A 42,976-nucleotide genomic window follows, 5' to 3' on the forward strand; every position below is an offset into this window, starting at 1 on the left:
CCGGAGACCAGGGGCGTCTCACCTCAACGACACGCCGCGGCCCTGACCAGGCATTGCCCGCTCAACTTCGAAGAGCCGAGAAAGGCCACGACCTCGCCGGGGCGGATCGTCAGGCTGAGGTCGTCGACGGCGGTGAGCCGCGAACCGTTGCCGCTGCGAAAGGTCTTCGTGACGCCGTCGATGACGAGTGCCGGCGCGGTCTGCGGCGAGCTGGCTGCGCGAATCGCGGTGGAATCGGTGTTGTTCATGACATCAAGACTCGCGCCGCGGGCGCGCCCACACACAGAGCAGATGTCATGTTTCGCCCATGACAAGCGTCATGGGTCGGGCCCGGATGCCCGGGTCAGGAGTCAGCCGACGTGCACGATCGGCCGTCGGCTGATCTCCGGCTCGGCTCGGCGGACGACTTCTCGCGTGACCGCCGCGACCTCGCCTTCGCCGATGAACAAGAACCGGAGGAGGTTGAGCAGCGGGTTGGTCTCGCTCCACTCGAAGTACACGTTGGGAACGATTCCGGTCTGTTCGCGGATGGCCAGTAACGTGGCCGCGATCGTATTGGGCACCGCAGCCGAATCGACCCAGAGGATCCGGTATCCACCTTCGCGGTAGCGTCCGTGAATCAGGAGGTCGGTGGCGAACTCCGACGAGTCGGTCACGTTCACTTCGAGAAACACGATCTGATCGGCGTCGGGAATGTGACTTTCGGCGCGCTGCTGCAGTTCTTTGTCGTGGTATTCGTGCAGCGACCGCTCGTCGGGGTCGTGGGTGACGATCTGTATCTCCCCGGAAGCCGCAGCCTCGTCGATGATGCGTTGTGCTGTCTCGTCGAAAGTGATGATGCCACTTCGCAATTCGAACGATCGGTTGATTCGGGAAGCAAACGACACGATCAGGATCGCCGCGATGAAGAAGGCTGCCACCTGCACACCCTCGGGACGTTCGATGATATTCGCGACGGTGGTGTAGATGAAGATCACCGAAATCGTGGTGAACATCAGCGTGAGTCGTCGGATCCTGCGTTTGCGTACCGAGAGCGTGACGGCGATGGCCGCGGACGTCATCAGAACCAAAACGCCGGTGGCGTATGCGCCGCCCTGTTTGTCGACGTTGGCGTCGAAATAGATCGTGACGCCGAAGGCGATGAGTGCGAAGACGACCACCAGCGGGCGGGTGGCGCGCGCCCAGTCCGGAGCCATGCCGTAGCGCGGCAGGTAGCGCGGCACAAGGTTGAGCAGACCGGCCATCGCCGACGCCCCGGCGAACCAGAGGATGAGGATGGTGCTGATGTCGTAGACGGTGCCGAAACCGCTGCCGAGGTAGTCGTGTCCGAGGTAGGCGAGCGCACGACCGTTGGCTTTGCCGCCGGGCTGGAACTCGTTCTCGGGTATCAGGATGGTGCACACCAGGCTGCTCGCGATGAGGAAGACACTCATGATCAGTGCCGATGTGGTGAGGAGGCGTCGAGTGCCACGGATGCGGGTGATCGGATGATCGGGTGGATCGGCCGGTGAGCCGTCGACCTGCGGCATGACCGCGACGCCCGTCTCGAAGCCCGACAACCCCAGTGCCAGCTTGGGAAACACGAGAACGGCGATCGCGGCCACCATCCACGGATTTCCGTGCTCGGTGAACATCGCCGACTGCCAGTCGATGACGAGATGTGGAGCCTCGACGATGTGCCACATCGCGGTCGCGATCACGACAACGTTGAGACTCAGATAGACGACGACCAACACGACCGCGATGGTGATCGCCTCGGTGAAGCCGCGCAGGAAGACCGCGGCGAGCAGCGCGAGCAGGATCAGTGTGATCAGGACCGTGTGGTTGGAGAAACCGCGTGGGACAAGCGGATTTTCGACGAAGTGGGCGGTCGCGTCCGCGGCCGACAACGTCATCGTGATCAGGAAGTCGGTTGCCGCGAAGCCGAGGAGGACGAGAACGAAGATCTTTCCGCCCCACTTGGGGAGAAGCCGTTCGAGCATCGCGATCGAGCCCTCGCCCTTGGGCGATTTTGCCGCGACGTACCGGTAGACGGGGAGCGCCCCGAACAGTGTCAGTGCGACCAACACCAGCGTCGCCACCGGGGCAACGGTTCCGGCTGCGAGTGCGGCGATACCAGGCTGATAACCAAGCGTCGAGAAATAGTCGACGCCGGTCAGGCACATGACCTGCCACCACCGGTGCGTGTGCGATTCTTCGCTCGGAATGCGGTGCGGCCCCATGAGGCCGGCGGGCTCCGGTGAGATATCGGAGAGCAGCCACTGCCGCATTCGGTGGTCGGAAACGTCGGAACTCACTCGGAAACACTAACCGGACGAACCGTGATTTGGTGTAGCGAAGCTTGTCCGGATTCGTGTCGATCGCGTGACGCCGCATTTGTCCGATATTCGATAGTGCAAACGGTACAAAACGAAAGATCCTGTCGCACAACGGATTCAAAGATTACAAATTGGTCAACACGCCGCCCTGTGGCCGTTTTTCGTTCACGTTTTGTTCTCCGTCATCTCAGTACAGTTCGCGCGGAGTTGCCGCTGGGGCGACGACCGGCGCAGCGCGCGGATCGAGCGAGCGAGCCGAGCAATGAATTCATCTTGAGGGGACTACATGACCACCAACGAGTCACGGATGCGACGGGGTGCCGTTGGCGCACTGGCCATCGGTGCCGTCGCGACCGCCGTCGGCATGGCCGCGGCTCCCGCACACGGCGACGCCTTCGTTCGTTTGCCGGGAGGAACGGCTACCGGAGACGGACTGACGCTCACCCGCACCACTGAATCTGCGCAGATTTCGCCCTCTCTCGCGGCAAATGGCCTCGGCCGCACCGCGTGGGTGAGCGGAAGCGTCGTCCTCAGGGCGCCGGGACTGAAAGACGCCAAGGCGGGACCGAACAACGGCGTCGGTTCGAACGGCGAGGCCACCTACCCGGGCACCGGCGGCGTGTCGACGGATGGCGCGGCGGCGACGCTCTCGGTGGGCTACATCGTCGGTTGCCAGGTGAACGTCGGATCGATGACGGTCGGCGCCACCGGGACACTGAATCTGCTGAGCGCCGGCGCGGTATCGGGTTCGGGCAGCCTCAGCATTCCGCTGACGCCCGGCCAGGTGGTGTTTGCTCAGCTCGATTACAAGGACATCGAGAAGAAGGGCACGTACTACTTCAATTGGGACCGCACGCAGTTGAACATCAACAACTGCGCCGGTTACGCGCAGGCCCGCTCGTACGCGGTCGTGGAGACCACCGGCAGCGATCACCAGAAGGTCAACCTCTACGGCAAGCCCTTCTCGATCGGCTGACCGCTCTCATCACGACCACAACCATTTGAGGGAAAAAATGAACATCAGTTTGAAGCGGCTCGTCACCATCGGCGCGCCCGCGGCATTCACCACCGTCGCCGCCCTGATGGCACCGGCCATCGCACACGCCGACGTCCACGTCGCACTTCCGTCACAGACCGACCAGCAGACCCTCGGCGACGGCACCGTTGTGTCGGTGACCCGTACCAACGAGACGGCCAACATCAACCCGTCGCTCGGCGGAACGCCGCTGCACCGCAACGCATGGGTGTCGGCTACCTACGCAGTCAAGACCAGCAAGGACGCCAAGAACATCAAGATCAGGGCGGGTTACATCGTTGGCTGCCAGGTCAACATCTCCGGTGTCAGCGGTAGCGGCAACGGTGCTGCATCCGGCAAGCCGGGTCCGAATATCGATAGCCCGCCCGCAATCAGTTCGGCAACGACGGGCGCCGGAACCTCGCTGTCGGTCGGCCCGGGCCAGGCGGTCGCCTACTACGTGAACACTGTCGAGTCCGCCGACGACTTCGGCAACCAGAAGCTGAGCAACAAGGTCGGGTACAAGGCCACCAACCATGCGAAGCTCAGCTATACCAACGAGCAGATCGGGATCAACGGCTGCGCGGGTTACGCGCAGGCTCGTTCGTTTGCCGACGTGTACGTCAACACACCCAACGCAGAACAGATCGTCACGTTCTACGGAAAGCCCTTCAGCCTCGGATAACCTCTCACCCGAGTCTGGATTCGACGACCGCGCGGTGCACCTTCGGCTGGGTGCGCCGCGCGGTCCTTTCTGTCGGCGCGGTCGTAACCGGATCGAATGTCGGTGCTCGCATGCCGTGAGACGATCAGGGTATGGCTGACACGGATGCGCCGCTGACCGATGAGCAACTCGTCACCCCCATCGATGATCAGGATTCGATGACCACCGTCGTCATCGCGTTCGTCGCGAATGTCGCAGTCGCCATTGCCAAGACTATCGCCGCGATCGTCACGGGATCGGCGTCGATGACGGCAGAGGCCATGCACTCCTGGGCGGACTCGGGGAATGAGATCTTTCTGCTCATCGCCGAGCGTCGTGGAAACCGTGGCAGGACAAGAAGTCACCCGTTCGGGCACGGCAGGGAAACCTACATCTGGTCGATGTTCGCGGCGTTCGGATTGTTTGCTGTCGGCGCTGCGGTGTCGGTGGTCAACGGCATCACCGCGCTCGTCCACCCGGAAGAAGACACCAACTACCTCGTCGGCTACATCGTGCTCGCGATCTCCGCAGTGCTGGAAGGTATTTCGTTCATACAGTCGGTGCGCCAGGCCAAGGCGGGCGGGCGTCGGATGTCGATGCACCCGCTGCGCTTCGTCAGCCGGACGTCGAATACCACGCTGCGAGCTGTGTTCGCCGAGGACTTCGCGGCACTCGTCGGACTCGCGATCGCTGCTGCGGGCATGGCGTTGCATCAGATCACCGGCAACGCCGTCTGGGACGCGCTCGGATCGATCCTCGTCGGTCTGCTGTTGGGCTTCATCGCCATCTTCCTCATCCGACGCAACAGCGAGTTCCTGCTCGGCCAAGAGGCCATGGCGCCGATTCGCGACGCCATTCTCCTGCGTTTGCTCGCGATGCCCGATATCGATCGGGTCACCTATCTCCACGCGGAGTACGTCGGTCCGATGGAGTTCTACATGGTTGCCGCCGTCGATATCACCGGAGACCTCGCCGAGCACGACGTCGCCTTCCGGCTGCGCAGGCTCGAAGCGCAGATCGAGACGCAGGAGGCCATCGTCGAGGCCGTCCTCACGTTGTCGACCATCGACGAGCCGTCGCTGGTGCCCGCGGGCCAGGTCACGCCGTAGGCGTGATGCCTCCCCAGAGCGGACAGCACGCCGGACGGACCCGACTTCGCGACGCGTAGGTTGAATTCCATGGACTTGCGAATCTTCACCGAACCTCAGCAGGGTGCCACATACGAGACGCTGCTGCGCGTCGCGCGGGCGAGCGAAGGCCTCGGCTACGACGCATTCTTCCGATCCGATCACTACCTGGCGATGAACACCGAGGGACTCCCGGGGCCGACTGATGCGTGGCTCACGTTGGCGGCGCTCGGCCGGGAGACCTCGACGATCCGCCTCGGCACGCTGGTGACGTCGGCGACGTTCCGCCACCCCGGCCAGCTCGCGATCCAGGTTGCGCAGGCCGATGAAATGAGCGGCGGCCGAATCGAATTCGGACTCGGTGCGGGATGGTTCGCCGAGGAGCACGAGGCGTACGCGATCCCTTTCCCGCCGCTCGGAGAACGCTTCGAGAAGCTGACCGAGAACCTCGAGATCATCACCGGACTGTGGTCGACGCCGGTCGGCGACCTTTTCGACTACCGCGGCAAGCACTTTCAGATCAGCAATTCGCCCGCGCTGCCCAAGCCGTCGCAGTCACCGCGACCCCCGATCATCATCGGCGGCATGGGCAAGAAGCGCACCCCCGCGTTGGCCGCGCAGTTTGCCGACGAGTTCAACGTGCCGTTCGCGAAGACCGACGTCGTCGCAGCGCAATTCGACGTCGTGCGCGATGCGTGCACGGCAGCGGGTCGCGGACCCGACGAACTCACGTATTCGGCGGCGTTGACGATCTGCGTGGGCACAAGCGATGCAGAGGTCACACGACGTGCCGACGCAATCGGGCGCGAGGTCGGCGAACTCCGGGAAAACGGTCTCGCGGGTACGCCCGATCAGGTGGTCGAGAAGATCGAGTCGTACCGGGCCATCGGGGTCACCAGGTTGTACCTGCAAATGCTCGACCTCGACGATCTCGACCATCTCGAGCTGGTCTCCTCGGCGGTTGCGCCGCAACTCTGATCGCCTGCTGTGACCGCTGGTTGAGCGGTCAGGCGTGCGCGGCGTCGAACGACGTGTGCATCTCCCAGAAGAGGATCTCGGCCGGCGCGTCTGCGGTGACGGTCAGTGCGGCGGCGCCTGCGGTACGCAGCGCGTCGCCCTCGCCGAGGGTGAGGTGATCGTCGGGTGTCTCGTGGCTCGGGAGCCCGGACACAGCGACGGTGCCGGAGACCACGAACAGGTGCCCGAACGGTGCGGGCGGCAGGGTGACCGGGCGGTCGGGGAGTAGGCGCGCGGCGTGCAGTGCGACGTAGCTGTTGCCGATCTCCAACGCCTGCCCACTCGAGTCACCATCGTGTCCCGACACGATGGTGACCAACTCGCCGTCGGTCAGCGCCTCGTTGACGTCTGCTTCCGCGTAACTCGGTGTGCCGCCCGAATACTCGGGTGCGATCCACATCTGCACGACGCGCAACCGCTGGTTCTCGGCGCGCGTCGACGCGTTGCGTTCGGAATGCCTGATTCCCGATCCCGCCGACATCCGCTGCACGACGCCGGGTGTGAGAACACCTTCGCTTCCTTGTGAGTCCCTGTGGTGCAGAGCGCCTTCGACGACCCACGTCACGATCTCTGCGTCGCGATGCTGGTGGGTGTCGAAACCTGCGCCCGCGTCGACGATGTCGTCGTTGTGGACCAGCAGCATTCCGTGCGCGTTGGCTGCCAGGTCGAAACTGCCGGTGGCAGGAAACGATTGCCGTGAGTCGATGGCCTCGTCGTTCCACATATGGCGGTCGGCCGCGCGGATGAGGCGCCAGCTCGTGGCGTCGGTGATCTGTGTCTGCGTGTCGGTCATGATCTCGTCATTTCGCTCGGTCAGCGGGTGTACTTGCGATGGTGGACTTTTCGGTGTTGAGATGTTCGGTGAGCACCGCCATGAGGTCGGCGAGTTCGCTCGCCTGCACGTCGGAGAGTCCGGACGTGAACAGCCTGTCGACGGCCGCACCGTGATCGCGTGCGGCGGCAGCGAACGCCGAGCGTCCGTCGTCTGTCAGCACCGCGTAGCTACCGCGTTTGTCCTCGGGTGCGGCCTCGCGACGAAGCCATCCGCGCCGGACCATCGCGTCGACCTGGTAGGAGAGGCGCGACGTCGAGAACACCATGCGGTGGGAGAGGTCGCGCATCCGTGCGCGGCCGCCGGGGGATTCGTGGAGGATCAACAGAACGTGGTAGTCCGCCAACGACATTCGGCAGTGTGCACGCAGCTCATCGTCGAGTGTGGTCTGGAGACGGGCGCTCGTCTCGATGAAGAGTCGCCACGCCTGTGCTTTGGACGCGGCGACCTTCTGGGTCGAGGGGTTGGCGGTCATCGAATGCTGGTGTGCGGCATGATCGCATCCGGCGGAATGACGCCGAGACGACCGGCCTGGAAGTCTTCGATGGCTTCGATCAGTTGCTCTCGGGTGTTCATCACGAACGGACCGTAGTGCGCGACGGGTTCGCGAATGGGTGCTCCGCCGAGCAGGAGAACCTCGAGGGCGGGACGGTTGCCGTCCTGCCCGGCATCGGCGGCGACCGTCAGACGGTCACCCTTGCCGAAGACCGCGAGCTGGCCTTGCTCGATCGGACGCGCGTCCGGGCCGACGGTGCCACGCCCGGAGAGGACGTAGGCGAGGGCGTTGAAGTCCTCACGCCACGGCACGGACACCGACGCGCCGGGCGCGACGGTCGCGTGCGCCACCGTGATCGGGGTATGCGTGGAACCCGGGCCCGCATGACCGTCGAGCTCGCCCGCGATGATGCGGACGAGTGCGCCGCCGTCGGGTGAGGCGACGAGCGCGACATTCCCGGCTTCGAGGTTCTGGTAGCGCGGAGTGAGGAACTTGTCCTTGGCAGGCAGGTTGACCCAGAGCTGGATGCCGTGGAACAGACCGCCGGATTCGACCAGCTCAGCCGGTGGTGTCTCGATGTGCAGAATGCCGGCACCGGCGGTCATCCACTGGGTGGCGCCGTTCTCGATCAAGCCGCCACCACCGGTGGAGTCCTGGTGCTGGAAGCGGCCGTCGATGATGTAGGTGACGGTCTCGAAGCCCCGGTGCGGGTGCCAGTCGGTGCCCTTCGGTTCGCCCGGTTCGTAGTCGACCTCGCCCATCTGATACATGTGGATGAACGGGTCGAGGACTGCTGCTGGAACGCCTGCGAAGGCCCTGACCACGGGGAATCCCTCGCCCTCGTATCCGCGGGGACCACGGGTCAGTGACTTCACGGGCCGTTCGGAGGCCTCGAGCGTCGCCGCGGTGAGGCGGGGCAGAGTTGTGGTGTCGGCGGTGATGGCAGGCATCGGAACCTCGTGGTCGGCTATTTGCTCAAATCTGAGCAACTGGTTCAGTCAACCTGCCGGGGTGCGGCGTTATTCCGACGGTGCTGTCGGGTCTACTTCGCTGTCGGGTCTACTTCGCCGCGGCGCGGACCAGGTTGCCGCCGATGATGAGACGTTGAATCTCGCTGGTGCCCTCGTACAGCCGGAGCAGGCGCACGTCGCGGTAGATACGTTCGACCGGCACCTCGCGCATGTAGCCGGTTCCGCCGTGGATCTGCACGGCGAGATCGGCGACCTTGCCGACCATTTCGGTGCAGAACAGCTTTGCCGCCGACGGTCCGATGCGTCGGTCCTCGCCGGAGACGTGCTTGGCGGCGGCCTCGCGAACCAGCGCGCGGCCGGCCATCACTCCGGTCTGCTGGTCTGCGAGCATCGCCTGCACCAATTGGAAAGAGCCGATGGCCTTTCCGCCCTGCGTGGCGTTGGCGGCATGGGCCACCGACTCGTCGAGCGCACGCTGCGCCTGCCCCACCGACAGGGCGGCGATGTGTACGCGCCCGCGGGCCAGCGAGGTCATCGCAGCCTTGTAGCCCTTCTCCTCATCGCCACCGACGAGCGCGGACGAGGGCACACGCGCCCCGTCGAAGGTGACGTCGGCTGTCCACGCGCCCTCCTGGCCCATCTTGGCGTCTTTGCTACCCACCTCGACGCCGGGAGTGTCTGCGGGAACGAGGAATACCGCTATCCCTGTGCCCGACTCATCGGCGGGACGGGTGCGCGCGAATACGACGAAGAGGTCGGCGATCGGCGCATTGGTGATGAAGCGCTTCTGGCCGTCGATCACCCAGTCCTGCCCGTCGCGGGTTGCCCTGGTGCGCAACCCCGCCGGATTCGAGCCCGCTCCCGGTTCGGTGAGTGCGAACGACGCGACCACCTCGCCCGACGCGATGCGTTCGAGCCACTGCTTCTTCTGCTCGTCGGTGCCGAAGTTGACGAGAACCTGACCGGCGATGCCGTTGTTGGTGCCGAAGATCGACCGCAACGCCAAGCTGGTGTACCCGAACTCCATTGCCAGCTCGACATCTTGCGTCAGGTCGAGTCCGAGTCCGCCCCATTCCTGCGGGATGGCGTATCCGAACAATCCCATCTCGGCGGCCTGTGCACGCAGATCGGCCGGTACCTCGTTGGTCTGCATGATCTCGGTTTCGCGAGGCACGACCTTGGTGCGGATGAAGTCGTGGACGAGTTGGCGGATCTGCTCGAAATCTTCGGCGTCGACCTCGGAGGACGGGTTTTCGCTTGCGGTCATGTCTGGAAATTATCAAACGCGGAGACCGCGCCTCCCGCGATCAGGGGCGTCGCCTTGGCGAGGGTCATCGCGTCGTCGAGTTCTTGGAAGGAGTGGGGTTCTGGCGCGCGTGACGCGGGTGCTCATGCCACACGCCCGACGGGACACCGTGTAGACCTGATGGAAAGCACTCGGGCACGAGGCCCGACGACACAAGCGGGGGAACCTCAGTGGCAGACACACGGACGATCGTGATCACCGGCGCCAGCGACGGCATAGGAGCTGTCGCCGCACGCGAGCTCGCCGGACCCGACGTCGACCTGATCATTGTCGGACGGTCGGAGGAGAAGACGAAGGCTGTGGCGGCAGAGGTGGGTGCGACGGCGTTCACCGCCGACTATGCGCGCCTCGACGAGGTGCGCGCTCTTGCCGGCGACATCGCCGCACGGGTCGATTCCATCGATGTGCTGCTCAACAACGCGGGCGGCACGTTCTCGCCGGCACAGAAGACCGCGGACGGACACGAGCCGAACTTCCAGATCAATCACCTCAGCGGGTTTCTCCTGACGAACCTCCTCAGGGAGCAGTTGGCTGCCGACGGTGGCGCGCTGGTGGTCAACACCTCGAGCTTCGGCAACCTGGCCGGCAGCGTGGATCTCACCGACCTGGACTTCGAGCGACGACGCACGATCGAGTTACGGTGCTACGGGACAAGCAAATTGGAGAACATCATGTTCACCAGGGGTATCGCCGATCGATGGCGCGACGACGGGATCGTCTCGGCTGCCGTCCACCCGGGCGTCGTTGCCAGCAGCTTCGGTCGGGACTCGGCCTTCGTCGGACTGTTCTACCGCACACCCTTGAAGCGGTTCGGAACGATCACCCCCGAGCAGGGTGCGCAGCCGCTCATCGCACTGGCGCGTCGTGGTGCCGACCCTGAGATCAACGGCGTGTACTTCGACCGTCTCAAGCCCAATGGTCGCGAAAACAAGCAGGCAAGCCGCCGCGACCTCATCGACGGGCTCTGGACGGCATCGGAGAAGTTCGTCGGGGTCGGCGTCTGACGCCGATCGGTGGCTGTCGTGCACGGGTGGTGCTTGGCCCGAACTTGCTGATCGGGCCGCGCGGTAAGCAATAATGGCCGAATGGCTGACAGCGCAGACGGCACACCTGGCGTCACGAGCGAAGAGCGCACCTTCTCCGGCAAGCACGGTGAGCAGATCTTCTACACAACCCTCACGCCCGCGAGTCCGCGCGGACTCGTCGTCGTCGCACACGGCCTCGGCGAGCACGGCGGACGCTATGCGCACGTCGCGAAGGTCTTCACGGACGCGGGTTTCTCTGTCGCGATACCTGATCACCTCGGGCACGGCCGGTCCGGTGGAAAACGCTTGCGTATCAAGTCATTCAAGCAATTCAGTGATGATCTCGACACCGTCATCACGCAGACCGCGATCGACGGACTGCCCACTTATCTGCTCGGACACAGCATGGGCGGCTGCATCGCGCTCGACTACGCACTCGACCATCAGGACAAACTCGACGGACTGATCCTCTCCGGTGCCGCCGTGATGCCCGGCGACGACATGCCGGGCCCGGTCATCGCCGTCTCGCAGGTTCTCGGCAAGGTCGCGCCCTGGCTGCCGACCATCGCGTTGGATTCGACGGCCGTCTCTCGCGATCCCGACGTCGTCGCTGCATACCAAGCCGACCCGCTGGTGACGCGCGCACGTATTCCGGCGCGGCTGGGCGCGGAGATGCTGTCGACGATGCAGAGCTTCCCCGACCGCGTGGGATCGCTGACGATCCCACTCCTCGTGATGCACGGTTCGGCCGACCGGCTGACCAACCCGGCCGGCAGCGAGATGGTCGAACGCCTCGCGGGCTCCGACGACAAGACACTGGTCATCTTCGACGATCTCTACCACGAGATCTTCAACGAGCCGGAGCAGGACAAGGTGCTCTCGACGACGCTCGGGTGGCTCGAGGGGCACGTCACGCAAGCACAGGGCTAACGTGGCCTCGTCGCCGTGATCTGCTCGACGCCCATGCGTCCGTCGCGGAAGGCCATGCGTCCGCCGACGAGGTAGAGCCGCCACACGCGGGCCATTTCGTCGCCGACCAGGTCGACGGCGCGTGCCCAGTTCTTCTCGAAGGTGTCGTACCAGACGTCGACGGTCCGAACATAATGCTCGGCCATCTCCTCGACGTCGTCGACGCGGAGTCCTGCATCGGTCAGGTACTGCACGGTTCGGTCGACGGGGCGCATGTACATGTCGGGTGCGATGAACGACTCGATGAACGGGCCGCCGCCGGGATGTTTACCCTCGGGGCGTGACATCTGCTGGATGCACACGCGTCCGCCGGGAATGACCTTGTCGCGCAACACCTGTGCGTATGTCGCATAGTTCTGCTCGCCGACGTGCTCGCCCATCTCCAGCGACGCCACGGCGTCGAAAGGAGGGTCGGGGATCTCGCGGTAGTCCTGCACGCGGATCTCTACGCGGTCGGCCAGTCCGCGCTGCGCGATGCGTTCGTCGATGAACGCCTTCTGTTCGCGCGAGATGGTCACGCCGACCACTCGTGCGTCGAAATGCTCTGCCGCATAGAGCGATAGCGATCCCCATCCGCATCCGATGTCAAGGAAGCGTTGTCCGGCAGCCGAATCCAGGCCCACCTTGCGGCAGACGCGCTCGAGTTTGTCTGCCTGTGCGTCGGCCAGCGTGTAGTCGGGATCGTCCGACGTCCAGTAGGCGCTCGAGTACGCCATGTGCTCGTCGAGGATCAGCTCGTAGAAGTCGTTCGACAGGTCGTAGTGGTGGCTGATCGCGGCGCGGTCGCGAGCGCGGGAGTGCAGACGGCCCCGCACCCGTGCCTGGCTGGCGGGTGGAGCTTTGGGGAGGCCGAGAAGTCGGTAGCGGAGAGCCAGTCGCGCGACGTCGAAAAGGACACGCGGCGAGGGTCGGATGCCGGAGAGTCCGCGAGCAGCGGCGACCTCCCACACGTGGGTGAGGGCGTCGTCGAGATCGTCGACAACGTCGAGTTCGCCGGTGACGTACGCCTGGGCTGCACCGAGTTCGCCTGGATGCCAGATGATTCGACGGAGCGCATCGGCACTGTAGATGACGACGTGCGGAGCGTTGTCCGGGCCGACGACGCTGCCGTCCCACGCGGTGAGATGTACGGGGATCTCACCGCCGATGTGGTGTTCGATCACGTCGGCGATGTCACGGGCAACGGTCATCTGGGCTCCTCGCGGGTCGACCTTAATGTGCGACTGTCACCGAGTCTTCGTCGCCCACAGCGTATCCGGATGGGCATGTGTGACCCATCCGGATACGCAGGCTCAGGCGTCGTAGCCCAAGAGCGACTTCACCTCGAGGAACTCGTCGAATGCGTAGTCGCTCCACTCGCGGCCGTTGCCGCTCTGCTTGTAGCCGCCGAACGGTGCCGACGGATCGAGTTGCGCCCCGTTGAGGGAGATCGATCCGGCGCGGATACGTTCGCCGATTCGACGTACCTCGTCGAGATCCTTGCCCGAGACGTATCCCGCGAGGCCGTACTCGGTGTCGTTCGCGATCTCGAGGGCCTCGTCGATGTCGTCGTAGCCGATGACGACCAGCACGGGCCCGAACACCTCGGTCCGCGCGATCTCCATGTCGTTGGTGACGCCGGAAAAGACGGTCGGACGCACGTAGTAGCCGGTCGGCAGATCGTCCGGCCTGCCCGCACCACCGATGACCGGGGTGGCGCCGTCGTCGATTGCGCGCTCGATGAGCCCCTGGATCTTCTCGAACTGCGGCTCCGAGACGACCGGGCCGAGACGCACCTTGCTCGTCGGATCTCCCACTGTCAGTGAGGGTTCAACCGATTTCACGGCCTCGACGACGTCGTCGAGGCGCGAGTTGGGGACCAGCATGCGGGTGGGTGCGTTGCAGGACTGTCCGGAGTTGAGCATGACCGACCCGACGCCGCCTGCGACGTTCTGTGCGAGGTCGTCGTCGTCGAGGATGATGTTGGGGCTCTTGCCGCCCAGTTCCTGCGCGACGCGTTTGACGGTCGGCGCCGCGGTGCGCGCGACCTCGATACCCGCGCGGGTGCTGCCGGTGAAGGAGATCATGTCGATGCCGGGGTGGGCTGCCAACGCCGACCCGACGCCGGGTCCGTCACCGTTGACCAGATTGAAGACGCCCGCGGGAACGCCTGCGGCGTCGAAGATCTCGGCGACGATCGCGGCCGAGAAGGGCGCGACCTCGGAAGGCTTCAGCACCATCGTGCAGCCGGTGGCCAACGCGGGTGCCACCTTGCACATGACCTGATTGAGCGGCCAGTTCCACGGCGTGATGAATCCGCAGACACCGATGGGCTCCTTGACGATTCGAGAGGTTCGACGATCCTCCGCGAAGCGGTACTCGGGCAGCGCCGCGGCGGCGGTCATGAGGTGTCCGAGACCGATCGGTACCTGTGCGGCCTGCGCCAATCCCGCGGGAGCACCCATCTCCTCGGTGACGGCGTCTGCGAGGTCATCTGCGCGCTTCTGATACTCCGCGATGATGGCGTTGAGCACGGCGAGCCTGTCGTCGACGGAGCTGCGTCCCCACGTAGCGAAGGCGCGTCGCGCTGCGCTCACGGCGGCGTCGACGTCTGCGGCCGTGCCCAGAGCCACGTGGCCAGCGGCTTTCTCGGTCGCCGGGTTGATCACGTCGATGAGGTTCAACTCGGTGGGCTCCACCCACTGACCGTCGACGTAGAACTTGGTGATCTCGCGCATCGCTTCTCCTCCTGTGGTGCTGTGTGACCCAAGTTACGCCCGCCGTCGTTGAGTGACGCAAGGCGTCTCTCCGTCGGTCTCCCGCGATCGCTGTTCTCACAATGAGACATGGCAACCGTTCCACGGTGTTGCGAGGCCGACCTAGGCTGGATGCATGATCCACATCGTCGCCAAATGGCAGATCAAGCCCGAGTACGCAGATCAGTGGCCCGACCTGGTTGCCGAGTTCACCGAGGCAACACGATCGGAGCCCGGCAACAAATGGTTCACGTGGTCACGCAGCCTCGACGACCCCAACGAGTACGTCCTGATCGAGGCCTTCGACGACGCCGCCGCCGTCGCTCACGTCTCGAGCGATCACTTCAAAAAGGCGACCGCCGACCTCCCGCAGTTCCTCGTCGCGACCCCGGCAATCATCAACACCACCGTCGACGCCGACGGCTGGTCGGAACTCGGCGAGATGGCCGTCGACTGACCTGCCCAGTGGACTGAACGCAGCGCCCACTCGGCTGAACGAAGCGCCCACTCGACGGGGAAGTGCGGTCGAGTGGGCGCAGTATTTCGTCGAGTGGGCGCTCCGTCGCGTCGAGTGGGCGCGGTATTTCGTCGAGTGTGCGTGCAGGGCCACAAGCACTGCTTGTGACCCCACAATGCTGAGCCGTCTTCCGGCACGTCGGCCGCCCGCCGATGCTGGGAATCATGACCGAGATCCTCGACCGTCCGCTGGCCCCCGACGTTCCGTTGAGCCGGTCGTCGGCGAAGCGTCGCGCAGAAGCGTTTGCTCACATCACGCCCAACTGGTTCGCGGCGGTGATGGGTACGGGGATCGTGGCGACGTCGGCGATCAGCGTTGCCGGAGATCTCTCGGCGGTCCGCGGTTTCGCGACGGCAATCTGGTTGCTCGCGGCGGTGCTACTGGTGGTGATCACCGCGGCGTTCGGTGTGCATTGGGTGCGGCATCCCATGCAGGCACGACGCTACGCCGCCGACCCGGTGATGGTTCAGTTCTACGGCGCGATCCCGATGGCGCTGCTGACCGTCGGAGCGGGCACCATCACCGTCGGGTCGTCGATCCTCGGGACTGACGCGGCGGTCATCGTCGACGCGGCGCTGTGGTCGGTCGGGACTCTCCTGGGGCTCGGGACGGCGATCGCCGTGCCGTTTCTCATGATGACGCGCCATCGACGACGCTCCGATCTCGTCGCGCTACCCGCATGGCTGATGCCGGTCGTCCCGCCGATGGTGTCGGCGACGACCGGTGCGCTGCTGGTCGACCACGTTCCGGCGGGGCAGTGGCGAGTGAGCTTTCTGCTGTTGTGCTACTTGCTGTTTGGACTCAGCTTGTTCCTGGGTCTGATCACGCTCTCGATGATCTATGGCCGCCTGGTTCACGGGACCGTGCCCACCGGGTGTGCGGCGCCGACGATCTGGATCACGCTCGGCGTCATCGGTCAATCCGTCACGGCGGCGAATTCACTTGCCGCGCATGCCGACTCCGCACTCGCCTGGTACTCGTCCGATTCCCACACCATCGCAACGGGTCTGCGGATCTTCGGCGTTGGTTATGGGGTCGCGGCGACGGGCCTGGGCGTGGTGATGTTCGCGCTTGCCACGGCTGTCACCGTGCACAACATCCGTCGTTCGATGCCATTCGCGTTGACGTGGTGGAGCTTCACCTTCCCGATCGGCACCTGCGTGACCGGCCTGGCAGCACTGGGAACAGCGTTGGACTCCACCATGTTTCGTATTGCCGCGGCGTTGCTTCTCGGCGTTCTCGTCACCGCGTGGACGACCGTGTTCACGCGGACCGTCGCGGCGGTTCTCGACGGACGTCTACCGGCAGCAGCGTGAGCGTGTCAGACGACGCCGCTCGGCGACCTACGAGTGCCGGGCTGCTGACGCGGCATGCTGTTGGGCGGCACCGGGTACGGCTTGCCGTACCCGGCCGTGCCCGCCGCGATGTTCGGGCCGCATTTCAGCAGGGCGTTCTGCGCCTTGGGATTCGGGTCGCCGAGGCGGGGTCGTGCGGAGTTCGGTCGATGGGCAAAATCGAACGCCGTCGTCATGTCGCCGACGGTTTGCCTGCGCCAAGAGGTCAGGTTCGGGACGTCGACGCCGAAGCGCTTCTCGATGAGTCGCAATTGCGAAGTGTGGTCGAAGGTTTCGCGCGCGACGAGTCCGCCGCGGCTGTAGGGGGAGATCACGAAGCACGGCACGCGATAGCCGAGTCCGATCGGCCCGCGGATGCCTTTCGACGACGAGACTTTGCCGATGTTCGGCACGCTGACGTACTCGCCTTTGGTGCCGGGGGGAGCTGTCGGGGGAACGACGTGGTCGAAGAAGCCGCCGTTCTCGTCGTAGCTGATGATCAGCGCTGTCTTCTCCCAGACAGCGGGATTCGACGTGAGGATGTCGAGCAGTTGCACAATGCCCACAGCGCCCAAAGCCGCGGGTAGCGCGGGATGTTCGCATTCCATCGCCGGCGGGACGACCCACGACACCTTGGGTAGCCGGTTGGCTGCGACGTCGGCGCGGAAGTCGTTCGGGTAGGTCGGGTCGATACCGCGTCGAGCCAGCTCCGAGTTGGGATTCTGCGCCTGCTTGAAACAGCCCATCATGCCGTCGAGGACAACCGACGAGACCGGTCCGAGGTCTTTGTTGTTGTAGATCTTCCAGCTCACGCCCGCGTCTCTGAGGTTCTCCGGCATGGTGCGCCAGCTGTAGGCGAATTTGGGTATGAGCGTTGGTGTTTCGAGAAGCGGGCCACCGTGCGTGCCCTCGGGGTCGAGCGTTGCGCTCATCCAGTACAGCCGATTGGGGTCGGTGGGTCCGAGTACCGAACAGTGGTACGCATCGCAGATGGTGAACGCCTCGGCGAGCGTGCGGTGGACGGGGATATCCTCACGCTCGTAGTAGCCCATGAGTGCAGGCGCGTTGGCCGGGCCGACCGAATCGATCGACATCGGGAGCCAACCGTCGTTGCGGCCGCCGTTCCAGGCGTGGTGTAGCCCCGCCCATGAATGATCGGGGTCATTGATGCATTCGCCGTCGAGGTTGGCGTCGTTCTCGGTGTCGAGGCGGAACGGCATCGTGTATCCCGACTTGGTCGGTCCGACGCCGGGTGCCCAGCCGCGCTGACGCCACAGCGGCGTCGACTCGCCGAATCCACGAACACCCGAGTAGGTGCCGAAATAGTGATCGAAGCTACGGTTCTCCTGCATGAACAGCACGATGTGCTCGATGTCGTCGAGTGACCCGGTGCCCGCAGGGTCGGCCTGGGCGTAGGCCTTGTCGATGATCGGCGCTGCCCACGACGTGAGCAGTGCGCCGCCGCCGACCGCGGCAACTCTCGACAAGAACTCGCGACGACTCAAACCACCGAACGGCGTCTCTGACATACACACCCCTGACCAGGTCGATTCCACCGTCGGGTCAACGGGCTGCGTCCCCCGCGGCAGAGCGTAACCGCCGAAGTCTAAACCCGCTCGGTGACTACCGTTGAGTGTTCGTGCATACGCAGGGCGTCGACCAGGTGGACAGTGGGTTGGCCGTCAGTGGATGCTGCTCATGACCGCGACGACGACGCCGGCAACCACCAGCACCCCGACGAATATCGCCATCGCGATGGCGAGGCGTCGACGCTTGCGGTTGACGGCATTGATGCCCACGCCGATCCCGATGAGAATGGCCGCCGAGTAAAGCGCGATGGCGAGCGTGAGCACTGCCACCTCGCTCTGATCTGCTGCCAGGATCAGGGCACTCGGCGAAGGCGTCATGCCCTCGAGTACATCATTCGAGTGGAATCCCTCAGCGGACAGGCACCACGGTGGTGTTCCCGAGTTGTGTGAAGCCGGCCCGGTTGTACCCGCGGTCGACGACCGGTTTCCACGTGGCGTTGCCCTGCTCGGCGAGCTTGCCGAGACCTCTGTTGCGCATCCGTTCGTAGCGCGGGAGGTAGCTGGTCGGCACAAGAACAAACGCGTAGTTGCCCGTCCGCTTCACGAGATTCGACGACGCGTTCGGGTCGACGCCGGTGTAGTACGGATGAATCGACGTGTAGCCGTCTTGCGAGGTCGCCACGGCGAGTGTGTTGCCGACGTCGTTCGGGTAGTCGGACATGCCGTCGTACTCACGGCTGATGTCGACGGTCGTGTACTTCGTGTACGGCGTCGGGGTCCCGGTCTTCTGCAGCGTGTTACGCCCATTGAGAGGGTGCTGTGGATTGCCGAACAACACGAAGTACATGTCCGACGCCGCCGGCGAAGTCGCGCTTCCCGCATAGCGTTTGAGCCATTCTGATGCGACGAGAGCGCCCTGCGAGAATCCCATCACGGCCTTCTTGCCCGGTGTCGCGGCGATCGCGGCAGACAACGCCGAGACCCCGCTGTTGACGACCGAACTCAACCATCCCGACGTCTGATACGACACCGATTTGCACGTGTTGGGCGCCTTGCACATGACCCCCTGCAGCTCGGTGGACATCGGCGCCGACACCACGTTCGGATTCGGTCCGATGGTCAGAACCGTGACCCCCGTGTCAGCTTTCGCTGTGGCGGTGCCGAACCAGATGCCCGGCACCACGACGCATAGAGCGCAAAAGAGCACGACAAACTTCGAGCGCATAGCGATTTCCCCCCTGGAAATGTCAGATCGCGCGTGTGACGTTCGAGATGTTATGTCGTCGGAGGGGCCGGCAGCGTTACCCCGACGGCGTGGGCACCGTTGTTGTTGTCGTCGTTGTTGTCGACTCGGGAGTCGTCGACTGCGCCGGCGTGGAGGTGTTCGGGCTCGATTCGGTGGACCCTGACGGGGCCGGGGTAGTGGTCGTCGTGGTCTCCTCGGAGGGAGTGCCCGTCGTCGATTCGGTTGTGGAAGCAGAAGATTCGGCGGACTCCGATGCCGAGGCCGGCGTCGAGGTAGACGGAGAGCTGCTTGCACTCGACGACTCACTTGCCGCCAGCGCCGCGAGCACGGCCGGGGTTTGTACCGGCTTCGCCGCCGCGACACGCGCGGCTGCGGTTGCCTTCGCCACGCCGTCGGGTTCCGGCGATCCCGCAGCACTGACGAGCTGAGTCTTCGCGGTCACCGCAGGTGTCTTGTTGAGTGCGGTCAAGACGTCGTTCTTGCCCGCTCCGAGTCCACGATCCCAGTTGGCCCAGTTGTGGACTCCGTAGTTCGGAAGCGAGATCACCGAGACTCCGGCCTGTGCGAGCTGCAACTGCATGAGCACCGTCGACACGGCCGACAGGATTTCCAACGCGATCGCGTTGATCAGATCCGACTGCGAGAGCTTCGCCATGTCGGCGGGACTCGGAAAGCCGCTCCCGGACGAGATGATCAGGGTCTGACCGTTTTGCTTGAGCTTGTCGATGTTCTTCGACGGATCGTTCGCGGTCCACCGTGCGCTTCCCGGCGCGCCCCACATGTTGACGATCCCGTTGGTGTAGTTGGAGACGAGTGTCTGCGTCGCCAGCACTCCGAGCGCGCCGATCGGATTGTCGGTTTGGTAGTAGCCCGACATCGCCTGCACGACCTTGAACTGCTCGGGATGCCGCTCGGCGAGCGTGACTGCGGGCCCAGCGGACATCGACAGCCCGACAATCGCGTTGTTCGACCGGCTCACGCCGAAGTTGGTGGCGAGGTATGCGGGCAGTTCGTCGGTGAGGAAGGTCTCCTGCTTGATGGTGACGTTCTTGTCGCCTGCTCCGGCGTCCCAGTCGGTGTAGAACGATGACGCCCCTCCGGCGGGCATGACCAACGTCGTGTCGCTCTTACCGTCGTACACCTTGGCGGCCTGGACATCGGTTGTCCACGCGGAGCGGTCGTCGCGGGCGCGCATGCCGTCGAGCAGGTACACGCCCTTGTTGCTGCCGTTCGACGCTCGGATCTGCACGACGATCCACTTGTTCTGTGATTTCGACCAAACTTTGCAGTTCTGGACGTAGTTTCCCGACGAGTCCCACTTGCAGCCGTCACGCAGGACCTCGGGATGTCCGACGAGCGCCGACGCACGGTCGTCCTTGCCGATCACCGCGCTCAGACCCAGGAGGGCTGCCGTCAGCGTGAGCACCGTGGCGAGGCCGACGAGCCTGCGTCGGATTCGGCGTGGACCAGGGGTTTGGTGCCCCGGGGGCGTCGGCTCGTCGGCAAGTGAGGCGTCGTAGGTGATCCACTGATCGCGAGGATCGCCGGCAGCGGATTCGGGTGAAATGGGCATGAGTCTCCTGCGGTGTACGGACCCCGATGTGTTAGTGGTCGTTCTGCGGGCAGCGTCTGTTACATCCGCCCGGGGCTACCGTGGATTTCATGGCAGATACCGACACCTACGACGTCATCGTGATCGGCGCTGGGCCTGCGGGCGAGAACGCCGCCGACTACGCAATCCGCGGAAGCGCTCGACGTGCGGTACTCATCGAGGGTCAACTCGTCGGCGGCGAATGCTCGTACTGGGCGTGCATGCCGAGCAAGGCGTTGTTGGGGGCCGGCGCAGCGCTCGAGGCCGCGACGGGGCTGCCCGGTTCGCGGACTCGGGTCGTCGACGATCAGCCCGAACCCGGCCGTCTGCTGGCGTGGCGTGACTCGATCACCCATAAGCGCGACGACTCGTCGCAGGTCGACTGGGCGCATGGTGCGGGCATCGACGTGGTGCGCGGCGTCGGCAAGCTGGTGGGTGAGCGGGAGGTCGAGGTGGATGGTCGACGCCTGCACGCCACCGAGGCGGTGGTGTTGGCGACGGGAAGCGATGCCTCGATTCCACCGATCCCAGGTCTTGTCGACGCTGCGCCGTGGACGTCGCGTGATGCGACGAATCTCGTCGAGATTCCTGCGCGCATCGCGGTGCTCGGTGGGGGAGTCGTTGCCTGCGAGGCGGCGACCTGGCTCGCCGAGCTCGGGAGTGTGGTCACGATGGTCGTGCGCGGCCAATCGCTGCTTCCGTCGATGGAACCCTTTGTCGGGGAACGAGTGTCGTCGGGGCTGCGTGAGCGAGGAGTCGACATACGCTTCGGTACGACGTTCGGGTCGGTGGCGCGGCCGGAGGTTGACGACACGGGCTACGGGCGAGTGCACGGCGGGCCCGCTGTCGTCGAGCTCGCTGACCACGACGGCAATGTCATCGACCGACTCGAGGTCGACGAGATTCTCGTCGCGGCAGGTCGACGCCCGCGCACCGTCGGCGTCGGACTCGACGCGCTCGGCATCGACCCCAAGGCCGAGCTCGACGTCGACGATCACCTCAATGTCGCCGGGCACGATTGGCTGTACGCGGTCGGCGATGTCAACGGTCGCGCGCCACTGACGCACATGGGCAAGTACCAGGCGAGGGTCGCGGGTGACGTGATCGCCGCGCGCGCAGAAGGTCGTTCGCTCGACGGTGAGCGATATCTGGCCACCGCAGACCATGCCGCCGTGCCCCAGGTGGTGTTCACCGAGCCGCAGGTCGGGTCGGTCGGACTGACAGAACGTGCCGCCCGCGACGCTGGCATCGATGCCGTCACCTCCGAACTCGACATCGAGGTCGCGGGGTCGGCCCTCGCCCGTGAGAACTACAGCGGCCATGCGGTCCTTGTCATCGACCGTGCGCGAAATGTGTTGGTGGGAGCCACGTTTGCCGGACCGGACATCGCGGAGCTCGTGCATTCGGCCACCGTTGCCGTCGTCGGAGAGGTGCCCGTGGAAAGGCTGTGGCACGCGGTCCCGTCGTATCCCACGATCAGCGAGATCTGGCTCAGGCTGCTCGAGAACCTGCGCGGAAAGCAGAGTTGATCGGAGGAGATGTGCGCGGCCGCCGGTAGTGTCGGGGTATGGGCACGCCACATCTCATCACTGCTGCTGACCTGCGCGATCTGGGCGATGATCCCAAGCTGCGCGTCGTCGACGCGACCGTTCATCTCCGGTTCGGCGACGGAGCACCGCAGATCGAGTCCGGGCAGGCTTCTTATCTGGCCGGTCACATTCCCGGCGCGGTGTTCGTCGATCAACTCGCCGCGCTCACCGATCCCGACGGGGATGCGCCGTTCGCTGTCGCGTCGTCGGAACAGTTCGCGGCAGCCGTGGGTGCGGCCGGTGTCGGTGACGACTCGCGTGTCGTGGTCTACGACTCGGAGAACGGAATCTGGGCGACCAGACTGTGGTGGCAGTTCGGTCTGGAGGGCTTCGACAACGTGGCCGTGCTCGACGGAGGCCTGCAGGCGTGGGTTGACGCGGGCTTCTCCGTCGACCGTGGCGAATCAACTTATCCGCCAGCTGAATTCACAGCGCAGCGGCGCGAGGAGCGCATCGAGACCACCGACGAGGTGGTCACCGACGTCGACGACTCGGCCGTGCTACTGATCAACGCCCTCGACTGCGACACCTTCGCGGCAGGCCACATCCCCGGAAGTGTGAATGTGCCCTTCGGTGAGCTGGTCGACGAGCGGGGCAAGCTGAAAGAGGTTCCCGCGCTGCGGGCGATCTTCGACGCCGTAGGCGCCCTCGACGATTCGGTGCGGCCCGTGACCTACTGCGGAGGCGGAATCGCTGCCACCGCAGCAGCTTTCGCGCTCGCCGCAGTCGGACGCGACGACGCTGCGGTCTACGACGGCTCGATGAACGCGTGGACATCCGACCCGACGCGGCCGCTGACGACCAGCTGACGTCGAGTTGCGTGGGACCCAGGGGTGCAAAAATGCCCCCGAGGATCCCACGCAACTTTCGACGGGTGCCCCCAGTCGGACTCGAACCGACACTGTGCGGATTTTAAGTCCGCTGCCTCTGCCAATTGGGCTATAGGGGCGCGTCGACAAGCATGCCATGCGGCCCCTGCCCGATCGAACCAAACCCGTGCGGGAAGGGGGCCGTGGAGCGAGGTGTCGCGACTATCGATGGAGGCCGGCCTGGCGCACCGTCAGCCGCGCTGCGCGCTGAACGCACCACACCGTCCACACTGCTGAGATCAGCGCGATCACCAGCAGCTCGCTGGTCATCCACACAAGTCTGTTTCCGTTGACGGTGCTCGACGGGTCTTGGACCATGAACACCACAGCCATCACCGACAGCAGCCCGATCACGGCCGACGGCCAGCCCGCGCGCGCCTCGAGGTGATGCTTTTCGTCGATGACCTCTGCCGCGTGCCGTTGATGGTCCGACCTCGAGTCGTTGAGCTCGGAGAGTGCGATGAACAGGTCGGGGCTGCGGCGCGCCTGTGACGATCGGTGGTACGACAGCACCCACGCTCCGACCGCGACGGCGGCGAGAGCAAGTGAGAGGTAAACCACACCTCATGGTAGCCGAACAGGCTGCCTTCTCACCGTGGCCGATGAGAGCTGGATCAGCGACTCCTCCAATCAGCCGATACACCCTTGACTAGCTGACTTACTGCCGATAACTTAACGCGGGTAAGTGACCGCGACGCGCTAGGGGACTCGCATGTTGGCAAGACTTACCCGTGTGGCCATATCCGCGCCCAAACGTGTTCTCGCACTGGCGTTCCTGTTCCTCGTGCTCTGCGGAATCTACGGGGCTTCGGCATCCCAGCACCTGCTGGCAGGCGGGTATTCCGATCCGAACAGCGAGTCGGCGCAGGCGTCGCAGCAAATCGACGACACGTTCAAGCGCGGGGGTCTGCAGGTCGTCATCAAACTCGACGCGCCTGCAGGCACCGACATGGAGAAGGACCAGCGGGCCGCCGCGGTCGGCAAGTCGATCGTCTCCGAACTCGACGCCCTTCCCTATGTGCAGCAACCGGTTCTGTCGGTGTGGCAGGACCCGATGCTCGCGTCCGGCCTGGTCAGCAAAGACCGTAGTTCGGCGCTGATCATCGCCACGCTCGACGGCGGGGAAGCCGAGGCTCCTGCGCATGCCAAGGAGGTCGCCTCCCGATTCGAGGGCACCCGCGACGGCATCACGGTCCGCGTCGGTGGCCAGGGCATGGTCTTCCAGCAGGTCAACGAGCAGACGACGCGCGACCTCGCCGTCGCCGAGGCGATAGCGATCCCCATCAGCTTCCTCGTGCTCATCGTCGTATTCGGGGGCGTCATCGCGGCGATGCTGCCGATCGGCGTCGGCATCATCGCGATCGTGCTGACGTTCGCGTTACTGCGTCTGATAGGCACCGCCACCGACGTGTCGATCTTCGCGTTGAACCTCACCACCGCAATGGGTTTGGCGCTCGCGATCGACTACACGCTGTTGCTGGTGACGCGGTATCGCGAAGAAGTCGCCGGCGGCCGTGACAGAGCGTCGGCGATCCTGCGCACGATGCAGACGGCGGGACGCACCGTCGCGTTCTCTGCGGTGACCGTTGCTCTCGCGCTTGCCGCACTGGCGATCTTCCCGATGTATTTCCTGCGTTCCTTCGCGTACGCAGGAGTCGGTGTCGTGGTGATCGCCGCCGTGACGTCGCTGGTGATCACGCCCGCGGTGCTGATGCTCCTCGGCGACCGGATCGACTCCCTCGACGTGCGCCGCGGTGTGCGCAAGCTGCTGGGCCGTCCTGAGCCGACTCCACGCCCGGTCGAAGAGGGTTGGTGGTACCGCGCGGCGTCGTGGGTGCTGAAACGGGCCGCGCCGGTCGGCGCGACGGTCGTCGTCTTCCTGCTGGTTCTCGGTGCTCCGTTCCTGTCCATCAAGTTCGGCTTCCCCGACGATCGCGTGCTGCCCACCAGCGCCAGCGCGCATCAGATCCAGCAGGAGATCCGCGACGACTTCGACCAGAACCTCTCGTCATCGGTCACCGTTGTCGCGACCGGAGACGTCTCCGCACAGACGAGGGCGGCGTATTCGCAGGAGTTGTCGCGGGTTGCCGACGTCAACTCGGTGTCGGGGGCGGGCGGAACCTTCGTCGACGGAAGAGCTGTTGCCCCGGCGAATCCCGCGGACCAACGCGGCGACGTCGGAGTGATCACGGTCGCCACCAACCTTGAACCGATGCGGCCTGCGGGCGAGCATCAACTGGCTCAGCTCCGAGACGTGCCGGTACCCGCGGGCCTGACAGTGAAGTTCACCGGTTCCGCGGCGACCAACGTCGACACCGTCGACTCCATTTATGCGCACTTGCCGTGGGTGCTCGGGGTGATCGCGATCGCGACGTTCGTGCTGCTGTTCCTCTTCACCGGAAGCGTCATTCTTCCGCTGAAGGCGTTGGTGCTGAATGTGTTGTCGCTGTCGGCGACGTTCGGTGCGATGGTGTGGTTCTTCCAGGAGGGTCACCTCGGCGGATTGGGCACCACGTCAACCGGGTATCTCGCGGCGACGATGCCGGTGCTGATGTTCTGCATCGCGTTCGGGTTGTCCATGGACTACGAGGTGTTCCTGCTCGGCCGGATTCGCGAATCGTGGCTCGCGTCGGACAGGTCGCGCGCGGCCAACGACCGGGCCGTCGCGCTCGGCATTGCCAGGACCGGTCGCGTCATCACTGCCGCGGCGCTACTGATGAGCATCGTGTTCGCGGGAATCGCAGCGTCGGAGGTGTCGTTCATGCGTATGTTCGGTGTCGGACTCACGCTTGCGGTGCTGATGGATGCCACCCTCATCCGGATGCTGCTCGTTCCGTCGTTCATGCGCCTCGCCGGGCGCCTGAACTGGTGGGCACCCGCACCTCTACGTCGCCTGCATGACCGCTTCGGACTGTCCGAGGAGATCGACGACGAGCCGCCGAGCACGCGAGAGACCAACAAGAACGAGACGACTACGCAGGAGAACAGTGACACGGACCAGCCGCAGGAGCCGCTCGCCCCGCGGGTCGGGTGAACTGCTGGCCGACGAGATCATCGACGCCGCCACGTCACTACTGCTCGACTCCGAAGCCGCATCGGCGGTATCGATCCGGGCGGTCGCCGACCGGGTTGGAGTCACCCCGCCGTCGATCTATCTGCACTTCGACGACAAGGACGCACTCCTCGAAGCCGTCTGCGCCCGATACTTCGAGAGTCTCGACAAGGAACTGGCCGCGGCGTCGGAGGGAGTCGACGATCCGCTGGAACGAGCCCTGCAGATGGGCATCGCCTACGTGCGGTTCGCGGTCGACACGCCGGTCCTCTACCGGGAGGCCTTCCATCACGTCTCGCCCGTTGCTGAGCGCAGCAAGGTCGACGAGGTGCTCGCGGCGTCGGCGTTCGTGCGATTCACCGGAACTGTCAGCGAACTAGCAGAAGCGGGCATCTTCGCCCCCGACGAGGTCGGCGACGTCGTCCTGGAACTATGGACCGCTGCGCATGGCGTGGCGTCGCTGATGATCGCAAAGCCGGGCCTGGGCTGGGGCGATGACTTCGCCGTTGCCGCGCAGACCCTTCGCTCGATCTGTCTGGGGCGAGCGGTGCTGTCGATCCGTGAGTACGAGTCACCCGACGAGGTTCGAGTGTTCCTCGACTCACTGAGTACGCCGTCGAATCCCTCAATTGGTCAAGAGAAGGTAAAGTCGGAACTCGAACGGGTCGATCCCCGTTGATGAGACGTACACGTCCATAATAAGGAGCACCTGTGCGAGACAGCAGTAACCCGGTGATGCGCGGCGTCGTCCGCGATAACCAGAATCCCGGCGGCTACGCCGGCTTCGGGTCGAACATGGCCGGGGCCGGGCAAGCCGCGATGTACAACCAGTACGGTCAGCAGGTCCCGCCGCAGTACGCGCCCCCGCAGGCCGCCGGACGCCAACTGACCATCGACGACGTCGTGACCAAGACGGCGATCACGCTCGGCGTGCTGACGGTCACGGCAATCCTCAGCTACGTCCTCAGCAGCTACAACAACGCGTTGGCCGGGCCCCTCATGGGTATCGGCGCGATCGTGGGCCTCGTGCTCGTGTTGGTCGCCTCGTTCGGTCGTAAGCAGGACAATCCCGCGATCGTCCTCGCCTACGCGGCCTTCGAGGGACTGTTCGTCGGTTCGATCTCGTTCGTGTTCGCGAACTGGATGGTCAGTGGAGACACCAGTGCGGGCGCGCTGATCGGCCAGGCGGTTCTCGGCACGTTCGGCGTGTTCTTCGGAATGCTGCTGGTCTACAAGATCGGCGCCATCCGAGTGACCCCGCGCTTCACGCGCATGCTGTTCGCCGGACTCATCGGTGTGATGGTGCTGATGATCGGCAACCTGATCATCGGTCTGTTCACCGGCAGTGCCGGTGTGCTGCGCGACGGCGGTCCGATCGCGATCATCTTCTCGTTGGTCTGCATCGCGTTGGCGGCGTTCAGCTTCCTTCTCGACTTCGACGCCGCGGATCGCCTGATCCGCGCCGGCGCACCTGCCCGTGCGGGCTGGGGCGTCGCGTTGGGCCTGACGGTCACCCTTGTCTGGCTCTACGTCGAGATCCTGCGTCTGCTGAGCTACTTCAACTCCAACAACTAGTTTCGGCCCCCTCATACACCGAGGCCCTGCACTCTCCGTGAGTGCAGGGCCTCGGTGCTGTGTTGGGGGTCTGGTCAGCTCAGGCGCTCGAGTACCATCGCCATGCCCTGGCCGCCGCCGACGCACATCGTCTCGATGCCGAACGTCTTGTCGTAGGTCTGCAGGTTGTTGAGCAGCGTGGTGGTGATACGTGCACCGGTCATTCCGAACGGGTGGCCGAGCGCGATGGCACCGCCGGACACGTTCAGCTTGTCGTGGTCGATGCCCAGCTCGTTTGCCGAACCGATGACCTGGACGGCGAATGCCTCGTTGATCTCGAACAGGTCGATGTCGGAGATCGACTTGCCTGCGACGCGAAGCACCTTACGCACGGCCTCGATGGGGCCGAGGCCCATGATCTCGGGCGAGAGTCCGGTCGCGGCGGTGGCGACGACGCGCGCGAGCGGGGTCAGGCCGAGTTCCTTGGCCTTGGTGTCGCTCATGATGACCAACGCGGCCGCGCCGTCGTTCAGCGGGCAGGCGTTGCCGGCCGTGATGGTGCCGTCGGGGCGGAAGACGGGCTTGAGCTGCGAGATCTTCTCGTAGGTCGTGCCCGGCCGGGGGCCATCGTCGGTGCTGACGACTGTGCCGTCGGCCAGCGTGATCGGGTCGATCTCGCGCTCGAAGAATCCGGCCTTGATGGCCTCTTCTGCGCGGTTCTGGCTGCGCACGCCCCAGTGATCCTGGTCTTCACGCGAGATGCCGGTAAAGCTCGCGACGTTCTCGGCGGTCTGACCCATGGCGATGTAGACATCGGGGATCAGGCCGTCCTCGCGCGGATCGTGCCACGCGGGAGCGCCACCCTCCGCGCTGCGCTCGGTGCGGGCCAGCGCCTCGTCGAACAGCGGGTTCTTGGAATCGGGCGCACCGTCGGCGCCGCCGGAGATGCCGAAGCTCGACACGCTCTCGACGCCACCGGAGATGAACACGTCACCCTCGCCGGCCTTGATCGCGTGCAGGGCCATGCGGGTGGTCTGCAACGACGACGAGCAGTAGCGGTTCACGGTGACGCCGGGAATGTGGTCGAAGCCGAGTTCGACGCCGAGCACGCGAGCGATGTTGTAGCCGCCCTGGCCGCCGGGCTGGCCGATTCCCCAGTGGATGTCTTCGATTTCCTTGGGGTCGAGCTCGGGGACCTTGGCGAGAAGTGCGGTGACGATCTGGCGAGAGAGTTCGTCGGGACGAACGTCTTTGAGGGATCCCTTTCCGGCACGGCCGATCGGGGAGCGGGCATGGGCAACGATGACAGCTTCAGGCATGTGAAACACGTTACTGGACAGCCCGGGTGTCAGATCAGCCGGATTTGTCACTCGTCGGAGCGCGGAGCCTTCGATGCGGTCTCCGGTTGGACGAGCGGCAAGAAGACGTCGTCGACGATGGCGCGCAGGACGTCGTCCGGTACGGGTTTCAGGGACATGAGTACCTCGTATCGATAGAGGTCGGCCGGCAGTGTCATGGCTCGCTCGGTCACATGTGCGGGGTCCACCTCGCCACGAGCGATCGCGCGTTCGACGATGGTGGCCATGGTCGACGCACGATCGCCGACGAACAGCGCGCGAACCTCGCGGGGGTTGGTGCCGCCCTCGGCGAAGTACTCGCCCAGACTCGACGCCATCATGACCACGAAATCTGCGCGACTGTTGTTCATGTCGCGCAGCGCTTCGAGGACGTCGTCGCGCAGGTTCCCGGTGTCGGGTACGACTACCTCGACCTGTCGCCCGCGATGGGAGATCGCAGCGCGCAGCAGGTCACCGCGTGTCGCCCACCGACGGTAGAGCACGGGCCTGCTGGTCCCGGCTCGTTCGGCGACAGCCTCGAAGGTCAGCCCCGAGTAGCCGCGGTCGAGCAACTGCTCCCACGCGGCGTCGAGGATGGCTGCCTCGAGTTCGGCGCCGCGGCGTCGCGTGGGGTTGGTGTCCCGGTGTTCAAGATCCACTTGCGTATCTTATCGCGTCGGCCTATCGTCGAAATAAGATACACAACTGATTCTTAAAGGGGTTCCCATGACGGCAACAGCGTCCCCGGCGCAGACCATCGATCCTGCGACGCGCCGTGTCGCGTGGGCCGTGATCATCGGTCTGATCGCACCGATCCTCGACACCACGATCACCACCATCGCGCTCGAGACGCTCGGCCGAGACCTCGACGTTCCGGTGTCGACGATCCAGTGGATCAGTACCGGATACCTCCTGGCGCTCGCCGTCGCGGTGCCGTTGGCGGGTTGGGCGGCAACGCGATTCGGGTCACGCGTCGCCTGGATCGCGGGGCTGCTGATCTTCCTGCTCGGCTCGGTCCTGTGCGCGATGGCATGGGATGCGCCGTCGCTCATCGCATTTCGCGTTCTGCAGGGCCTCGGCGCCGGCCTGATCATGCCGCTGATGATGTCGATCCTGGTGTCGGCCAGTCGTGGAGTGGCGCTCGGACAGGTCATCGCTCTGGTGTCGATGCCGACCGCGCTGGGGCCGATCCTGGGTCCCGTGCTCGGCGGCGTGATCCTGAACTGGCTCAACTGGCGTTGGCTCTTTCTGATCAACGTCCCGATCGTGGCCGTCGCGCTCTATCTCGCGCGGCGTATCCCCGGCGACGACCGCACCCGCGGCGCCGACGACCACCACGCTCACCTCGATGTCGTCGGATTGCTGCTTCTCGCACCGGGTTTGGCGCTGATCCTGCTCGGACTCTCCAACGCCCACGCGGGCTTCGTCAGTCGGAGCGTGATGATTCCGCTGGTCGTCGGCGTGATCGCGCTGGGAGTCTTCGTGGTGCGCAGCCTGGTGTCTGCGCGCCAGGGGATCGTCGACATCCGGATTCTTGCTCATCGCGCAGTTGCCGCGTCGTCGGCCGGACTGTTCGCGTTCGGCATCGCATCGTTCGGAGCAATGTTCTTGCTGCCCTTGTTCTTTCAGCAGGTGTTCGGCGATTCGGTGCTCCGGGCGGCGCTCTATCTGATCCCGCAGGGCGTCGGAGCGTTCGTGACCCGCGGAGTGGCGGGAAAGTTGACCGACCGGTTCGGCGGGCGTTGGGTGGCGGCGTGCGGGTTCGTGATCGTCGCGGGCGCCACCGTGCCGTTCGCGTTCGCCGATGCGGGAACCTCGGTGATCTGGTTGATGATCGCCCTACTGTTCCGCGGACTCGGACTCGGGTTGCTGTTGTCGCCGATCATGGCCGCGGGCTTCATCGGCGTCCCCGACTCCGCGCGTCAGGACACCAGCATGCTCACCCGGATCACTCAGCAACTCGGCGGCTCCTTCGGAACCGCGATCCTCGCCGTCGTGGTCATGTCTGCGGCCTCTGCGGCAGCGGGCTTCTCCGCGGCATTCTGGTGGTCGGTGGTGTTCGCACTGGTGGGCGCGGTGCTCGCGCTCATTCTGCCGTCGCGGCCCGCGCTCACGTGAACGGCGTGATCTCGACGCCCTCGGCGGTGAGTAGTTCGCGGGTTGCCACCGCCATCGCGACAGCGGCGGGACTGTCGCCGTGCAGACACACCGAGTCGACGTCGATCCGTATCGTGTCGCCTTCGACGGATTCGACGACGCCGTCGGAGACCATGCGCAGCACCCGACCGGCGACCACCGTCGGATCGTCGAGGACTGCGCCCGGTTCGCGCCGGGAGACCAGGGTGCCGTCGGAGTGGTAGGCCCGATCTGCAAAAGCTTCTCGGACGACCGGGATTCCGCGATCCGAGGCGATCTCGAGCAGCAGCGAACCCGGCAAACCGAGTACGGGAAGAGCTGGATCGACCGCGGCGATGGCGTCGACGACGGCGCGCGCATGCACTTCGTGGTGGACGGCCGTGTTGTACAGCGCCCCATGCGGTTTGACGTAGCTGACCGTGCCTCCGGCGGCGCGAGCAATGGCCTGCAGCCCGCCGATCTGATAGACGACGTCGTCGGTCAACTCCGTGAGCGTGGCGTCGACAAACCGCCGCCCGAAGCCAGCGAGATCTCGATAGCTGACCTGTGCGCCGATGCGGACACCGTTCGCGAGTGCGCTTCGACATGTTCGTGCCAGCGTGCTCGGATCGCCCGCATGGAAACCGCAGGCGACGTTGGCGCTGCTGACGACCTCGAGTACGGCGTCGTCGTCGCCGAGTTCCCAGCGGCCGAACGACTCGCCGACGTCGCTGTTGAGATCGATGCGCGTCATTCGACGGTCCGTGCGCGCCGCAGCAGGCGGGACATGAATTTGCTGGCGGGCACGGTCTCGGACAACTCGGGCGGCTCGGGTAGCGGTGCAGGTCCCCACTCGCCGATCTCTTCGAGGACCGGGGGAGTGAGGATCGCCGCGGCGAGTTCGTATCCGGCGGCGGACGGGTGGAACTGGTCGGGCGAGAACATGTGGTCGGGCTTGGCCTTGAACTCCTCGGAGAGCAGGTCGGCCAGCGGAACGGCGACGCCTCCCGCGCTGCGCACCGCTGCCGCCTGACGGGCGGCGAGCCGCAAGCCCCAGATACGCAACACCGACCGCAGCGGCTGCGGGATCGCGGTGATCACGCCGAAGTCCGGGCAGGTGCCGACAACGACCACGGCACCGGTCTCGCGCAGGCGCCGAACCGCGGCGCCCAGGCGATTCGCCGAGGCCCGGATGCCGTTGGTCGCGGTCACGTCGTTGGCGCCGACCAGGACGACCGCGACGTCGGGTCGAAGTCCCGCGATCAGCATCGCGTCGATCTGCGCGGCAAGACCCTTCGACGTCGCCCCGACGATGGCCTTGTTGCTGTAGCGGATCGCCCGACCGGTATCCGCGGCGACGCGACGGGCGACACGAACGCCGGGGGTGTCGTCGGCCGACTCGACGCCGAGTCCGGCGGCAGTCGAATCGCCGAACACGGTCAGGTGCAGATCGGCGGTGGAGTCGCGGGTGACACGCAGTGGGCCACCGCCGTCCGGCAGGTAGATGCCGTCGCCGTTGGGGGCGTTGTCGGTGCGGTGGGGGATGGTGGTCCTGGCTTGTTGTGCCTGCCAGACCAGCACGTTGTATGCCGCCCAGGTGGCGCCGGCCCCCGCGGCCGTCGCGGTCGCTGCGGCACCGACATCGCGGAGGACGTGACGCGAATCGGACACGCGTCCCAGCTTAGCGGCAAGTCGAATGTGGACGGCTTGCGACGCTCTGGGACCATAGAGGTATGCGCATCGCCAATCACGTCGTCGACCTGGTGGGCAACACACCACTGGTCAAGCTCAACTCGGTGACCTCGCCCGGATCGGGGCTGGTCGCGGCCAAGGTCGAATACCTCAACCCGGGCGGCAGCAGCAAAGACCGTATCGCCGTGCGGATGGTCGACGCCGCGGAGAAGTCGGGGGAGCTGAAGCCCGGCGGCACGATCGTCGAGCCGACGTCGGGCAACACCGGTGTCGGGCTGGCGCTCGTCGCGCAGCAGCGCGGATACAAGTGCATCTTCGTGTGCCCCGACAAGGTCGGCGAGGACAAGCGCAACGTCCTGCGTGCCTACGGCGCCGAGGTCGTCGTGTGCCCGACAGCCGTCCCGCCCGAGCACCCCGACAGCTACTACAGCGTGTCCGACCGTCTGGTGCGTGAGGTCGACGGTGCGTGGAAGCCCAACCAGTACTCCAACCCTGCGGGTCCGCAGAGTCACTACGAGACCACGGGCCCCGAGATCTGGCGCGACACCGACGGCACGATCACCCACTTCGTCGCGGGCGTCGGCACCGGTGGCACCATCACCGGCACCGGCCGGTATCTCAAGGAGATATCCGGCGGCAAGGTCAAGGTCGTCGGCGTCGACCCCGAGGGATCGGTGTACTCCGGCGGCACCGGTCGGCCGTACCTCGTCGAGGGCGTCGGTGAGGATTTCTGGCCCACCGCGTACGACCCGAGCATCCCCGACGAGATCATCGCGGTCTCCGACGCCGACTCGTTCGACATGACCCGACGCCTCGCCCGTGAGGAGGGTCTGCTCGTCGGCGGCTCCTGCGGCATGGCGGTGGTCGCGGCACTGCAGGTGGCGCAACGGGAGGGACCCGACTCCGTCGTGGTGGTTCTGCTTCCCGACGGCGGGCGCGGCTACATGGCCAAGATCTTCAACGACGAGTGGATGAGCAGCTACGGATTCCTTCGTACCCCGCTCGACGGGGGCAAGCCGGAGCCTCTCGTGGGAGATGTGTTGCGCGGCAAGACCGGTACGCTGCCCGACCTCGTGCACACCCACCCGCAGGAGACCCTGCGCGACGCGATCGAGATCCTCCGTGAGTACGGGGTGTCGCAGATGCCGGTCGTCGGCGCCGAGCCGCCGGTGATGGCGGGCGAGGTCGCAGGCGCGGTCACCGAACGTGATCTGCTCTCCGCGGTGTTCGAGGGTCGTGCGAACCTCGCCGATCCCGTGTCGGCGCACATGGGAGATCCGTTCCCGCTCATCGGTTCCGGTGAGCCCGTGTCCGCGGCGACCAAGGCGCTCGGCGAGTCCGACGCACTCATGGTCGTCGAGGACGGAAAGCCGATCGGTGTCATCACCCGACACGATCTGCTGGCGTTCGTCAGCACTCATCCGACGATCACCGCCGGTTAGCGTCCAGATACCCACTCAGCGAGGAGTTCTCACGTGAAGAAGTACCAGCGTCCACGCGGCTTTTCCACCGAAGCCATCCACGCAGGCTACGACCCCGACCCGCAGACCGGCGCGGTGAACGTCCCGATCTACGCGAGCTCGACGTTCGCCCAGGACGGTGTCGGCGGTCTGCGAGACGGATTCGAGTACGCGCGTACCGGAAATCCGACGCGTCGAGCGCTCGAGGCGAACATCGCCGCGATCGAGGGCGGAACGTACGGGCGCGGATTCTCCTCCGGCATGGCGGCCACCGACGCGATGCTGCGCGCGTCGCTGCGTCCCGGCGACCACCTCGTCATCCCGAACGACGCCTACGGCGGCACCTTCCGCCTGATCGACAAGGTCTTCACCCAGTGGGGCATCGACTACTCGGTGGCACCGGTCAGCGACATCGACGCGGTACGAGCGGCGATCACCCCGAAGACCAAGCTCGTGTGGGTCGAGACACCGACCAATCCGCTGCTGAACGTCGGCGACATCGCCCGACTCGGTGAAATCGCGCACGAGGCGAAGGCAAAACTGGTGGTGGACAACACCTTTGCGACGCCGTACCTGCAGCGTCCGCTGGAACTCGGTGCCGACGTCGTACTGCACTCCACGACCAAGTACCTCGGCGGCCACTCCGACGTCGTCGGAGGCGCACTGGTCACCGACGACGAGCAACTCGACTCCGACATCGCGTTCCTGCAGAACGGTGCGGGCGCTGTGCCGGGTCCGTTCGATGCCTACCTGACGATGCGTGGCATCAAGACGCTCGCGGTCCGGATGGAGCGGCACTGCGACAATGCCGAGAAGGTTGCCGAGTACCTCAACCGCCACGACAAGATCGAGCGCGTGCTCTACCCGGGCGATCCCTCGCATCCCGGTTACGAGGTCGCCGCCAAGCAGATGAAGCGCTTCGGCGGGATGGTCTCGGTGTTGGTGTCCGGCGGCATCGAGGACGCCAAGAAATTCTGCGCCCGGACCGAGGTGTTCACGCTCGCCGAGTCGTTGGGCGGCATCGAATCGCTGATCGAGCATCCCGGTGCGATGACCCACGCCTCGACAGCCGGGTCGTTGCTCGAGGTGCCCGAGAACCTGGTGCGCCTGTCCGTCGGCATCGAGGACATCGACGACATCCTCGCTGACCTGGAGCAGGCGCTGCAGTAAGCCGGACCCCTGGTATTCGGAACCGCCGCAGGTTGCGCTGCGTGAGGCATCGCGACCGCGTACGTTGACGCTCATCATGCTGATCACACAAGCCGAGATCGACGACGCCGCGGTGGTGTTGGCGCCCGTGATGCGCCGCACTCCGATGGTGGCGTCGCGGGTGTTGTCCGAGCGCAGCGGCTCCGACGTCTGGCTCAAGTGCGAGAACCTGCAGCGCACAGGATCGTTCAAGCCTCGCGGCGCGTTCTACCGGATCTCGCGGCTCACGCCCGAGGAGCGTGCCGCGGGCGTCGTTGCGGCCAGTGCCGGCAATCATGCACAGGGAGTGGCATGGTCGGCGGCCCACCTCGGCATCACCTCGCGCGTCTACATGCCGGTGGGCGCCGCCTTACCGAAGTTGGCCGCCACCAAGGCATATGGGGCAGAGGTCGTGCTCGTCGGTGAGACGATCGACGAATCACTGGTCGCCGCACGAGCTTTCGCCGAAGAGACCGGCGCGACGCTGATCCACCCGTTCGATCATCGCGACATCGTGGCGGGGCAGGCGACCGTCGGCGTCGAGATCTGTGAGCAGATGCCCGACGTCGGTTCGATTGTCGTCCCGCTCGGCGGAGGTGGGCTGCTCGCCGGGATCGCTGCCGCAGTCAAGGCACGGCGACCGGGCGTGCGGATCATTGGTGTCCAAGCAGCGCAGGCAGCGGCATGGCCGACGTCGCTGCAGGAGGACATGCCCGTTGCGGCGACCCACATGTCGACGATGGCCGACGGGATCGCCGTCGCGCTGCCTGGCGACGTTCCGTTCGCCCATGTCCGTGAGTTGGTCGACGACGTGGTCACGGTCGACGAGGGACAATTGGCCACCGCGTTGCTCCTGCTGCTCGAGCGCGCGAAGCTGCTCGTCGAACCCGCGGGCGCCGCGGGAGTTGCCGCGCTGATGAGTCTCGACCTCGATCTGCCGGGACCGATTTGCGTCGTCACCTCCGGCGGGAACATCGACCCCCTCGTGCTCAGCCACGTGACCACCGCGGGACTGACCGCGTCCGGTCGTTTCCTGACGGTCACCGCCACGATTCCCGACCGCCCGGGTGGCCTCATCTCGCTGCTCGAACTATTGCGTGAGCAGGGGGCGAGCGTTGTCGACGTCGTGCATTCGCGTGTTGCCGACGACCTACAGCTCGGCGAGGTGCAGGTGACGGTCAGCGCCGAGACCAGGGGCGCAGAGCACCAGGAGGCTGTGCGTGCCGCTCTCGCCGACGCAGGCTTCCTGCGCTGACGGGGTTTCCGGCGAGCGGCGTCGGATCAGGTCTGCGGACGCAGCGTCGAGAAGTGGCGCAGGGTGTCGGTTTCGACCGTCTTGAACACCGACGCCGCTGTCGGCCCGCTGAACAGCCTGACCGGCTTGGCTCCGGTCGCGAGTTCGAGAGCAAAGCGCCACACGAGGCGGCAGCCGACGTCGGCGCTGCTGACCTCGGTCAGTTCTCCGAACCGCGACAGGCCGGGTACGGTCACCGATTCTCCGCGAAAAGCGTTGCGGTAGTGGTGTTCTGCCGGCTCCTCGAGCCAGTCGAAGAAGTACTCGGAGAGTGCCACGCCTGGGCCGAGTTTGGCCTGACGGGTCGTGCCGACACCGTATGGCGGCGGCGAGGTGAACTCGATGCCCCTGATCGCCCGGCACCAGTCGAGTGTGTGTTGGCGTGTCAGCTCTGCCCACGCGCGTTCGGGCGTGACCGGCAGGTTGACGTCGATGCGATAGCTCACCGGTGCCGTGTCGAAGAAGTCGAGGCCGAAGGAGTCGAGTGCGTAGCTGCGAGCCATCGTGCCATTCAAGCACGGCGCCGCACCGTCTTTCGGCGATACGTCCAGCGCGGACGCTCTCGATATGCACCGCGGGGCTAATCTGGCACAGTGTCCGTCCCCGCAACCACCGTGATCGGTCTGCTCGGTCCCGTCGCCACCGGCGTGTCCGCGGCGCCGGATTCGCCGGTGACGCCGGATGATCTGATGACGGTTCCGGGCATCCGCGCAAAGCGGCTGTTGGCGTCGCTGGCGCTGGCCGGAGGGCGCACCCGCTCGGCAGAGCGGCTCATCGACGATGTGTGGGGCGACGATCCGCCACGGTCACCCGGGGCGGCACTGCACACCCAGATCTCCCGGCTGCGGACCGTCCTCGGGGCCGGGCGCATCGAGGCGTCGGGCAGCGGGTATCGCTTGATCGGCGGACGCACCGACATCGAGATCGTCGAAGAACTCATCGCGCAGGGAACCGTGACCGCGCTCGACGACGCCGCGTCGTGGTGGCGTGGCGAGCCAGGAGATGACCTCGGCGTCGAGGCGGCATCGCTGATCGACGAGATCCGCGCACGGGCGGGACACGCGGAGGACGCGTTCAACCGTGCACGCAGCGCGGCCGCGATGAAGTCCGGCGACTACTCCACGGCGCGCGAGATCGCTGAACAACGTTGTGCTCGTGACCCATTGGATGAGACGGCTGCGCTGGATCTGATGCGCGCGCTCGCCGGTGAGGGACGCGTCGCCGATGCGCTCGCCGTGTACGCCGCACTGCGCCGTCGACTATCGACGGAGTTGGGCGTCGATCCCGGTCCGACGATCACCGAGTTCCACAACGCGTTGCTCGCCGAGGGAGACCTCGATGTTCGACGACCCGCTCCGAGCGCCCGACGCTCGAGTATGCAGACGGGTCTGCTGGTGGAAACGAGCGACCTCATCGGGCGTGAGGGCGACGTCGCGTCGATTCTTGAGCAACTGAAGGCGAATCGCGTCGTCACCATTCAGGGGCCGGGCGGAGTGGGTAAGACGCGGGTGGCCAACCGCGTCGGGCACCGACTCGTCGACGAGGGATCATCTGTCTACTACGTTCCGCTCGCACCGATCCGCAACGACGACGACGTGGTGCCTGCCATCGCTGCGACGCTCGGCGTCGGTGAGTCGGACCTCGGTACCAACGCGCGACCGCGCATCGCGCCGACCGGTGATCTGCAGGACCGATTGATCGACGCGCTGCGCGGGCGGGGCGCGCTGTTGATCCTGGACAACTGCGAGCAGGTGATCGAGCGGTGCGCGCGCCTGGTGGCCGATCTGCTTGCTGCCGACTCGTCGTTGAAGATCCTCGTCACCAGCCGATCCCCGCTGATGCTGCCCGCCGAGCAGATCTTCGGATTGCCGACACTCGACGTCACCGAAGACGGTGCCGCCGTCGAACTGTTCGTCACCCGAGCCCGCGCGGTGCGGCCCGACGCCGATCTGCCGCACGAATCCGTCGCGCGACTGTGCCTACATCTCGACGGCCTGCCGTTGGCAATTGAGTTGGCGGCAGCCCGAATTCGCACCATGACGGTCGAGGAGATCACCGATCGGTTGGCGGAGCGATTCGCACTGCTTCGCGGGACGGACCGCAGCGCTCCGGACCGGCACCGCACGTTGCGGGCCGTGATCGATTGGAGCTGGGACCTTCTCGACGACGATGCGCGTGAGGCGTTGCGTCGGCTGTGTAGGTTCCCGGCCGGATTCACGGCCGACGCGGCGGGAATCGTGCTGGGCTATCGCGGGTTTCGGCTCGACGACACTCTCGCCTCGCTGGTCAATCAGTCGTTGCTGACCGTGATCGAGGCCGACGGTCGGGTGCGCTACCGGATGCTGGAGATGGTGCGCGAGTTCGGCGAGGAGAAGCTCGCCGCGGAGCCGGGGCTGTCGTCGGAGGTCAACTCCGCGATGCGCGAGTGGGCCAGATCCGTTGCGTCGGAGATGGTTACCGGGTATGAGTCCGGCGTCGACGCAGGGTTGATGACCCGCGTTGCCGCCGACGTCGACAACCTCGTCTGGGTGCTCCGCCACTGCACGGAGCTGATCGCGCACGGCGAGAAGGACGACTCAGAGGTAGTCGACGCCGTCGACTGCGCGGTGCGCATCTTTCCCATCCTCGCCGGGTTCTGGATGGCGCGGGGCCTGCACGCGGAGATCATGAACTGGGGGTCGCGGCTGATCGACGTGTTGCCGACGCCACCTCGCGATCTTTCAGACGAACGTCGACGTGATTGGCAGGCAACGGTTCTCGCGTCGATGACGCATCAGATGCTCTGCCAAGACCTTCGAGAGCTCGCACGTGCGCGGTATTACCTGCGACGACTGCACAATCCCGATCGGATCTATCTCGAGCCGACCGAACTGATGACCGCGTGTGTGCTGAGTCGGAGTACGACCGAGGCCATCCGCTACATAGTGCGTGGCACGACGAGCCCCGACGAACGGGTGGCGACGACAGCGCTGGGCGGACGGATGAATCTTGCCGAGAACCTCGGCCGTCTGGATAAGGCCGAACGCGACGGGGAGACGCTGCGCAAGCGGTCGCGGCTCGGGAGTGACCACTGGATGTCGGCGATGGCTCAGGTGAGTCTCGGCGGAATCCACAGTCAGCAGGCGAATTGGTCTACCGCCGTTGACTTCTATCGGGGCGGAATCGCCGACCTTGTGCGACTCGGTTCCTTCGAGGACGAGATGCAGACCCGCTGCTACCTCGCGGTGACGCTGATCAACCTCGACCAACTCGACGCCGCAGAAGAACAACTGGTGCACGTTGCCGACGGCTGGACGCCCGATGACCCCGACCCGCGCGGGTTTCCCGAGGTCTTCGCCGGAATGATGCTTGCGTTCGGCGAACTCCGTTACGCGCGTGGCGATCTGGCCGAGGCCGCTGAGCTGTTCGCCCGAGCGGGAGACCTGCTGTTGCGCGAGCATCCGATGGCTGCGCGGGACCCCGGGGCCGCGATGCTGATCGGTGTTGCCGCCATCGGTCTGGTGCGCACCGGGCAGCTCGATCGTGCACGCGCGTTGCTGCCGGTACTGGCGTCGGGCGTCGTCGAGACGCTGTCGCCGAGCGGGTGGAACGATATCCCGCAGTCCGCGAATTTGGCGGTCGCAACGGGATACGTGTTGTGCGATAGGAGTGAGACCAGACGCGACGGTGCTCGGCTCCTGATGCTCGGAAAACGATTGAAGGCGCGCGTCGATTATCCGGGCTATTACGCAGTGTTGACCGACCTGGTCGGTGCGTCGAAGCTGACGCAGGAGGAGTGGGACGACGTCACCGCCGACATCCCGGGCATGTCCCGGCGGCGCGCGACCGAAGAACTCGTCGAACTGCTTGCGTCGAAGACGCCCCGCCTCGCCTGAGATCACACAGAGCGACGGGCCTGCCGCGTGGCAGGCCCGTCGCTCGTGCGTGTTGGTCAGGCGTTGCGCATGTAGGCGCGCACGGCGAGCGGAGCGAACACAGCGGTGATGACCGCTGCGCCTGCCAGCGCCCACACCACGTGGATACCCGCGTGTCCGGTCGCGGTGAGCTCACGCACCGCGGTGACGAGGTGGCTCACCGGATTCACGTTCACGAATGCCTGCAACCAGCCCGGCATCGTGTCGACGGGAACGAACGCGTTCGACATGAAGGTCAGCGGGAACACGACGAGCATCGAGATTCCTTGTACGGCAGAGGCTTTGCTCATTATGCAACCCATGAGTGCGAAGATCCAGGAGACGGCGAAGCTGCACACCATGACCAGGACAACCGACGCGATGACGCCGAGTGCGTCGGGGCGCCAGCCCATGATCAGGCCCATCACGACGGTGATGATGCTCGCGATGAGGTAGCGGATCACGTCGGCGAGAAGGGCCCCCGCCAGCGGACTGATGCGTGCGATCGGCAGCGAGCGGAATCTGTCGAAGACGCCCTTGTCCATGTCTTCACGCAACTGTGTTCCGGTCACGATGGAGCTCATCACCACGGTCTGCACGAGGATTCCCGGGATGATGACGGGAAGATACGACGAGACGTTGCCACTGATGGCACCGCCGAAGATGTAGGTGAACATCACCGTGAAGATGATCGGCATGATTGTCACGTCGAACAGTTGCTCGGGGTTGTGCCGGAGTTTGAGCACACCGCGGTAGGCCATGGTCAGCGACTGGCGTGCGGTCTCCGCGAGAGAGACGGACTGTTTCGCTCGTGCTCGGATGGCGCCGGTGGTGATGGCATTGGGTGTGACGGCTCGGGGAAGTGTTGTGGTCATCAGAGGTTCTCCTCTTGCGTGGCTTCTTCGTCTGCGGGGGCGTCGTGGGAATCGGCGGGTTTGCCGGTGAGGGTGAGGAACACCTCATCGAGGCTCGGTTTCTGGACGTTGATCTCGTCGACGGTGATGCCGTCGGAGCGCATGGCGATCAGGACGTCGGGCACGAGGTCAGGGCGGTGCAGTGGGGCGGAAATCCTGCCTGCTTCTGCCGATAGGGTCGCGGGTTCGCCCAGGACGCGTTCGACGATCTCGGCGACGCGCGGGGCGTCGGACCGTTCGAGTGGGGCGAGTTGCAATGTGGCCGCGCCCACCGAGTTCTTCAGGGCGTCGGCGGTGTCGTCGGCGATGACACGACCGTGGTCGATCACCGCGATGCGATCGGCGAGTTGGTCTGCCTCGTCGAGGTACTGGGTCGTCAGCAGCACGGTGGCGCCGTCAGCGACGAGTCGGCGGATGGTGTCCCACATCTGGGCGCGGGTGCGGGGGTCGAGTCCGGTGGTCGGCTCGTCGAGGAACAGCAGTGGTGGGGTGTCGATGAGGCTGGCCGCGAGGTCGAGGCGTCGACGCATTCCACCGGAGAAGTCCTTGAGCGGACGGTCTGCTGCTTCTGTGAGTGAGAACTCGTCGAGCAGTTCGTCGGCTCGGACCTTGGCTGCTTTCCGCGAGAAGCCGAGCAGAAGGGCGAAGACGACGAGGTTCTGTCTCGCCGTCAGGTCTTCGTCGACCGATGCGTACTGGCCGGTGACGCCGACCAGCGACCGGACGGCCGTCGAGTCGCGCACGACGTCGTAGCCGAAGATCGTGGCTGAGCCCGCGTCTGGTCGCAGGAGTGTGGCCAGCATGCTGACGGTGGTGGTCTTGCCTGCTCCGTTGGGGCCGAGGACGCCGTACACAGAGCCGGTCGGAACTGCCAGGTCGACGCCGTCGACGGCGCGGTTCGAGCCGAATTGCTTGACCAGTCCGCGTGCATCGATGGCAAGTTCGGAACCCAGGGGGTTCGACGCGCTCGTCGTCGCAGTGGTGGTGGTTGTCGTAGTCATGGCGTCAGCCTGCACTACGCGACTGTCGTGGGCCTTACGTCAACTGTCATGCAGCGGCGTCGAGGCGTCCGCGGTGTCAGGGCGCCGTGAGATCTGTGGCGCCGTGAGATCAGTGGCGCCACAGATCTGTAGCGCTCAGTGGTGGGGCGGGCGAGGTCACGCCGCCGATGCGGAGTGCACCGAACTGAGGTGAGGTGCGGTCGCGAGATCGGGGGGTGTCAGATGGTCTGTGTAAGTCCAGTGCTCATCAGTGAGAGGAAGATCTATGAGCATGGCGTTAGACGACA

The 42,976-nt window shown here is 65.5% G+C and carries 38 protein-coding genes and 1 tRNA gene; 18 read left to right on the forward strand and 21 right to left on the reverse strand.

The window, feature by feature from the left end; translation table 11 throughout:
• Positions 1-23: 23 nt before the first annotated feature.
• Together A5788_RS17365 and A5788_RS17370 are read right to left on the reverse strand one after the other, a co-directional pair.
• Positions 24-248 carry a hypothetical protein gene (locus tag A5788_RS17365; protein ID WP_064869367.1) on the reverse strand — a complete coding sequence of 75 codons (225 nt, stop codon included), beginning with the start codon at positions 246-248 and terminating at the stop codon, positions 24-26.
• A 102-nt stretch (positions 249-350) separates the two neighbouring features.
• Positions 351-2,222 carry an amino acid transporter gene (locus A5788_RS17370; RefSeq protein ID WP_156525546.1) on the reverse strand — a complete coding sequence of 624 codons (1,872 nt, stop codon included), beginning with the start codon at positions 2,220-2,222 and terminating at the stop codon, positions 351-353.
• 382 nt (positions 2,223-2,604) lie between these two features.
• Here A5788_RS17370 and A5788_RS17375 point away from each other — a divergent pair, with 382 nt between their 5' ends.
• The 4 genes from A5788_RS17375 (at position 2,605) to A5788_RS17390 (ending at position 6,141) form a co-directional block, all read left to right on the forward strand.
• On the forward strand, positions 2,605-3,294 hold the full coding sequence (locus A5788_RS17375; RefSeq protein WP_064869371.1) for an MspA family porin: 690 nt from the start codon (positions 2,605-2,607) through the stop codon (positions 3,292-3,294).
• Positions 3,295-3,331: 37 nt separating this feature from the next.
• Positions 3,332-4,018: an MspA family porin gene (locus A5788_RS17380; RefSeq protein ID WP_049699708.1), complete on the forward strand. Its 687-nt coding sequence runs from the start codon at positions 3,332-3,334 to the stop codon at positions 4,016-4,018.
• 131 nt (positions 4,019-4,149) lie between these two features.
• Positions 4,150-5,145 (forward strand): cation diffusion facilitator family transporter, encoded by a 996-nt coding sequence (locus A5788_RS17385; RefSeq protein ID WP_064869373.1) that lies wholly within the window; start codon positions 4,150-4,152, stop codon positions 5,143-5,145.
• Between the two features lie 69 nt (positions 5,146-5,214).
• Positions 5,215-6,141, forward strand: a complete 927-nt coding sequence (locus A5788_RS17390; protein WP_064869375.1) for an LLM class F420-dependent oxidoreductase — start codon at positions 5,215-5,217, stop codon at positions 6,139-6,141.
• 28 nt (positions 6,142-6,169) lie between these two features.
• On the opposite strand, the gene A5788_RS17395 is transcribed toward A5788_RS17390, so the two are convergent.
• The 4 genes from A5788_RS17395 to A5788_RS17410 all read right to left on the reverse strand — a co-directional run bounded on the left by A5788_RS17395 (position 6,170) and on the right by A5788_RS17410 (position 9,746).
• Complete coding sequence (locus A5788_RS17395; RefSeq protein ID WP_064869377.1) at positions 6,170-6,973, reverse strand: pirin family protein; 804 nt, start codon at positions 6,971-6,973, stop codon at positions 6,170-6,172.
• 7 nt (positions 6,974-6,980) lie between these two features.
• Positions 6,981-7,487, reverse strand: a complete 507-nt coding sequence (locus tag A5788_RS17400; protein WP_064869379.1) for a MarR family winged helix-turn-helix transcriptional regulator — start codon at positions 7,485-7,487, stop codon at positions 6,981-6,983.
• Entirely contained in the window at positions 7,484-8,458 is a 975-nt protein-coding gene (locus A5788_RS17405) for a pirin family protein (RefSeq protein ID WP_064869381.1), read from the reverse strand. Before A5788_RS17405 ends, A5788_RS17400 begins: the two co-directional genes overlap by 4 nt.
• 109 nt (positions 8,459-8,567) lie before the next feature.
• A complete protein-coding gene (locus tag A5788_RS17410; protein WP_064869383.1) occupies positions 8,568-9,746 on the reverse strand; it encodes an acyl-CoA dehydrogenase family protein in 1,179 nt (392 codons plus the stop codon).
• A gap of 209 nt (positions 9,747-9,955) precedes the next feature.
• On the opposite strand from A5788_RS17410, the gene A5788_RS17415 reads away from it, so the two are divergent.
• Positions 9,956-10,789, forward strand: coding sequence for an SDR family NAD(P)-dependent oxidoreductase (locus A5788_RS17415; RefSeq protein WP_049699701.1), 834 nt, complete (start codon positions 9,956-9,958; stop codon positions 10,787-10,789).
• Between the two features lie 81 nt (positions 10,790-10,870).
• On the forward strand, positions 10,871-11,740 hold the full coding sequence (locus A5788_RS17420; protein WP_064869385.1) for an alpha/beta hydrolase: 870 nt from the start codon (positions 10,871-10,873) through the stop codon (positions 11,738-11,740).
• Here A5788_RS17420 and A5788_RS17425 read toward each other — a convergent pair.
• Together A5788_RS17425 and A5788_RS17430 are read right to left on the reverse strand one after the other, a co-directional pair.
• The gene (locus A5788_RS17425; protein ID WP_064869391.1) at positions 11,737-12,969 is read right to left on the reverse strand and encodes an SAM-dependent methyltransferase; all 1,233 of its coding nucleotides are present in this window, start codon (positions 12,967-12,969) and stop codon (positions 11,737-11,739) included. The genes A5788_RS17420 and A5788_RS17425 overlap by 4 nt on opposite strands.
• Positions 12,970-13,071: 102 nt before the next feature.
• Complete coding sequence (locus A5788_RS17430) at positions 13,072-14,496, reverse strand: aldehyde dehydrogenase family protein (protein WP_064869393.1); 1,425 nt, start codon at positions 14,494-14,496, stop codon at positions 13,072-13,074.
• Between the two features lie 154 nt (positions 14,497-14,650).
• Here A5788_RS17430 and A5788_RS17435 point away from each other — a divergent pair, with 154 nt between their 5' ends.
• Together A5788_RS17435 and A5788_RS17440 are read left to right on the forward strand one after the other, a co-directional pair.
• Positions 14,651-14,971 carry a putative quinol monooxygenase gene (locus tag A5788_RS17435; protein ID WP_064869396.1) on the forward strand — a complete coding sequence of 107 codons (321 nt, stop codon included), beginning with the start codon at positions 14,651-14,653 and terminating at the stop codon, positions 14,969-14,971.
• 224 nt (positions 14,972-15,195) lie between these two features.
• Positions 15,196-16,347, forward strand: coding sequence for a TDT family transporter (locus tag A5788_RS17440; protein WP_064869422.1), 1,152 nt, complete (start codon positions 15,196-15,198; stop codon positions 16,345-16,347).
• Positions 16,348-16,352: 5 nt separating this feature from the next.
• Here A5788_RS17440 and A5788_RS17445 read toward each other — a convergent pair whose 3' ends face one another.
• The 4 genes from A5788_RS17445 to A5788_RS17460 all read right to left on the reverse strand — a co-directional run bounded on the left by A5788_RS17445 (position 16,353) and on the right by A5788_RS17460 (position 20,713).
• Positions 16,353-17,894 (reverse strand): phospholipase C, encoded by a 1,542-nt coding sequence (locus tag A5788_RS17445; RefSeq protein ID WP_064869398.1) that lies wholly within the window; start codon positions 17,892-17,894, stop codon positions 16,353-16,355.
• Between the two features lie 153 nt (positions 17,895-18,047).
• Entirely contained in the window at positions 18,048-18,272 is a 225-nt protein-coding gene (locus A5788_RS17450) for a hypothetical protein (protein WP_049699695.1), read from the reverse strand.
• A gap of 31 nt (positions 18,273-18,303) precedes the next feature.
• Positions 18,304-19,119, reverse strand: coding sequence for a PE-PPE domain-containing protein (locus A5788_RS17455; protein ID WP_082937904.1), 816 nt, complete (start codon positions 19,117-19,119; stop codon positions 18,304-18,306).
• 76 nt (positions 19,120-19,195) lie between these two features.
• Positions 19,196-20,713 (reverse strand): alpha/beta hydrolase, encoded by a 1,518-nt coding sequence (locus tag A5788_RS17460; protein WP_082937905.1) that lies wholly within the window; start codon positions 20,711-20,713, stop codon positions 19,196-19,198.
• An 89-nt stretch (positions 20,714-20,802) separates the two neighbouring features.
• On the opposite strand from A5788_RS17460, the gene A5788_RS17465 reads away from it, so the two are divergent.
• Positions 20,803-22,260: a dihydrolipoyl dehydrogenase family protein gene (locus A5788_RS17465; RefSeq protein WP_064869426.1), complete on the forward strand. Its 1,458-nt coding sequence runs from the start codon at positions 20,803-20,805 to the stop codon at positions 22,258-22,260.
• A gap of 38 nt (positions 22,261-22,298) precedes the next feature.
• On the forward strand, positions 22,299-23,129 hold the full coding sequence (locus tag A5788_RS17470) for a sulfurtransferase (RefSeq protein ID WP_064869402.1): 831 nt from the start codon (positions 22,299-22,301) through the stop codon (positions 23,127-23,129).
• A 66-nt stretch (positions 23,130-23,195) separates the two neighbouring features.
• Here A5788_RS17470 and A5788_RS17475 read toward each other — a convergent pair.
• Positions 23,196-23,269, reverse strand: a tRNA-Leu gene (locus tag A5788_RS17475).
• Between the two features lie 82 nt (positions 23,270-23,351).
• Positions 23,352-23,750, reverse strand: a complete 399-nt coding sequence (locus A5788_RS17480) for a hypothetical protein (RefSeq protein ID WP_049699690.1) — start codon at positions 23,748-23,750, stop codon at positions 23,352-23,354.
• A 151-nt stretch (positions 23,751-23,901) separates the two neighbouring features.
• Here A5788_RS17480 and A5788_RS17485 point away from each other — a divergent pair, with 151 nt between their 5' ends.
• The 3 genes from A5788_RS17485 to A5788_RS17495 are packed head-to-tail and all read left to right on the forward strand — an operon-like array spanning position 23,902 to position 27,816.
• Positions 23,902-26,223: an MMPL family transporter gene (locus A5788_RS17485; RefSeq protein ID WP_064869404.1), complete on the forward strand. Its 2,322-nt coding sequence runs from the start codon at positions 23,902-23,904 to the stop codon at positions 26,221-26,223.
• Positions 26,177-26,920, forward strand: coding sequence for a TetR/AcrR family transcriptional regulator (locus A5788_RS17490; RefSeq protein WP_049699688.1), 744 nt, complete (start codon positions 26,177-26,179; stop codon positions 26,918-26,920). The genes A5788_RS17485 and A5788_RS17490 overlap by 47 nt, the downstream gene beginning before the upstream one ends.
• 32 nt (positions 26,921-26,952) lie before the next feature.
• Positions 26,953-27,816: a Bax inhibitor-1/YccA family protein gene (locus tag A5788_RS17495; RefSeq protein ID WP_049699687.1), complete on the forward strand. Its 864-nt coding sequence runs from the start codon at positions 26,953-26,955 to the stop codon at positions 27,814-27,816.
• Positions 27,817-27,890: 74 nt separating this feature from the next.
• On the opposite strand, the gene A5788_RS17500 is transcribed toward A5788_RS17495, so the two are convergent.
• Positions 27,891-29,114 carry an acetyl-CoA C-acetyltransferase gene (locus tag A5788_RS17500; RefSeq protein ID WP_049699686.1) on the reverse strand — a complete coding sequence of 408 codons (1,224 nt, stop codon included), beginning with the start codon at positions 29,112-29,114 and terminating at the stop codon, positions 27,891-27,893.
• Between the two features lie 47 nt (positions 29,115-29,161).
• Positions 29,162-29,791: a TetR/AcrR family transcriptional regulator gene (locus A5788_RS17505; protein ID WP_064869406.1), complete on the reverse strand. Its 630-nt coding sequence runs from the start codon at positions 29,789-29,791 to the stop codon at positions 29,162-29,164.
• 67 nt (positions 29,792-29,858) lie between these two features.
• Between A5788_RS17505 and A5788_RS17510 the strand changes: the two genes are divergently transcribed.
• Positions 29,859-31,250 carry a DHA2 family efflux MFS transporter permease subunit gene (locus A5788_RS17510; protein WP_064869408.1) on the forward strand — a complete coding sequence of 464 codons (1,392 nt, stop codon included), beginning with the start codon at positions 29,859-29,861 and terminating at the stop codon, positions 31,248-31,250.
• On the opposite strand, the gene A5788_RS17515 is transcribed toward A5788_RS17510, so the two are convergent.
• Both A5788_RS17515 and A5788_RS17520 read right to left on the reverse strand, forming a co-directional pair.
• Entirely contained in the window at positions 31,243-32,001 is a 759-nt protein-coding gene (locus tag A5788_RS17515) for a LamB/YcsF family protein (RefSeq protein WP_064869410.1), read from the reverse strand. The genes A5788_RS17510 and A5788_RS17515 overlap by 8 nt on opposite strands.
• On the reverse strand, positions 31,998-32,918 hold the full coding sequence (locus tag A5788_RS17520) for an SGNH/GDSL hydrolase family protein (protein ID WP_064869412.1): 921 nt from the start codon (positions 32,916-32,918) through the stop codon (positions 31,998-32,000). The genes A5788_RS17515 and A5788_RS17520 overlap by 4 nt, the downstream gene beginning before the upstream one ends.
• A gap of 62 nt (positions 32,919-32,980) precedes the next feature.
• On the opposite strand from A5788_RS17520, the gene A5788_RS17525 reads away from it, so the two are divergent.
• The 3 genes from A5788_RS17525 to ilvA all read left to right on the forward strand — a co-directional run bounded on the left by A5788_RS17525 (position 32,981) and on the right by ilvA (position 36,842).
• Positions 32,981-34,381: a cystathionine beta-synthase gene (locus tag A5788_RS17525; RefSeq protein ID WP_064869414.1), complete on the forward strand. Its 1,401-nt coding sequence runs from the start codon at positions 32,981-32,983 to the stop codon at positions 34,379-34,381.
• A gap of 33 nt (positions 34,382-34,414) precedes the next feature.
• Positions 34,415-35,569 (forward strand): cystathionine gamma-synthase, encoded by a 1,155-nt coding sequence (locus A5788_RS17530; protein ID WP_049699680.1) that lies wholly within the window; start codon positions 34,415-34,417, stop codon positions 35,567-35,569.
• Positions 35,570-35,645: 76 nt separating this feature from the next.
• Positions 35,646-36,842, forward strand: a complete 1,197-nt coding sequence (ilvA, locus tag A5788_RS17535) for a threonine ammonia-lyase (protein ID WP_064869416.1) — start codon at positions 35,646-35,648, stop codon at positions 36,840-36,842.
• Between the two features lie 26 nt (positions 36,843-36,868).
• Here ilvA and A5788_RS17540 read toward each other — a convergent pair whose 3' ends face one another.
• On the reverse strand, positions 36,869-37,384 hold the full coding sequence (locus tag A5788_RS17540) for an SRPBCC family protein (RefSeq protein ID WP_064869418.1): 516 nt from the start codon (positions 37,382-37,384) through the stop codon (positions 36,869-36,871).
• 90 nt (positions 37,385-37,474) lie between these two features.
• Between A5788_RS17540 and A5788_RS17545 the strand changes: the two genes are divergently transcribed.
• The gene (locus A5788_RS17545) at positions 37,475-40,756 is read left to right on the forward strand and encodes a BTAD domain-containing putative transcriptional regulator (protein ID WP_064869420.1); all 3,282 of its coding nucleotides are present in this window, start codon (positions 37,475-37,477) and stop codon (positions 40,754-40,756) included.
• 56 nt (positions 40,757-40,812) lie between these two features.
• Here A5788_RS17545 and A5788_RS17550 read toward each other — a convergent pair whose 3' ends face one another.
• Both A5788_RS17550 and A5788_RS17555 read right to left on the reverse strand, forming a co-directional pair.
• The gene (locus A5788_RS17550; protein WP_049699676.1) at positions 40,813-41,649 is read right to left on the reverse strand and encodes an ABC transporter permease; all 837 of its coding nucleotides are present in this window, start codon (positions 41,647-41,649) and stop codon (positions 40,813-40,815) included.
• The gene (locus A5788_RS17555; RefSeq protein ID WP_064869430.1) at positions 41,649-42,689 is read right to left on the reverse strand and encodes an ATP-binding cassette domain-containing protein; all 1,041 of its coding nucleotides are present in this window, start codon (positions 42,687-42,689) and stop codon (positions 41,649-41,651) included. Before A5788_RS17555 ends, A5788_RS17550 begins: the two co-directional genes overlap by 1 nt.
• Positions 42,690-42,976 lie beyond the last annotated feature (287 nt).

Source organism: Gordonia sp. 852002-50816_SCH5313054-c (assembly GCF_001665925.1).
Lineage (GTDB): Bacteria > Actinomycetota > Actinomycetes > Mycobacteriales > Mycobacteriaceae > Gordonia > Gordonia jacobaea.

What these genes read in the sequence shown, in the direction of transcription:
- A5788_RS17365 (WP_064869367.1), bottom strand. Translation starts at nt 248, where the DNA reads ATGAACAACACCGATTCCACCGCGATTCGCGCAGCCAGCTCGCCGCAG.
- A5788_RS17370 (WP_156525546.1), bottom strand. Translation starts at nt 2,222, where the DNA reads ATGGGGCCGCACCGCATTCCGAGCGAAGAATCGCACACGCACCGGTGG.
- A5788_RS17375 (WP_064869371.1), top strand. Translation starts at nt 2,605, where the DNA reads ATGACCACCAACGAGTCACGGATGCGACGGGGTGCCGTTGGCGCACTG.
- A5788_RS17380 (WP_049699708.1), top strand. Translation starts at nt 3,332, where the DNA reads ATGAACATCAGTTTGAAGCGGCTCGTCACCATCGGCGCGCCCGCGGCA.
- A5788_RS17385 (WP_064869373.1), top strand. Translation starts at nt 4,150, where the DNA reads ATGGCTGACACGGATGCGCCGCTGACCGATGAGCAACTCGTCACCCCC.
- A5788_RS17390 (WP_064869375.1), top strand. Translation starts at nt 5,215, where the DNA reads ATGGACTTGCGAATCTTCACCGAACCTCAGCAGGGTGCCACATACGAG.
- A5788_RS17395 (WP_064869377.1), bottom strand. Translation starts at nt 6,973, where the DNA reads ATGACCGACACGCAGACACAGATCACCGACGCCACGAGCTGGCGCCTC.
- A5788_RS17400 (WP_064869379.1), bottom strand. Translation starts at nt 7,487, where the DNA reads ATGACCGCCAACCCCTCGACCCAGAAGGTCGCCGCGTCCAAAGCACAG.
- A5788_RS17405 (WP_064869381.1), bottom strand. Translation starts at nt 8,458, where the DNA reads ATGCCTGCCATCACCGCCGACACCACAACTCTGCCCCGCCTCACCGCG.
- A5788_RS17410 (WP_064869383.1), bottom strand. Translation starts at nt 9,746, where the DNA reads ATGACCGCAAGCGAAAACCCGTCCTCCGAGGTCGACGCCGAAGATTTC.
- A5788_RS17420 (WP_064869385.1), top strand. Translation starts at nt 10,871, where the DNA reads ATGGCTGACAGCGCAGACGGCACACCTGGCGTCACGAGCGAAGAGCGC.
- A5788_RS17425 (WP_064869391.1), bottom strand. Translation starts at nt 12,969, where the DNA reads ATGACCGTTGCCCGTGACATCGCCGACGTGATCGAACACCACATCGGC.
- A5788_RS17430 (WP_064869393.1), bottom strand. Translation starts at nt 14,496, where the DNA reads ATGCGCGAGATCACCAAGTTCTACGTCGACGGTCAGTGGGTGGAGCCC.
- A5788_RS17435 (WP_064869396.1), top strand. Translation starts at nt 14,651, where the DNA reads ATGATCCACATCGTCGCCAAATGGCAGATCAAGCCCGAGTACGCAGAT.
- A5788_RS17440 (WP_064869422.1), top strand. Translation starts at nt 15,196, where the DNA reads ATGACCGAGATCCTCGACCGTCCGCTGGCCCCCGACGTTCCGTTGAGC.
- A5788_RS17445 (WP_064869398.1), bottom strand. Translation starts at nt 17,894, where the DNA reads ATGTCAGAGACGCCGTTCGGTGGTTTGAGTCGTCGCGAGTTCTTGTCG.
- A5788_RS17450 (WP_049699695.1), bottom strand. Translation starts at nt 18,272, where the DNA reads ATGACGCCTTCGCCGAGTGCCCTGATCCTGGCAGCAGATCAGAGCGAG.
- A5788_RS17455 (WP_082937904.1), bottom strand. Translation starts at nt 19,119, where the DNA reads ATGCGCTCGAAGTTTGTCGTGCTCTTTTGCGCTCTATGCGTCGTGGTG.
- A5788_RS17460 (WP_082937905.1), bottom strand. Translation starts at nt 20,713, where the DNA reads ATGCCCATTTCACCCGAATCCGCTGCCGGCGATCCTCGCGATCAGTGG.
- A5788_RS17465 (WP_064869426.1), top strand. Translation starts at nt 20,803, where the DNA reads ATGGCAGATACCGACACCTACGACGTCATCGTGATCGGCGCTGGGCCT.
- A5788_RS17470 (WP_064869402.1), top strand. Translation starts at nt 22,299, where the DNA reads ATGGGCACGCCACATCTCATCACTGCTGCTGACCTGCGCGATCTGGGC.
- A5788_RS17485 (WP_064869404.1), top strand. Translation starts at nt 23,902, where the DNA reads ATGTTGGCAAGACTTACCCGTGTGGCCATATCCGCGCCCAAACGTGTT.
- A5788_RS17500 (WP_049699686.1), bottom strand. Translation starts at nt 29,114, where the DNA reads ATGCCTGAAGCTGTCATCGTTGCCCATGCCCGCTCCCCGATCGGCCGT.
- A5788_RS17510 (WP_064869408.1), top strand. Translation starts at nt 29,859, where the DNA reads ATGACGGCAACAGCGTCCCCGGCGCAGACCATCGATCCTGCGACGCGC.
- A5788_RS17515 (WP_064869410.1), bottom strand. Translation starts at nt 32,001, where the DNA reads ATGACGCGCATCGATCTCAACAGCGACGTCGGCGAGTCGTTCGGCCGC.
- A5788_RS17525 (WP_064869414.1), top strand. Translation starts at nt 32,981, where the DNA reads ATGCGCATCGCCAATCACGTCGTCGACCTGGTGGGCAACACACCACTG.
- ilvA (WP_064869416.1), top strand. Translation starts at nt 35,646, where the DNA reads ATGCTGATCACACAAGCCGAGATCGACGACGCCGCGGTGGTGTTGGCG.
- A5788_RS17540 (WP_064869418.1), bottom strand. Translation starts at nt 37,384, where the DNA reads ATGGCTCGCAGCTACGCACTCGACTCCTTCGGCCTCGACTTCTTCGAC.
- A5788_RS17550 (WP_049699676.1), bottom strand. Translation starts at nt 41,649, where the DNA reads ATGACCACAACACTTCCCCGAGCCGTCACACCCAATGCCATCACCACC.
- A5788_RS17555 (WP_064869430.1), bottom strand. Translation starts at nt 42,689, where the DNA reads ATGACTACGACAACCACCACCACTGCGACGACGAGCGCGTCGAACCCC.